At 72.7% G+C, this 56,557-nt stretch carries 53 protein-coding genes and 1 tRNA gene (2 of these 54 cut by a window edge); 21 read left to right on the top strand and 33 right to left on the bottom strand.

Going from position 1 to position 56,557, the window contains the following annotated elements:
* The 7 genes from HD595_RS13610 to HD595_RS13640 form a co-directional block, all read right to left on the bottom strand.
* On the bottom strand, positions 1-744 hold the 5' portion of the coding sequence (locus HD595_RS13610; RefSeq protein WP_253768937.1) for a hypothetical protein. It extends 774 nt beyond the left edge of the window; only the first 744 of its 1,518 coding nucleotides appear in the window; its start codon is at positions 742-744; its stop codon lies beyond the left edge, outside the window.
* Between the two features lie 350 nt (positions 745-1,094).
* Entirely contained in the window at positions 1,095-2,126 is a 1,032-nt protein-coding gene (locus HD595_RS13615) for an ABC transporter ATP-binding protein (protein WP_253768939.1), read from the bottom strand.
* A gap of 28 nt (positions 2,127-2,154) precedes the next feature.
* Positions 2,155-2,967 (bottom strand): molybdate ABC transporter permease subunit, encoded by an 813-nt coding sequence (gene modB, locus HD595_RS13620; protein ID WP_253768941.1) that lies wholly within the window; start codon positions 2,965-2,967, stop codon positions 2,155-2,157.
* A gap of 5 nt (positions 2,968-2,972) precedes the next feature.
* Complete coding sequence (gene modA, locus HD595_RS13625) at positions 2,973-3,770, bottom strand: molybdate ABC transporter substrate-binding protein (RefSeq protein WP_420540704.1); 798 nt, start codon at positions 3,768-3,770, stop codon at positions 2,973-2,975.
* A gap of 11 nt (positions 3,771-3,781) precedes the next feature.
* Entirely contained in the window at positions 3,782-4,195 is a 414-nt protein-coding gene (locus HD595_RS13630) for a TOBE domain-containing protein (protein WP_253768943.1), read from the bottom strand.
* A gap of 113 nt (positions 4,196-4,308) precedes the next feature.
* The gene (locus tag HD595_RS13635; protein ID WP_253768945.1) at positions 4,309-4,776 is read right to left on the bottom strand and encodes a peroxiredoxin family protein; all 468 of its coding nucleotides are present in this window, start codon (positions 4,774-4,776) and stop codon (positions 4,309-4,311) included.
* A 52-nt stretch (positions 4,777-4,828) separates the two neighbouring features.
* Entirely contained in the window at positions 4,829-5,431 is a 603-nt protein-coding gene (locus tag HD595_RS13640; protein ID WP_253768947.1) for an RNA polymerase sigma factor, read from the bottom strand.
* Between the two features lie 142 nt (positions 5,432-5,573).
* Here HD595_RS13640 and HD595_RS13645 point away from each other — a divergent pair, with 142 nt between their 5' ends.
* The 3 genes from HD595_RS13645 to HD595_RS13655 all read left to right on the top strand — a co-directional run bounded on the left by HD595_RS13645 (position 5,574) and on the right by HD595_RS13655 (position 9,502).
* Positions 5,574-6,278 (top strand): hypothetical protein, encoded by a 705-nt coding sequence (locus tag HD595_RS13645; protein ID WP_253768949.1) that lies wholly within the window; start codon positions 5,574-5,576, stop codon positions 6,276-6,278.
* A 214-nt stretch (positions 6,279-6,492) separates the two neighbouring features.
* Positions 6,493-8,862 (top strand): SCO7613 C-terminal domain-containing membrane protein, encoded by a 2,370-nt coding sequence (locus tag HD595_RS13650; protein ID WP_253768951.1) that lies wholly within the window; start codon positions 6,493-6,495, stop codon positions 8,860-8,862.
* Between the two features lie 79 nt (positions 8,863-8,941).
* Positions 8,942-9,502, top strand: coding sequence for a hypothetical protein (locus tag HD595_RS13655; RefSeq protein ID WP_253768953.1), 561 nt, complete (start codon positions 8,942-8,944; stop codon positions 9,500-9,502).
* A gap of 140 nt (positions 9,503-9,642) precedes the next feature.
* Here the strand turns inward: HD595_RS13655 and HD595_RS13660 are convergent, their stop codons facing one another.
* Together HD595_RS13660 and HD595_RS13665 are read right to left on the bottom strand one after the other, a co-directional pair.
* Positions 9,643-10,281, bottom strand: a complete 639-nt coding sequence (locus HD595_RS13660; protein ID WP_253768955.1) for a class I SAM-dependent methyltransferase — start codon at positions 10,279-10,281, stop codon at positions 9,643-9,645.
* A gap of 40 nt (positions 10,282-10,321) precedes the next feature.
* Positions 10,322-10,948 carry a TetR/AcrR family transcriptional regulator gene (locus tag HD595_RS13665; RefSeq protein WP_253768957.1) on the bottom strand — a complete coding sequence of 209 codons (627 nt, stop codon included), beginning with the start codon at positions 10,946-10,948 and terminating at the stop codon, positions 10,322-10,324.
* A 149-nt stretch (positions 10,949-11,097) separates the two neighbouring features.
* On the opposite strand from HD595_RS13665, the gene HD595_RS13670 reads away from it, so the two are divergent.
* Positions 11,098-12,057: an NAD(P)-dependent alcohol dehydrogenase gene (locus HD595_RS13670; RefSeq protein WP_425566639.1), complete on the top strand. Its 960-nt coding sequence runs from the start codon at positions 11,098-11,100 to the stop codon at positions 12,055-12,057.
* A 10-nt stretch (positions 12,058-12,067) separates the two neighbouring features.
* Here HD595_RS13670 and HD595_RS13675 read toward each other — a convergent pair whose 3' ends face one another.
* Together HD595_RS13675 and HD595_RS13680 are read right to left on the bottom strand one after the other, a co-directional pair.
* A complete protein-coding gene (locus HD595_RS13675) occupies positions 12,068-12,511 on the bottom strand; it encodes a hypothetical protein (protein WP_253768959.1) in 444 nt (147 codons plus the stop codon).
* Positions 12,512-12,632: 121 nt separating this feature from the next.
* Positions 12,633-12,821, bottom strand: a complete 189-nt coding sequence (locus tag HD595_RS13680; protein WP_420540705.1) for a DUF885 family protein — start codon at positions 12,819-12,821, stop codon at positions 12,633-12,635.
* A gap of 102 nt (positions 12,822-12,923) precedes the next feature.
* On the opposite strand from HD595_RS13680, the gene HD595_RS13685 reads away from it, so the two are divergent.
* Positions 12,924-13,871 carry an aminotransferase class I/II-fold pyridoxal phosphate-dependent enzyme gene (locus HD595_RS13685; RefSeq protein ID WP_253768961.1) on the top strand — a complete coding sequence of 316 codons (948 nt, stop codon included), beginning with the start codon at positions 12,924-12,926 and terminating at the stop codon, positions 13,869-13,871.
* A 57-nt stretch (positions 13,872-13,928) separates the two neighbouring features.
* On the opposite strand, the gene HD595_RS13690 is transcribed toward HD595_RS13685, so the two are convergent.
* Together HD595_RS13690 and HD595_RS13695 are read right to left on the bottom strand one after the other, a co-directional pair.
* Positions 13,929-14,495: a hypothetical protein gene (locus tag HD595_RS13690; RefSeq protein ID WP_253768963.1), complete on the bottom strand. Its 567-nt coding sequence runs from the start codon at positions 14,493-14,495 to the stop codon at positions 13,929-13,931.
* Positions 14,496-14,577: 82 nt separating this feature from the next.
* Positions 14,578-15,540 carry an alpha/beta fold hydrolase gene (locus HD595_RS13695; protein WP_253768965.1) on the bottom strand — a complete coding sequence of 321 codons (963 nt, stop codon included), beginning with the start codon at positions 15,538-15,540 and terminating at the stop codon, positions 14,578-14,580.
* 71 nt (positions 15,541-15,611) lie between these two features.
* Here HD595_RS13695 and HD595_RS13700 point away from each other — a divergent pair, with 71 nt between their 5' ends.
* Positions 15,612-15,962, top strand: coding sequence for a winged helix-turn-helix transcriptional regulator (locus tag HD595_RS13700; protein ID WP_253768967.1), 351 nt, complete (start codon positions 15,612-15,614; stop codon positions 15,960-15,962).
* A gap of 71 nt (positions 15,963-16,033) precedes the next feature.
* Here the strand turns inward: HD595_RS13700 and HD595_RS13705 are convergent, their stop codons facing one another.
* Positions 16,034-18,070 (bottom strand): right-handed parallel beta-helix repeat-containing protein, encoded by a 2,037-nt coding sequence (locus tag HD595_RS13705; RefSeq protein ID WP_253768969.1) that lies wholly within the window; start codon positions 18,068-18,070, stop codon positions 16,034-16,036.
* Between the two features lie 224 nt (positions 18,071-18,294).
* On the opposite strand from HD595_RS13705, the gene HD595_RS13710 reads away from it, so the two are divergent.
* From HD595_RS13710 to HD595_RS13740, 7 genes are all read left to right on the top strand, one after another.
* Positions 18,295-18,555 carry a hypothetical protein gene (locus tag HD595_RS13710; RefSeq protein ID WP_253768971.1) on the top strand — a complete coding sequence of 87 codons (261 nt, stop codon included), beginning with the start codon at positions 18,295-18,297 and terminating at the stop codon, positions 18,553-18,555.
* Between the two features lie 585 nt (positions 18,556-19,140).
* Complete coding sequence (locus tag HD595_RS13715; RefSeq protein WP_253781151.1) at positions 19,141-19,401, top strand: helix-turn-helix domain-containing protein; 261 nt, start codon at positions 19,141-19,143, stop codon at positions 19,399-19,401.
* Between the two features lie 118 nt (positions 19,402-19,519).
* Positions 19,520-22,243, top strand: a complete 2,724-nt coding sequence (locus HD595_RS13720) for an AfsR/SARP family transcriptional regulator (RefSeq protein ID WP_253768973.1) — start codon at positions 19,520-19,522, stop codon at positions 22,241-22,243.
* A gap of 103 nt (positions 22,244-22,346) precedes the next feature.
* On the top strand, positions 22,347-22,529 hold the full coding sequence (locus HD595_RS13725; RefSeq protein ID WP_253768975.1) for a hypothetical protein: 183 nt from the start codon (positions 22,347-22,349) through the stop codon (positions 22,527-22,529).
* A gap of 107 nt (positions 22,530-22,636) precedes the next feature.
* Positions 22,637-23,191: a TlpA family protein disulfide reductase gene (locus tag HD595_RS13730; RefSeq protein WP_253768977.1), complete on the top strand. Its 555-nt coding sequence runs from the start codon at positions 22,637-22,639 to the stop codon at positions 23,189-23,191.
* Positions 23,188-25,113: an ABC transporter ATP-binding protein gene (locus HD595_RS13735; RefSeq protein WP_253768979.1), complete on the top strand. Its 1,926-nt coding sequence runs from the start codon at positions 23,188-23,190 to the stop codon at positions 25,111-25,113. The genes HD595_RS13730 and HD595_RS13735 overlap by 4 nt, the downstream gene beginning before the upstream one ends.
* Complete coding sequence (locus tag HD595_RS13740) at positions 25,110-25,556, top strand: S26 family signal peptidase (RefSeq protein ID WP_253768981.1); 447 nt, start codon at positions 25,110-25,112, stop codon at positions 25,554-25,556. Before HD595_RS13735 ends, HD595_RS13740 begins: the two co-directional genes overlap by 4 nt.
* On the opposite strand, the gene HD595_RS13745 is transcribed toward HD595_RS13740, so the two are convergent.
* Positions 25,553-25,816 carry a tetratricopeptide repeat protein gene (locus HD595_RS13745; protein WP_253768983.1) on the bottom strand — a complete coding sequence of 88 codons (264 nt, stop codon included), beginning with the start codon at positions 25,814-25,816 and terminating at the stop codon, positions 25,553-25,555. The genes HD595_RS13740 and HD595_RS13745 overlap by 4 nt on opposite strands.
* Positions 25,817-25,926: 110 nt before the next feature.
* Positions 25,927-26,706: a hypothetical protein gene (locus HD595_RS13750; RefSeq protein WP_253768985.1), complete on the bottom strand. Its 780-nt coding sequence runs from the start codon at positions 26,704-26,706 to the stop codon at positions 25,927-25,929.
* A 190-nt stretch (positions 26,707-26,896) separates the two neighbouring features.
* On the opposite strand from HD595_RS13750, the gene HD595_RS13755 reads away from it, so the two are divergent.
* Positions 26,897-28,039 (top strand): YncE family protein, encoded by a 1,143-nt coding sequence (locus HD595_RS13755; protein WP_253768987.1) that lies wholly within the window; start codon positions 26,897-26,899, stop codon positions 28,037-28,039.
* Between the two features lie 343 nt (positions 28,040-28,382).
* Complete coding sequence (locus HD595_RS13760; RefSeq protein WP_253768989.1) at positions 28,383-32,300, top strand: nSTAND1 domain-containing NTPase; 3,918 nt, start codon at positions 28,383-28,385, stop codon at positions 32,298-32,300.
* Between the two features lie 123 nt (positions 32,301-32,423).
* On the opposite strand, the gene HD595_RS13765 is transcribed toward HD595_RS13760, so the two are convergent.
* A complete protein-coding gene (locus HD595_RS13765; protein ID WP_253768991.1) occupies positions 32,424-33,647 on the bottom strand; it encodes a lactonase family protein in 1,224 nt (407 codons plus the stop codon).
* A 382-nt stretch (positions 33,648-34,029) separates the two neighbouring features.
* Here HD595_RS13765 and HD595_RS13770 point away from each other — a divergent pair, with 382 nt between their 5' ends.
* From HD595_RS13770 to menC, 4 genes are read left to right on the top strand one after another with little or no spacing between them, the layout of a single operon-like run.
* Positions 34,030-35,067, top strand: coding sequence for a dipeptidase (locus HD595_RS13770; protein ID WP_253768993.1), 1,038 nt, complete (start codon positions 34,030-34,032; stop codon positions 35,065-35,067).
* On the top strand, positions 35,064-36,233 hold the full coding sequence (locus HD595_RS13775) for a M20/M25/M40 family metallo-hydrolase (RefSeq protein ID WP_253768995.1): 1,170 nt from the start codon (positions 35,064-35,066) through the stop codon (positions 36,231-36,233). The genes HD595_RS13770 and HD595_RS13775 overlap by 4 nt, the downstream gene beginning before the upstream one ends.
* Before the next feature lie 53 nt (positions 36,234-36,286).
* A complete protein-coding gene (locus HD595_RS13780) occupies positions 36,287-37,057 on the top strand; it encodes a GNAT family N-acetyltransferase (protein ID WP_308211135.1) in 771 nt (256 codons plus the stop codon).
* A gap of 34 nt (positions 37,058-37,091) precedes the next feature.
* A complete protein-coding gene (gene menC / locus HD595_RS13785) occupies positions 37,092-38,207 on the top strand; it encodes an o-succinylbenzoate synthase (protein ID WP_253768997.1) in 1,116 nt (371 codons plus the stop codon).
* Between the two features lie 76 nt (positions 38,208-38,283).
* Here menC and HD595_RS13790 read toward each other — a convergent pair whose 3' ends face one another.
* The 7 genes from HD595_RS13790 to HD595_RS13820 form a co-directional block, all read right to left on the bottom strand.
* Entirely contained in the window at positions 38,284-38,976 is a 693-nt protein-coding gene (locus HD595_RS13790; protein ID WP_253768999.1) for an ABC transporter ATP-binding protein, read from the bottom strand.
* Positions 38,973-40,799 carry a dipeptide/oligopeptide/nickel ABC transporter permease/ATP-binding protein gene (locus tag HD595_RS13795; protein WP_253769001.1) on the bottom strand — a complete coding sequence of 609 codons (1,827 nt, stop codon included), beginning with the start codon at positions 40,797-40,799 and terminating at the stop codon, positions 38,973-38,975. The genes HD595_RS13790 and HD595_RS13795 overlap by 4 nt, the downstream gene beginning before the upstream one ends.
* Positions 40,799-41,812 carry an ABC transporter permease gene (locus HD595_RS46715; protein WP_253769003.1) on the bottom strand — a complete coding sequence of 338 codons (1,014 nt, stop codon included), beginning with the start codon at positions 41,810-41,812 and terminating at the stop codon, positions 40,799-40,801. Before HD595_RS46715 ends, HD595_RS13795 begins: the two co-directional genes overlap by 1 nt.
* On the bottom strand, positions 41,813-43,399 hold the full coding sequence (locus tag HD595_RS13805; RefSeq protein ID WP_253769005.1) for an ABC transporter substrate-binding protein: 1,587 nt from the start codon (positions 43,397-43,399) through the stop codon (positions 41,813-41,815). It lies immediately after the preceding gene.
* Positions 43,400-43,497: 98 nt separating this feature from the next.
* Entirely contained in the window at positions 43,498-45,126 is a 1,629-nt protein-coding gene (locus tag HD595_RS13810; RefSeq protein ID WP_253769007.1) for a PucR family transcriptional regulator, read from the bottom strand.
* A gap of 34 nt (positions 45,127-45,160) precedes the next feature.
* Positions 45,161-46,492, bottom strand: a complete 1,332-nt coding sequence (locus HD595_RS13815; protein WP_253769009.1) for a serine hydrolase domain-containing protein — start codon at positions 46,490-46,492, stop codon at positions 45,161-45,163.
* A gap of 695 nt (positions 46,493-47,187) precedes the next feature.
* Positions 47,188-47,269, bottom strand: a tRNA-Tyr gene (locus HD595_RS13820).
* Positions 47,270-47,531: 262 nt separating this feature from the next.
* Between HD595_RS13820 and HD595_RS13825 the strand changes: the two genes are divergently transcribed.
* On the top strand, positions 47,532-48,032 hold the full coding sequence (locus tag HD595_RS13825) for a YajQ family cyclic di-GMP-binding protein (protein WP_253769010.1): 501 nt from the start codon (positions 47,532-47,534) through the stop codon (positions 48,030-48,032).
* A gap of 116 nt (positions 48,033-48,148) precedes the next feature.
* Here the strand turns inward: HD595_RS13825 and HD595_RS13830 are convergent, their stop codons facing one another.
* Positions 48,149-48,619 (bottom strand): helix-turn-helix domain-containing protein, encoded by a 471-nt coding sequence (locus HD595_RS13830; RefSeq protein ID WP_253769012.1) that lies wholly within the window; start codon positions 48,617-48,619, stop codon positions 48,149-48,151.
* 93 nt (positions 48,620-48,712) lie between these two features.
* On the opposite strand from HD595_RS13830, the gene HD595_RS13835 reads away from it, so the two are divergent.
* Positions 48,713-49,177, top strand: a complete 465-nt coding sequence (locus HD595_RS13835; protein WP_253781154.1) for an NUDIX hydrolase — start codon at positions 48,713-48,715, stop codon at positions 49,175-49,177.
* On the opposite strand, the gene HD595_RS13840 is transcribed toward HD595_RS13835, so the two are convergent.
* The 8 genes from HD595_RS13840 to HD595_RS13875 form a co-directional block, all read right to left on the bottom strand.
* A complete protein-coding gene (locus tag HD595_RS13840; RefSeq protein ID WP_253769014.1) occupies positions 49,152-50,639 on the bottom strand; it encodes a bactofilin family protein in 1,488 nt (495 codons plus the stop codon). The genes HD595_RS13835 and HD595_RS13840 overlap by 26 nt on opposite strands.
* Positions 50,640-50,675: 36 nt before the next feature.
* Positions 50,676-51,527, bottom strand: a complete 852-nt coding sequence (htpX, locus tag HD595_RS13845) for a zinc metalloprotease HtpX (RefSeq protein WP_253769016.1) — start codon at positions 51,525-51,527, stop codon at positions 50,676-50,678.
* A 140-nt stretch (positions 51,528-51,667) separates the two neighbouring features.
* Complete coding sequence (locus tag HD595_RS13850; protein WP_253769018.1) at positions 51,668-52,477, bottom strand: two-component system sensor histidine kinase NtrB; 810 nt, start codon at positions 52,475-52,477, stop codon at positions 51,668-51,670.
* Positions 52,449-53,189, bottom strand: coding sequence for a response regulator transcription factor (locus HD595_RS13855; RefSeq protein ID WP_253769020.1), 741 nt, complete (start codon positions 53,187-53,189; stop codon positions 52,449-52,451). Before HD595_RS13855 ends, HD595_RS13850 begins: the two co-directional genes overlap by 29 nt.
* Positions 53,190-53,288: 99 nt before the next feature.
* Positions 53,289-53,963, bottom strand: a complete 675-nt coding sequence (locus HD595_RS13860) for a 3-keto-alpha-glucoside-1,2-lyase-like domain-containing protein (RefSeq protein ID WP_253769022.1) — start codon at positions 53,961-53,963, stop codon at positions 53,289-53,291.
* Positions 53,964-53,983: 20 nt separating this feature from the next.
* Positions 53,984-55,222 (bottom strand): glycosyltransferase family 2 protein, encoded by a 1,239-nt coding sequence (locus tag HD595_RS13865; RefSeq protein ID WP_253769024.1) that lies wholly within the window; start codon positions 55,220-55,222, stop codon positions 53,984-53,986.
* Positions 55,223-55,253: 31 nt separating this feature from the next.
* Positions 55,254-55,412, bottom strand: coding sequence for a hypothetical protein (locus tag HD595_RS13870; RefSeq protein WP_253769026.1), 159 nt, complete (start codon positions 55,410-55,412; stop codon positions 55,254-55,256).
* A gap of 51 nt (positions 55,413-55,463) precedes the next feature.
* Positions 55,464-56,557 carry the 3' portion of a DUF2334 domain-containing protein gene (locus HD595_RS13875; RefSeq protein WP_253769028.1) on the bottom strand. It continues 715 nt past the right edge of the window, so the window shows 1,094 of its 1,809 coding nt (coding positions 716-1,809); its start codon lies beyond the right edge, outside the window; it ends in the stop codon at positions 55,464-55,466.

Here is a 56,557-nt window from a genome sequence, read left to right on the forward strand (position 1 = left end):
GTAGGAGGCCAGCCGTACCAGGGGCATCGCGGCCAGGTCGGGCTCGACGCCCTGGTCACGCGCCGACTCGGCCAGCCGCATCCGCTCCAGCCTGGTCAGGCGGGGCGCGATCCGCTCCATGAAGATCTGTCGCTTGATCCCGTGCCGCGCGGCGAACCCCTCGGCCACGGTGTACGGCAGCTCGTAGACGGCGGCCTTCTCGTAGTGCGCGCGGCGCCAGGCGTCCAGCAGCGGGTGGTCGAACCTGGCCCGGCCGCGCGGTGCGAAGAGGAAGTCGCCCAGCTCGCCCTCCAGCCGCAGGTGGGCGTGGCGCACCGCGTCCTTGAGCGCCGTACGGTACTTGACCGCGTCGAAGGCCAGGTCGGAGCGGCCGGACAGCCATCCGGCGATGATCGCCCGGGTGCGCCGGTTGTTGACGCCGAGCCGCCGCAGGTCCTGGAACAGCCGGTAGACGCGCTGCGGCGCCATCCGCGACAGCCGCCAGGCGATCAGGGCGCCGTCGCCGCCGTGCCGTACGAGCAGGTTGCGGATGATCATCGCGGCGTTGTGGTCGTTGATCTCCAGCGCCAGCGTCGCCGCGTAGATCTCTGGATAGTTGCCGTCGATGTAGCTGTGCAGGAACCGCAGCGAGAGCCGCTGCTCGGCCTGCGTGCTGTGGAACTCGCGCTGCCCGGTCGACGTGATCGCCGCGTTGACGAACAGCAGGACGTCTTCGCACTCGATCAGGTCGGCGAACGTCTCCATGATCGCCCCCTTGTCCGGGCCGGCCGGGGAATGAGGGCACGAACTGCGAAGGCATCGCTTTACAGGCGGGTTCCGGAAGTCGCACCGAAGTCCCGCGGCCGACCGGAGACGACGGTACCAACGATCACGGAAGGGCGCATGAGGATATCGAACGGGACGAAGCGCCGATCTTCCGACGGCCGACGAGCCGGCTCTGTCGGGCGAGGTGCGCGTACCCGCCTGGTGAAGCGTCGCCACGCTGTGCCATCTCATCGCGATGCTCGGACGCGACGGCCACCGCGCTGTGCTGCGGCGGGTGCGGGCGGCCCCGAGTTCGGCGACACGCCGTCGCCGCCGGGCAGGGGGCTCGTTCAGGCGGGGTAGGCGTGGGTCTCGGTGGCCTTGACCGAGGCCCAGATCGTCTGACCCGGGGCGAGGTCGAGCTCGGCGAGGGCGGCGGGGGTGATGTCGGCGAACGCCGTGACGGGGCCTTCGAGGTGGACGCGGACGTTGTCGCCGTGCCGTTCGATGCCGTCGATGCGCGCCTCCCAGAGGTTGCGCGGGCTGCCGTCCGGACGGGAACGGTAGAGCGCCACGGCGGCGGGCGGGAACGCCACGAACGCGGCCCCCTCCAGCCGTTCCGACGTGCTGATCAGCAGCTCGCCGACCTTGACCCGCGGCCCGTCGGCCAGGCCGCGGTACAGGTTGAGCCCGACGAGCCGGGCGACGTAGTCGGTGCGCGGGTGGCGGGCCACCTCGGCGGGCGCGCCCTGCTGGACGATCGCGCCGTCCTCGATGACGACCAGCCGGTCGGCCAGCACCATCGCGTCCAGCGGGTCGTGGGTGACCAGCACGGTCGCGCCGCCGAAGTCGGCCAGGTGACGGCGCAGCTCCGAGCGCACCCCCAGGCGGGTGTGCGCGTCGAGGGCGGCCAGCGGCTCGTCGAGCAGCAGCAGGTCGGGCCGTACGGCCAGCGCCCGGGCGAGCGCGACGCGCTGGGCCTGGCCGCCGGAGAGCTGTCGCGGCCTGGCGGCGGCCCGGTCGGCCAGGCCGACGCGTTCCAGCAGGGCGGCGGCCGTGCGCCGGGCCTCGGCCTTGGAGGCGCCCTGGCACCGGGGGCCGAAGGCGACGTTGTCCAGCGCCGACAGGTGCGGGAAGAGCAGGTAGTCCTGGAAGACCATGCCGATCGGCCGCTGCTCGGGGGCCAGGGTGTGCATCGGATGCCCGTCCAGGACGATCTCGCCCTCCGACAGGGGGACGAGGCCGGCCAGGGCGCGCAGGGCGGTGGTCTTGCCCGCGCCGTTGGGGCCGAGCAGCGCGACCACTTCCCCGGCGGCGACGTCGAGGTCGAGGTCGAGGGTGAAGGCGGGCCGGGTCACCACGAGCCGGGCGTGGAGCGTCATGGAGCACTCACCCACCGGTCGCGCACGGTCATGGCGCGCTCACCCACCGGTCGCGCAAACTGGCCAGGATGACCACCGAGACCGCCAGCAGCACCAGGCTGAGCACGATGGCCGCCTCCGGCTCGGTCTCCAGCGCCAGGTAGACCGCCAGCGGCATGGTGCGGGTGGTGCCGGGGAAGTTGCCCGCGAACGTGATCGTGGCGCCGAACTCGCCGAGCGCCCGGGCCCAGCACAGCACCGCCCCCGCCACCACGCCCGGCATGACCATCGGCAGGGTGACACGGCGGAAGACCGTCCAGCGGGAGGCGCCGAGCGTCGCCGCGGCCTCCTCGTAACGCCGGTCGGCGGCCCGCAGCGCGCCCTCTACGCTGATGACGAGGAACGGCATCGCCACGAACGCCTCCGCGACGACCACGCCCGCCGTGGTGAACGGCAGCGTGATCCCGAACGCCGACTCCAGCCACTGCCCGACCAGCCCGCGCCGCCCCAGCACCAGCAGCAGCGCCACGCCGCCCACCACCGGCGGCAGCACCAGCGGCACGGTCACCAGCGCCCGCACCAGGCGCCGGCCCGGGAAGTCGGTTCGGGCCAGCAGCCAGGCCAGCGGCACCCCGAGCAGCAGGCTCATGGCGGTGGCGATGGTGGCCGTCACCAGCGACAACCGCAGCGCCTCCAGCACGTACGGCTCCGCCAGCCGCGCCGGCAGCGTGGACCACGGCGCCCGCACCAGCAGCCCGGCCAGCGGCAGCACCAGGAACGCCAGTCCCGCCAGCGCCGGCACGAGCAGCACCCACGGCGGCCGCGCCGGAGCGGTGCGATGGTGCTCGGTGGCGGCGCCCATGCTGATCAGGGGGCCTCGAAACCGGCCTTGGTCAGCACGTCCCTGCCCTGCGGGGACAGCACCAGGCCGACGAACTGCTGCGCCAGCTCACCGGCGGGAGCCTTCGCGAGGGCGGCGATCGGGTAGTCGTTGATCGCCTTGTCGGCCTCGGGGAAGGCGATGCCCTGGACCTTGCCCGCCGAGGCGATCACGTCCGTGCGGTAGACCAGGGCCGCGTCGACCTCACCCAGCTCGACCTTGGTCAGCGTGGCCTTGACGTCCTGCTCCAGCGTCACGGGCTTGACCTTGAGCCCGGCCGCGCCCAGCGCCTTGACCGCCGCCGCCCCGCACGGCACCTGCTCGGCGCAGAGCGCCACCTTGACCTTGGGGTCGGCCAGGTCCTTCAGCTCGTCCACCTTGGCCGGGTTGTCCGACGGTACGGCGATCTGCAGCTTGTTGCGGACGAACGTGGTCGGCGAGCTCGCCAGCGACGCGTCGGTGACCGTCTTCATCGTGGCCGGGCTGGCCGCGGCGAACACATCCGCCGGCGCGCCCTGCGCGATCTGCTGCGCGAGCGTCGCGCTGGAGCCGAAGTTGAACTTCACCGACGTACCCGGATGGGCCGCCTCGAAGTGCTGGCCGAGCGCGGTGAAGGCGCCGGTCAGGGACGCCGCCGCGAACACCGTAACCTCCTTCGCCCGCTCGGCCCCGCCGGCGGGGGTGGCCGCCGCCGAGCCGGCCGGCGCGGCGGAACCGCACCCCGCCAGGCCGAGCACGAGCGCGACGGGGAGGGCGACGGTCCACCGGGGAAAACGCCTCGACACCAGGGGGCTCCTCACAGGCTGCTGGGCACGCGCTCATGACCAGGGATCTCGACGACGACGTTGGTGGACTTGATCACGGCGATCGCCACCACGCCCACCTCCAGGCCCAGCTCGTCGGCGGCCTGGCGGCTCATCAGCGACACCACCCGGAACGGCCCGGCGGCGATCTCCACCTGCGCCATCACCGAATCCCGGAGCACCTCGGTCACGATCCCGCGGAAGCGGTTGCGCGCCGAGGAACGGTTGCCGCTCTCGGTCTCCCCGACCTGGGCGCGGGCGAAGGCCGCGAGATCGGCGCCGTTCACCTGCCGGTGACCGTGCTCGTCCCGCTCGGCCGCCAGCCGGCCCGCGTCCACCCACCGGCGGACAGTGTCGGCGCTGACCCCGAGCAGCGCCGCGGCCTCGCTGATCCGAAACGTCGTCACAGAACCCCACCTTACCCTTCGCACATGCCAGCCTGAAGACCGCCATCGCCCCGAAACAGCGGGCGGATCTCCTCCTTCGGCGTGGCATCCACGAGAGTGGTGGACCCGCGGCGTCAGGCGATCGACAGGCCCTCCTTGAGGGCCGCGGCGATCCCCTTCTTGTCGTAACCGGCGGTGGGCAGGGTGGACCCGTGGGCGTGACGGACGACGCCCGCGGAGTCGACGAGGACGCTGCCGGACTGCTGGAGCGCGCCGAAGACCTTCCTGCCCAGGCCGATCATCTCGTGCGGCGTGCCCTGGCGGCCGACGAGCACGGGGAACGGGAGCCCGCGCCTGGCCTTCCACGCGGCCGCCTCCGCACGGTCCTCGGGCACCGCGACCAGCACCTGGACGCCGGCGTCCGCGAACTCGTCGCGGCGCCGGACGAGGTCCTTGACGTGCAGGTTGCAGACCGGGCACGACGTCGAGCGCATGAAGTAGATCAGTACGGCGCTCCTGCCCCGGTAGTCGGACAGGCGGACGGTGTGGCCGTCGGTGTCCTGCAGCACCACGTCGGGCGCGGTCGATCCAGTTTCGAGCATGACGGAACTTCCTTTTCAACCTCAGGTTGCTCGGATGGTGAAAAGACGGACCTCACGCGGAAGCGGGGTCACGCGGGCCTTCGGCGGGGCCGCTCATGCCTCCGCCGGCCAAGCCGAGCCGGAGCCTGTTGCGGGCCCGGTGCAGCTGGGACTTCATCGCGGCGTTGCTCAGGCCGAGCGACCGCGCGACCGAAGGCCCCGGGTAGCCGAGGACGTCCCGCATGATCAGCACTCTGCGCTGGACCTCGGGCAGCTCCTGGATGGCCCGCGCGACCAGCTCGGCCTCCAGGCGCCGGATGGCCTCGTCCTCGGCCGAGGACACCAGACCGCTCCTGGCCTCGTCCTGATGCTCGAACAGCAGGCGCTCGTCCTGACGCTCGAACACCAGACGAGCGCGGCGCAGGCACTCGTTCCGGACGATGCGGAACATCCACGATGCCAGCGCCCCGGTGGCGCGGAGCGAACCGATCTTCCGGTAGAGGATGATCAGCGCTTCCTGCGCGGCGTCCTCGGCATCCTGCGGAGAGGCGCAAAGGTGCTCCGCGAGGCGCCGCACGTGCGTATGGGCGCCGTAGAGCACCGCGGCGATCGACTCACGATCGCCGGCCTGCGCGGCCTCGATGAGCTGCGCGCTCGCCCAAGCCCGGTCAGCCACGCGCACACCCCTGCCCTCGCCGGAACAAGGCCCTGAAGCGTACCCGCCGCACCGCCGGCACCACGACGTCCCCCACACCCGTCTCCCTTCCCCGTGTGGCCATCACCTCATAAGAGGGCCGCACGGCGCGAAAGGATTCACCATGGAACGTCCCGACGAGCTACTGGCCGGCCTGCGAGCTGATCGGAGCCCTGACCCGCCCGCCCACCTGGTCGATACGTTCGTCCCCATGAGCGACGCGACAAGACCACTGACCCTGACGGACGCGACCACGGCATTAGCCATGACGCTCGACGCGCTCGAAGCGACGGGCGCCGACCTGGCGTATCGCGTGTGCGGCACGAGCGCCGCGCTGCTGCAGGGCGTCCCGCTCCGCGCCGGGGACATCGACATCCTGCTCGCCGACCGGGACGACCTGGACACGTTCGCCGCGGCACTGTCGTCCTTCCCCTGCCTGTACGCGGCGTCATGGCTCCCCGAAACCTCGCAGTACTTCACCAGGTTCGCGGTGAACGGGGTCGAAGTGGAGCTCAGCACCCTCGAAAGGGCGGTCGACTCGGACGCGCTGGAATGCGCGGGCAGCGGGCCATGGCGGCATTACGTCCTGCTCCCCTGCGGCTCTCACCATGTGCCGGTCGTCCGGCTGGAACTCCGGTTGGCCACGGAGCTCCTGCGGGACCGGTCCGACCGATATGACCCGCTCATCGACCATCTGGGTACGCACGGGTTCGATCTCGATCTGTTGCGACGGGCGATGGACGCCTGCGACATTCCCGTTCAGGGGCGGCGGCTGGTCCAGGACCGCCTGGCCGCTGTGGCGACCACGATCCAAGCCGATCACCCATGAGCTCTCGCCGGTCCGCGGTGACAGTGGTTTGCAAGGATCTCGCGCTGAAGTATGCGCTGTCTTACTGGCTTAAAGCGGAGTATCGGTGCGCGAAGGCATGAAATGTCCTGACTGCGGGGCGATGTTGTCCGGGACCGGGCCGCAGGGGCCGGTGGCCAGGTGTCCGAAGTGCGCGTTGCCTCTGCGGGGACCCGCCGCGCACGAACTCTGGCTGGTGGACCAGACTCTCGCAGAGCTGCGGGACCGGCAGGCGCGGCTGCAGGCCCGCCGTACCGAACTGCTCGGCATCCTGCGCGCCGGCGCGCCCACCGAGGGTGCGGCAGGCACGGGACTCGCGACCTCGGGTACGGCGGGTCAGGGGCCCGCGGGAGCGCTGCCACCGAACACCGGAGTCGCCGCAGGACCCGGCGCCCCGGCGCGCGAGGTCTCCCCAGGCGCCGCGAAGAACGTCCTGCTCATCCTCGGCGGCCTGCTGCTGACGGTGGCGGCGGTGGTGTTCACCGTGGTGAGCTGGGGTCTGCTGGGCATCGGCGGGCGGGCGGCCGTGCTGGCCGTGTTCACGGCGCTGGTCATGCTGGCGCCGATCGCGCTGCTCCGGCGCCGGCTCACCGCGACGGCCGAGACCGTGGCCGGATTCGGGGTCGCGCTGCTGCTGCTCGACGGCTACGCGGCCAGGCGGGTGGGGTTCCTCGGAGTGGACGCCCTCGACGCGCTGGCCTACACCGCCGGGATGCTCGGGCTCATCGCGCTCGTCCTGGTGGCCTATGCGCGGGTGACCCGGCTTCGCGGACCTGCTCCGGTCGCCGTGGTGCTGGCGCAGCCCGTCCTGCCACTGCTGACCGGCGAGTGGTCGATGACCTGGCTGGTGGCCATGCTGGTGGCCACGGCGGCGCTCGACGTCCCCCTGGTCCGTTACGGCCGGGGAGCGGTGAGGGTGACGGCCGCGCTGGCCGGCAGCGGGGTCGCGACGCTCGCCCTGCTGGGCGGCGCGACGAACGCCCTCGGAGCGCCGTCCGTCGGTGAGGCGGCGGTCAGGTCGGTTCCGCTGGTCGCGCTGGCTGTGCTCGGCGGGTTCGTGACATGGCTGCTGGCCGAGCCGGGCAAGGACGAAGGGCAGACCTGGGCCGCCGCCGTCACCGTCGGAACCACGCTCACGCTGATCGCCGTACCGGCCGCGCTGGCGCAGCCCGCGCTGAACGGTCCCGGCACGTACTGGCGTCCCCTGGCCTACCTGGTCCCCGCACTCGCCGTCGCGCTCGCGGCCACCTGGCTGCCCTGGCGGAAGGTACGGTCGGCGGGCATGGCCACCGGCGGGCTGGTGGCGCTGCTGACCACGCTGACGTTGCTGTCCCGGCTCGTGTCCACGCTGGCGGCGCCGTTCGCCTGGCTGGACGTGCTCTGGACGGGCACGTGGCACGGACCGCGGTGGCGGCCGTTCGAGGCGGCGTCGCCGGCGGACGTGGTGGCGCTGGGGGTGCTGGCGGCCGGCCTCCTGGCGGCGGCCGTGCGCGGCACCGGCACGCGCCCGGCGAAGCCGGCGGAGCCGGCGGAGCCCGGGGCGATGGCGTCCGGGGGGATGGTGTCCGGGGGGATGGTGTCCGGGGGGATGGTGTCCGCGGCGCTGATGGTCGCGGCGCTGATGGTCGCGGTCGCCCCACAAGCCTTCGGGATGCCGTACCCGGCCGCGGTGGCGGTCCAGGCGGTGCTGGCCGTCGCACTGACGACGGCCGCCGCACTGGGCCGGGCGCCCTGGTGGTCGGTGACCTGTGCGCTCGTCGCCGGCCCGGTCTCGCTACGGGCGGCGGCGTACGCGTTCGGCAGCGAGCCGGCAACGCTGATCGTCCTGCCGATCCTGGCGCTGGCCACGGCGGCCCTGGCGCTGCGGGCCAGGCTGAAGGAACTCCGGATCTGGGGACTGGGCTTCGCCGCGCTGTTCCTCGGGCTGGAGGCGGTGGTGGTGGGCTTCTCGCTGGGCCTGCGCGTTCTGGTCGCGGCGAGCGTGGGCTTCGCCGTGGCCGGGGTGCTGGTGCTGCTCATGTCGCTGTGGGCGGGCTCGGCCGTCCGAGGCGGCGCGAACGGCCTCAGGTATACGGGCACTGTCCTGCTGTTGCTGGCCTCGTGGCTGCGGCTGGCGGTGGACGAGGTCACCGTCGTCGAGGCGTACACGGTGCCGTGCTCGCTGGTCCTGCTGGGAGCCGGGTGGTGGCGGCGGCGTCGCGGCGCACCGGTCTCGTCCTGGACGGCCTATGGTGCCGGCCTCTCGTTCACGATGCTGCCCAGCCTGGTGGCGGTCTACGTGGACACCGAATGGCGGCGCTCGCTGACGCTCGGCGTGCTGGCGCTGGCGGTGCTGCTCGCCGGAGCCCGGCTCCGGCTCCAGGCCCCCACGGCGATCGGCGCCGTCGTGGTCGCGGGGGTCGCGGTGCGGGAACTGGCCCCGTACGTCTCGGAACTGCTCCTCACCGTGCCGAACTGGGTGCCGATCGCCGTGGGCGGCCTGCTGCTCGTGGTGGTCGGCGCTACGTACGAGGCCCGCATGCGCGACCTGCGCCGATTGCGCGAAACCCTGACGGCGATGAGCTGACGCACCGCCCCCGAAAGGTCATTACTGATAGAATGTACGAAACGCGTCGGACACCGCTGCCGGGTCCGACGCTTTTCATATGTCCACCAGAATTCCTCCTCGGCGCGCTCGCGGAACCCTCTTCCACACCGCGATCACAGATCCGCGTGGCGACCATGTGCTGCCGCTGGCGATGCTCCGGGACCGTCACCCGGACCTCCACGCACGCCACGTCGCCAAATACATCGGCCGCGAGGACCGCCTGCGCGAGCGGGTGATACCGCTCGACTGCGCATGGGCTGACGTGGTCTTCCTTTCACCGTTCGACCCCACGGTGTTGTTCGACGCAGCGCGGAGCGCCGGCCGACGTGTGTGGGACGGCCCGGTCTGGACACTCGACGCGGCGAAGCTCGCCCCGGAGCGATGCTGCATCCGGCTCATGCGTGTCACACCAGGATCCGGGACCGCCGACCCAGGCACGGAGGACGACTGTCTCCCTCTGACCACCGCCACGCTGCGGGCTGTCTCCGAGGTGACCCACCGCGCTCTTGAGCGGCTCCGGAACCTCGGCCCCGAGGAGCCGCTGCTCCCGTGGGGTGACGTGCCACACGTCCTTCACCGCGGACCAGTGGCGCTCAACCTCTTCCAGGAAGGAGCTTGAGCAGCGGCTGCCGACGTGGGATCTGCTGCGTGTGGTGTGGCACATCGAGGTGGCGGCCGGTCTGCGGTAGCGGACGTGGGCGGCGGGCGGGCCTGGTCCGGGTCAGGTCGCCCGCGTGTCCGCCGCCGGTACGCCGGGGCCTACAGTGCGCGCATCAGCAGGTGGCCGCGGCGGAAGCGTTCGCCCTCCAGAGGCTCGCGCAGCATCCGCCCCACCTCGACGAACCCCTCCTTGCCGGTCAGATCGGCCAGGTCGTCGATCGGCCATCGGTAGGCCGGGATGACCTTGTGGTCGAACTGCTGCACCGGGCCGCCCTCGGATTCGAAGAAGCCGAGCAGGAGGTGTCCACCCGGGGCCAGCACCCGGCGGAACTCGGCGAGGTACGGCGGCAGCTCCGGCGGGGGGATGTGGATGACGGAGTACCAGGAGAGCAGACCGCCCAGCTCGCCGTCGGCCACGTCGAGGTCGCCCATCGAACCGATCTCGAAGCGCAGGTCGGGGTGGTCTTTGCGGGCGATGTCGATCAGCGCGGGAGACAGGTCGACGCCGAAGGCGTCCAGCCCGAGGTCACGCAGGTGCGCCGTCATGTGCCCGGGACCGCAGCCGGCCTCGGCGACGCGCCGGGGTCCGGCGGCCCGTACGAGTTCGGCGAACGCGGCGAGTATCGCGCGATCCAGCGGCAGGCGGTCGAGCGAGTCCCGGGCGAGGTCGGCGTAGAGGTCGGCGACGGCGTCGTAGGCGTCCGCGGTCGCGGTCAGATAGGGGGAGGATTCGGCCACGGCGGACGACTGTAGTTCATCGGCCGGGGAAAGTCGTCGATCATCGACGCTCGTGCAGCAAGGCGAGGGTGAGCGGCGGCGCCGGCGGCAGGGGCGCGGCGTGCTCGGCCCGGAAGGACTGCAGCAGGTACGCCACCAGCCGCCGCGACCCCGCCTCGGCGGCCTCCCGCGCTCCGGCGGCGACGCCGCAGTTGGCCTTGAGCAACAGCGTCAGGTCGGCCAGGTCGAAGTCGGCGCGCAGCCGCCCCGCGGCCTTGGCCCGCCGCACCACCTCGGCGAAGCCCCGCTCGGCCCGCACCCGCGTACGCTCGTAGTCGATCGCGTCGGGGAACGCCGTCAGGAACGCCTCGGTGAACCCCAGATCGGCGACCTGCATCGCGCACACCTTCTCGATCGCCGAGCAGAACCCCCGCCACGGGTCCGGGTCGGCCAGTGCCTCGTCCACGACCGACGCGCACGCCGCCAGCTCGTCGCCGAAGACCTCCGTGATCAGCGTCTCCCGTGACGGGAAACGCCGGTAGAGCGTGGCCACGCCGACCCCGGCGCGCCGCGCGATGGCGGCCATGGGCACGTCGAGCCCCCGCGTGGCGAACGCCTCCCGCGCGGCTTCGAGGATGCGCGCGCGATTGTGCCGCGCGTCGGCCCGCAGCGCCGGCGCGGGCTCCATCCGAGGCTCCATCCGCGGCTCCAGAGGAGGCTTCATCTGAGACCCCATCTGAGAGGCATGACCAGGCATGTTTCTCACATTAACGTAAATGGACGGCCCTCTCCGGTTAGCCGGTTAGCGTCACCCCTATGGAGATGAATGCGACCGAGATGCGCGCCGTCCTGTTCGACCGGTACGGGCCCCCGGAAGTGCTGTACGTGGGCAAGACGCCCAAGCCGGTCCCCGGACCCGGCGAGGTGCTGGTGCGCGTGCACGCCGCCAGCGTGAACGGCGGCGAGCTGCACGGCCGGGCGGGCAGGCTGCGGCCCGTGACGGCGCTGATGCAGCGAGGCTTCCCGAAACGCATGGGGCTCGACTTCACCGGCGAGGTCGTCGCCCTGGGCCCCGACCCGGCCGAACCCGGCCCCCGGGTGGGCGACCGGGTGTGGGGCGTGCTGGACCGCACGTTCGGCAGTCTCGCCGAGTACCTGGCCGTCCGTCCCCGTCACCTGTCCCTCGTGCCGGCGGGCCTCGACCTGGTGGAGGCCGCGGCGCTCCCGGTGGGCACGACGGCGATCACGGCACTGCGCGACCTGGCGCGGCTGCGACCGGGCGAGCGCCTGCTCGTACGCGGCGGCAGCGGCGGCGTAGGCGTCGTGGCGGTGCAGCTCGGCAGGGCGCTCGGCGCCCACGTCACCGCCCTCGCCGGGGCCCGCAACCTCGACCTCGTCCGCGACCTCGGCGCCCATGAGGCCCATGACTACGCCGCCACGCGCCCCGCCGATCTGCCGCGGTTCGACGTGGTCATGGACACCGCCGGCACCGAGCTGGCCGCCTACCGGCGCCTCCTGACGCCGTCGGGCCGCATGGTGGCGATCGCCTTCGACGTCGACCGCCCCGCCGCGTCCCTGGCGTACATCGCCGCCTCCACCGTGTACGGCCGGCGGCGCGTGCGCTTCTTCAGCGGCCGGCCCACCCATCGCCTGTTCGCCGACCTCACCCGGTACGTGGAGATCGGGGCCGTCCGCCCGGTCGTGGACACCACGTACCCCCTGGAAGAGATCGCCCAGGCACACCGCGCCCTGGAGGCGGGCGGCGTCCGCGGCAAGATCATCGTCCGGGTCGTCTGAGAGCCAGGGGTCATCCGGCGGTCTTGGGGAAGGCCGCGCTCAGCGCGGAACCGCGGGTGACGAAGGCGACGCCGACGAGGGCCAGCGCGGACAGGCCCTGGAGCACGGCGTACCACGCCGGGCAGAGGCCGGGGATCAGGTCGACGCCGATGATCGCGATCGGCATGATGGTGGACAGGGTGCGCACCCGGTCGAAAGCCTTGGACGACCCCTCCGAAGCGCGGACGGTCATCCGGTGGAGCAGCGGGGCGATCGCGAGCAGGACGGCTCCCCGGATCCACATGAACGAGGTCGCCTCGTGGCCGGTGAACGCCATCACCGCGACCACCCCGAGGATGATGGCGCTGACGGCGCCGAAGAGCGTGACGCACTTCTTCACCGTGGCGAAGGCCTCCTGGGTGCGGGCGTCGCCGAGGTGCGCCGTCGTGGTCGTGCTGTCGCCGGCGTTCGCCATGATTCTTCTCCTCCGTGTCGTTGTGGTAGCGATGCTAGGCAGCGCCTGACCTGGCCCGATATGGAGTTGGCCGTACGGGTGGGTGGGGCCAGACCCACTCCCGCCCGCCGTGGCCCACGCCTCAGCCGCGCTCCAGTGCGGTGTCCAGCAGGCCGAGCGGAGGAGCACCGAGGTCGAACAGCGCGGTGTGGAACCCGCGCGGCGAGAACCCGGTGCCCCAACGCTCGCGCGCCCGGTCCCGCAGGTCGCGGATGGCCAGCTTGCCCCAGGCGTACCCGCCGCAGAGCGAGTCGAGCAGCAGCCGGTGCACCGCCCTGTCGGCGGGGCGCGCAGGGGCGGGCTGCCGTTAGCCTCTGGCGGCAGCGGCTCGTACACCCGTGCAGATGGAGGGAACGTGGACCGGCATCGCGGGATGTCCGAGACATCCGAACTGATCGACCTGCTGGGCGAGTGGAGTTCGGCCGAGGGGCCCCTGTACCGGCGGCTCACCGAGGCGTTCGTCCGAGCGGTGCGGTCGGGGGACCTGCGTACGGGTGACCGGTTGCCGTCCGAGCGGCGGCTCGCCGACGCGCTCTCGGTCAGCCGGGCGACGGTGGTCGCCGTCTACGACGCGCTGCGCGGCTCGGGCCTGGTCGAGACCCGTCGGGGCAGCAGCACGCGGGTGTCGGGAGCAGCCGCCGACCAGCGGACTCCGGCGGACGGCCGGGTACGGGGCGGCCAGGCCACCGCGGTGATCCGGGTGGCCGAGCTCGCCGCGGAACACGGCGTCCCCCTCCTCGAGGACAGCGCCCGCGCGGCGGCTCTCGCCCCCGGGCAGGCCCCGCCGCCGATCGCCGCGCACCATGCCGGAGGAACGGTGCTGACGGTGGGCTCGCTGGCCAAGGCGGTATGGGGCGGCCTGCGGATCGGGTGGATCCGCGCGCCGCGGGACGCCGTGACACGCCTGGCCCGGCTCAAGGCGCTCAGCGACCTCGGCAGCCCGCTCCTCGACCAGGCCCTCGCCGCCCGGCTGCTTCCCGAGCTCCCGGCGCTCGCGCCCGAGCGGGACCGCATCCGCCGTGAGCGGCTCGCCACCGTCACCCGGCTGCTGGCTGAGCGGCTTCCCGACTGGCGCTGGCGGGAACCACAGGGAGGCTCCGTGCTGTGGATCCGGCTTCCCCCGGGCACCGACGCACGGATCTACGCGCAGGTGGCACTGCGCCATGGCGCGGAGGTCGTCCCGGGCGCCACGATGGATCCGACCGGCGCCCACGACGACTACATCCGCCTCCCCTGCTCCTTCGCCCCGGACATCTCGGCGGAGCTGGTCAGTCGCCTCGCGACGGCCTGGGCCGCGCTGCCCCGGAGCGGTGGCCGCTGAGGCGGCTGGTGGTGCGGGCCGGGGCGCCGCTCTCGGAGACCCCGCCCGGCCCTTCCGTCACCAACGAGCGCGAGCCAGGACGCCGGCCAGTTCGGCATGGTTCCAACCGTCCACGACGAGGACCTTCTCCTTGGGGAGGTACCACACGCGCTGGACGAAGCGCTTGACCGTCTTCCCGGTCTTGAAGGAGTAGCACTCCCCCGCCCACTCCCTGTACTGGGCCTTACGCGTGCCCACCGGCCGGAACTCGTTCACCAGGGGCTTGGCCGACGGGAAGCGCTCAGCGTGGTTCAGGTCAGCAATGAACCGGCAAGGAACCTCGCCGGTTCCGGGCGCGAAGGGCCGGTCAGTGCGGTACCCCTTCATGTCACCCACGCCCTTGATCGTCTGGGCGCCCGCCAGCGTGAAGCTCCGGCACCATTCCACGTTCTTGCCGCACTTCTCGGTGGTGACCGTCAGCCAGTCATCGCCGGCGGTGAGATGACGCGGGGTCCATCCGCCGGGCACGGTCAGGGTCATGCCGCCGAAGGAGATCGTCTTGGTTCGCGCGGCAGCGGGAGCGGCGGGGGAGGCCGCGAGGAGTGTCGTCGCCACGGCCGCGGCCACCGTCATCGTCTTGATCATGCCGGATTAGAGTGCCGATCCCGCCGAGAAGTTGCGGCTCACATGCCGTCGCCGGCGGCGCCGTGGAGAACGCGGGAGCCGTTCAGATCTTCTTGTCGAGGAAGGCGAGCACGAGTTCGTTGTAGCGGTCCGGCTTCTCGGCCGGGACGATGTGCCCGGCCCCTTCGACGAAGGCGACCTCGGAGTCCTTGTTGCTCTCGGCGAGGGCGGCGCCGATGGCGTCCAGGGTCTCCTGGTCCATCACGACGCTCTTGTCCTCGGTGCCGTGCAGATACAGGGTCGGCTGGCTCGGCAGGCTGCCCCACAGACGGCCGTGCTCGGCGGCCCATTCCGGCGTGCCCATCTGCTTGGGCCCGAAGTTGGTCCGGTAGAGGTCCAGGGCCGCACGGAGGCGGGCGGGCTCGCCCAGGGCCTTGCGCATGCCGTCGATCTCCTCGGTGGCGTCGAAGCCGGGGGCGGTCCACTTGTCCTGCAGGCCCCGGCGCAGCCAGGCCATGTCGTCGGCGGCCAGGACGTCGGTGGCCAGGTCCATCTGGATGAACCAGAAGTGGTTGAGGTTCTCGATGCCCTCGAAGGTGGCGGCGTAGGCGCCGAAGAACCGCAGCGGCGGGACGTCGCTGACCACCAGCCGCGACCACCGCTCGGGGGCGGTGACGGCGGCGGACCAGGCCATGCCCGCCCCCCAGTCGTGCCCCACCAGGATCGCGTCGTCGCCGCCGCCCAGCTCCTGGTGCAGGGCGTTGACGTCGTCGACGAGGTCGCGCAGCAGCATGCTGCCGTCCGACGGGAGCGCGGTGGGGGCGAAGCCCCGCATGTTCGGGGCGACGGCCCGGTAGCCCGCCGCCGCGAGGGCCGGGATGAGGTGGCGGTAGGTGACGTCCCCGGACTCGGGGAAGCCGTGCAGCAGCAGGGCCAGCGGTCCCTCCCCCTCCTCGGCGTAGGAGAAGTCGATGCCGTTGGCGGTGATGCGCCCGTAGTTCATGGTGGTCTCCGTGCTGGTGAAGAAATGGATGACGCCGGGGATGGGCCCCTCCCGCGGCGTCACCGATCCTGCTTTCCGTGCAGCACTCCCGACAAGTACCTACTATTTTTTCAGGTACCTACCTTTTCTTCAGTATGGGAGGACGCAGGGTGAAGAAGCGCAGCTACTCGTGCGGACTGGACGCCGCCGTGGACGTGGTGGGCGGCAAGTGGAAGGCGCTGATCCTGTGGGCCCTGCATGAAGGCCCGCGCCGTTTCGGGGACCTGAGGAGGGGCGTGCCCGGCATCAGCGAGAAGTCGCTGATCATCCAGTTGCGCGAGATGGAGCACTGCGGCCTGGTGCACCGCGAGGTGTATCACCAGGTCCCGCCGAAGGTGGAGTACTCGCTGACCCCACTCGGGGAGTCACTCAACCAGGCCCTCATCCCCCTCGGCGAATGGGGTGAGAAGCACATGGAGACCATCGAGGCCATTCCCGCCGCCTGAGCGAACCGGAGATCTCCCGGCTCGCCACGACCGCCGGCCCCGTGGGTCGGCGGTCGTGGACGTCGAAGCCGTTACCGCTGGTCGGCCACCACGATGTCGTCGAGGTGGAGGGAGTTGCCGACGGCGCCGTTGGCGCTCCTGACCTCCAGCATGACGGTGGCGGTCGACGCGGGCGCGGTGAGCTGCGCGGTGAACTCCTGCCAGTTCGTGCTCAGGCCGTTGATCGGAACCTGATCGGTGCGCAGCAGTTGCTGATCGGAGTCGAACCAGAGCACGCTGACGGTCGCGGCGGAAATGCCGGCAGTGCCCTGCCTGGCCCACAGGCTGACCCGCTTGGCGCCCGGGGCGGCCGCGAATCCGGGCCAGTTGCCGAGCTGCACGCCCCATCCTCCGCCCGCGGTGACATCGATCTGCAACCCGTACGCGCCCGAGTGGGCTGCTCCGGCGGCTCTCTGCACGGAGCTGCCGTACCAGGCGGCCCACTTGCCGAGCGAACCTTCGAGCGTCGCGGTGTCGGCGTCGAGGGCGTTGGGCACGGGAGGCGGTTCCGTCGCGCCGTTGAGGGTGCTGCCCGCCTCCTGGTTGTAGGGGGCGGAGCGCCAGGCGTTCCACGAGATCGCCTCGCCCCAACCCTTCACGAACGTCCAGTCACCGACATAGGTGTTGTCGTGGAAGCTGTTGCCGCCGGTCAGCATGACGTTCTGCTGGATCTCGGCGACCGTGTACGGCATCCAGGGCAGGTTGTTCTCGCCCTGGGCGTACAGGGCCTGAACGCCGCAGTAGGTTCCGGCGCAGGGCACGTTCGCCTTGTTGAAGCGGAACTCGTTGTCGAACACCTTGACATTGCGCGAATGCCAGCGGCAGTCGCTGCGATAAGGCTCGTTCTTGATGGACGTGTAGCAGGGGTGGGTGGCGTTGATGGGGTGGAGATAGTCGTAGTCGTACGGCTTCGGAATGATCGTCGGGGCGACGAACGGCGTGCAGTAGGACTTGCTGGTGTTGCCGTTGGAATTGCAGAAGCGATTGGTGTTCTCGAAGATCGAGATGCCGGAGAAGTTGTCCTCGAAGTAATTGTCGTTGATATTGAGGTTCGTGCTGCCGCTCTTGGCGCTCGCGAGCCGGGCGTCACCGCCGGACTCCGAGACGTAGATCGCCGGCCCCGGCGAGCCGAGGTTCTCCTTGCCGCTCACCCACGCGTTCCGCTTGAAGACGTTGCGGGTGATGGTGGCGTTGTAGCTGATCTCGTACCAGAGACCGATGCTGTCGTTGTGCTCGATCCAGTTGCGGTCGAACAGGAAGTCGATGTTGTTGGTGTCGGCCCAGAGACCGACGCTCAGGTTGTCGTGCACGTAGTTCTCGGTGACGGTGGCGCCCTGGACGTCCCAGAACTTCACGCCGCCGGTGCAGCCGCACCCTTCGATCCGCGACTCCCAGTCGTCCTGGTTGTTGCCGGCGATCTCGTTGTTGTTCACGACGATGTTCTTGATCGCCGAGTCGCCCTCGACCTGATCCTTGAACATGCTGATGCCGTACTGGCCGTTGTCCTTCAGGCAGCTGTGGCGGATCGTGTTGCCGTCGCCGAGGAACACCGCCGCGCCGTCGTTGTCGTGCGCGTAGAGGTACTCCATCACCCAGCCGCTGGCTGAGTTGTGGTTGATGACGCCTTCGTTGTTGTTGTCCTTGCCGGTGCCGAAGTTGCGGACCTCCAGGTACGCGATGCGCACATTGGCCGCCCCGCCGGCGAAGGCGTAGAGATTGATGTTCTTGCCGTCCAGGACGGCGCCCGGAGCTCCGACGAAGACGCTGTCGCCGCCAGGAGTGATCTTGCTGTAGCTGCCGTCACCCAGAGTGTGCGTGCCCGGGGCGAACCAGTAGGTCTTGCCGGCCTGGCCGAAGTCGAATCCCTTGTTGTCGCCCGCCGGGACCACTATGGCGCCTGACGGCGCGCTGGCCGGTCCGCCTTTCCATGGCGCATTTTCGCAGACTCGTAAGGCGTCCGGTAATTCGGCGTACCAGCCGCCGGATGCGCGCTCCGCCGTGGTCGCCGCGCTTGCGGCCTGACCGACCAGGAGATTGGTAATGGTGACCACGGCGAGTAACGCGCCCACGACAACAGAATGTCGCATGGATTTTTCCGTTCTACCGGTGACGTTGTTGCGAGCGTAGAGTAGCGTCGAAGATCGCCCGCGCGTGGGCAAATCACGTCAAGGCGCCCGGTCAAGGCGGCGACGGCCGCCCTGACCTCGTGATCCAGCGACCGAAGATCGCACTCCGGGGAGACAGGCCGGGCGACGATGCAGGCGTCAGAGGCCCAGCGGCTCGCCGCCTCCGGGTGCCGGTTCGGCTCGACGTCCCGGCACCGCACTTCACTGACCGGGTCGAGCAGGCTCAACACCTCATCGCGAGCCGCGACCGCACGCCGGATCTCGCCGACGCGGACCGGGAGCTGCTCGGCGACACGTTGCGACGCCTGAGACGAGTGATCGGCGAGCGCGGCGACGGCGAGCAGTGGCTCAGCCAGATGCGAGCAGCGCTCGACGGCGAAGGGCTGGAGCGCCCTGACCGACCGAACCGACCGGAAGCCCGGAGATGAAAATCTGTAGTGGCCGCAGTAGACATTCGTGCTCAGCGGGGCTAATGTTTCTGTCAGCGCAAGAACGGATCTGCGGGGCGGCAAGAAGCAGGAGTGCACCACGACGAACGCCCCGCAACAGGATGAAGTCAAGGTTGATGGCAGAAGGTCGGACGTGACGGGCCAGCGCAGTGGTAAGGGGCCCAGATCGTGGACGCGCTGCCGACGGTGAAATCGGACAGTGGTCCGGATAGGGATGAAGGGAGCGTTGAACGCCATCAGGATCGCCCGGCGCCGGCTGAGTATCGCCGCTCGGGTACCGCAGTTCCACAGATAGGAAGGTGGTCTACGGTCACACATCCGCGATCCCCGCATCACCGTCGCGAAGCACGGCGAGTGCGGAAACAGTAAGCCGGCCAGACGGCCGGTAGATGGTGTTGAACCTCTTCGGGGCCCCGACGCGACAGGCGTCGGGGCCCCCTGTTCGCGTGATGAAGGGGATGCATGGATCAAGCCACTCCAGCCGGCGTCGACCAGCCCGCTCCCGACGGGGCCACAGGCAACGCCGAAGACCGGTTCGACGATGACGACTATCCCGCCTACAGCATGGGGGCGGCCGCGGAGATGCTCGGCGTCACCGCGGCGTTCCTGCGCGCTCTGGGCGCCGCCAAGCTGATCGAACCTCGACGCTCCAGCGGCGGCCACCGCCGCTACTCCCGCTACCAGCTACGCCTTGCCGCCAGAGCCCGTGAGCTCGTCGACCAGGGCACACCCGTCGAAGCCGCCTGTCGGATCATCATCCTGGAAGACCAGCTCGCCGAGGCGCTGCGCATCAACGAGGCTCGCGCCCGCCAGGCGGGACCCTGAATTCGTATCCGGTGTGTGGGCCGGCCGGCTGGTCACGAGGCGACTAATCCCGCAAGCCGCACACGCCCCACGTGGTCTCATGGTGCCCTGAGATCCACGTGCGGAGAGGTTGGCTGCCATGCTGATCCGGTTACTGGGGCCGGTGGAGGCCGAGCGCGCGGGACAGGCATGGCCGGTGCGCCCGCCCCAGGTCGCGCTCACGCTCGCCGCGCTGGCGTGGGAGGCCGGACGGGTGGTGCCGGTCGAGTCGCTGCTCGCCCGCGTGTGGGGTGAGGCCGCCCCGCCGGGCGCGCGGCGCACCCTCCAGACGGTGATCGCCCGGATCCGGCGGGACGTGCTGGCCGAGAGCGGCACCGTCGTCCAGCGGGTCGGCGGCTATCTGCTCGACGTGGACGAGTCCGCCGTGGACGTGCGCCGCTTCCGCGTCCTCGCCGAACAGGCCACGAGCGTGCCGGATCCCGCGGCGCCGCTGGGCGAGGCACTGGCGCTGTGGCGCGGCGACCCCCTGACCGGGCTGTCCGGCGAGTGGGCCGAGCGGGTCCGCCAGCGCCTGTGTGACGAACGCAAGGATGCCCTGCTGCGCTGGGCGCGGGCGATGACCGGCCGCGACGCCGCCGCCGTGGTGCGGGCGCTGGCGCCGCTGGCCGAGCAGTACCCGCTGGACGAGCTGGTGGCGGCGGCGCTGATCGAGGCGCTGCACGCGTGCGGGCGCACCGCCGAGGCACTGGCACACTTCGCGCACGTACGCCGGACGCTCGACGAGGAACTGGGCGTCGAGCCCGGCGCGTCCCTCCAGCAGACGCACCGGACGTTGCTGCGCTCCGGCGCCCCGCCCGAGCCCGCCGGCTTGGTCCCGGCGCAGCTGCCGGTCGGGCTGAGGTGCTTCGTCGGCAGGGCCGCCGAGTTCGACCGGCTGGCCGTGATCGCCTGCGGTGAGCGACCGGTCACCGCGACCGTCTGCGCCATCTCGGGACCGCCCGGGGTGGGCAAGTCGTCGCTCGCGCTGCGCTGGGCGCACCTGAACCGCGACCGCTTCCCCGACGGGCAGCTCTACGCCGATCTCAGCGGCGTGGACGCCGACGACGCGTCCGTGGTGCTGCCGCGCTTCCTCAGCGCGCTGGGAGTGCCGGAGGCGCGGGTGCCGTCCGGGTCGGAAGCGCAGATCGGGCTCTATCGCAGCCTGATGGCCGGTCGGCGGGTTCTCGTGGTGCTCGACGACGCGAGAGGGGCCGCCCAGGTCCGCCCGTTGCTGGCCACCGCGCCGGGATGCCTGACGCTGGTGACCAGTCGTGCCGAGCTGTCCGGGCTGGCGGTCACGGCCGGCGCGCACCTGCTGCGCCTGGACGTCCTGCCGGACGACGACGCGTACCACCTGCTGGTGACGTGGCTGGGTGAGGCGCGACCGGCGGCGGAACCGGAGGCGGCGGCGCTGATCATCCGGCGCTGCGGGCGGCTGCCGCTGGCGCTGGCGATCGTCGCGGCCCGGCTGGCGCAACGCCCTGAGCTGCCGCTGGCCGAGGCCGCCGCGGACCTGGAGCGGGCCGCGGCGGGCCTGGAACCGTTCGCCGACGACGACCCTGCGGTCGACCTGCGTGGTGTGTTCGGGCGCTCCTACCGCGACCTGCCCGCCGCCGCGGCCGGGCTGTTCCGCCGCCTCGGGCTGCACCCCGGGCCGCACCTGCCGCTGGCGGCGGCGGCGAGCCTGGCCGCCCTGCCCGTGGCCCGCGCCCGAGAGCTGGCCGTGCACCTCGACCGCGCCAACCTGGCCGAACTCCGCCCGCCCGCCCGCCTGCACCTGCACGACCTGCTCCGGGTGTACGCGGCCGAGCAGGGGCGCGTCGCCGGCGGCCGGGCGGCCCGGAGCGCGGCGACCCTTCGGCTGCTGGACTACTACCTGCACTCGGCGTGCGCCGCCAACTCCGTGTGCTACCCGCACCGCGACGACCTGCGTCCGGAGCCCCCCGCCCGGGGGGTCGCGGTCGAGCGGTTCGCCGGGGAGGCCGAGGCCCTGCGCTGGTACGCCGACGAGGTCGTGGCGCTGCCCGCGCTGCTGGCCGAGGCGGGCGCGGCCGGGCTGGACCGGCAGGCGTGGCAGCTCGCGTGGGCGTTCACGGAGTTCATGCAGCGGCGTGGCATGTGGGAGGAGATCCTGCGGGTCCAGGCGGTGGCGCTCGACGCCGCCCGGCGGCTCGGCGACCGGCTGGCCGAGGCCCGCTGCCACAACAGCGCCGCCCGCGCCCACTACCGGCTCGGCCGGCACCGCGAGGCGGTCGAGCACTTCGAGCAGGCCGCCGCGAGGCACCGCGACCTCGACGAACCGGTGCTGCACGGGCACGTCCTCCTGGGCCTGTGCGTCGCGCTGAGCCGGACGGACCCCGGCGAGGCGCTGGAGCGGGCGCTGCGCGCGCTGGCACTGTTCCGGAGCGCGGGCGACGCCGTCGGCGAGGCGCGGGCGCTCAACAACTCGGGCTGGCTGCGGGCCGAGGGCGGCGCGTACGACGAGGCGCTGGCCGACTGCCGCCGCGCACAGCGGCTCCTGGCCGACCTCGGGTACGCCCAGGGCGAGGGGCACGCGTGGGACAGCGTCGCCCACGTCCTGTGCCTCAAGGGCGACCACGAGGGGGCGGTGGCGGCTTTCGAGCGGGCGGCGGAGCTGCTGCGCGGCTGCGACGACCGGCACGCCGCCGCCGAGACGCTGGTCCGTCTGGGTGAGACGCATCTGGGGGCGGGCGACGTCGCCGCCGCGCTCGACGCCTGGAAGCAGGCGGCGGACTGCTACGACGCCGTCGGCGACGCGCGGGCGGCCGCCGTCCGGGACCGCATCGCCGTCGCGGGCGGCTGACGGAGCGGCGCGCGCGGACGGGCCGTTCGCATTTCGTTGACAAATCGCCCAGCCCTTTGGTCCAGGCTGCCACGAGCGCCGGAACTAACGAAGGGAAGGTTCGATGCGCGTTGTGACCAGGATGGCCGACCGGATTCTCGAACTGATGGCGCCGCACACGGTGGCCCGCGCCGCCGACTGCGGCTGGGAGTGCTGCGGCCCGATCAACGCCGGGAGGTACTGCTGCTACTACCCGAGCGGCAGGCGCTCCTGCGGCTCCTGCCAGACGTACATCTACTGCTCGTGATCGGCGCGGGCGCATCGCCCGGCCCAGCGAGATGAGCGCGCGCCCGGCGAGCGGGTCCCGCCCGCCGGGCGCGCGCCGCCGTAGCCCCGCCGACATGGAGGTGTCTTGTGTCCTATCTGATCGCCGTGGTGGCCCTCCTCTGCGCCCTGTGCCTGGTGCTGCTGCTGGTGACCCTCGGGCTGGTCCGGCGGATCCGGGAGCACACCAAGCTGCTGGACGCCCTGTACGAGCAGGTCGACCTCATGGGCCCGCTCCCGGCGGGCGCCGGCCCCGCCGTCGGCGACGTCGTCGCCGAGTTCGCCGCGACCACCGTGGACGGAGCCCCGGTGACCCGCGACCTCCTGCCCGACGGGACGGTCGTGGCGTTCCTGTCGCCGGACTGCGCGGGCTGCCACGAGCAGCTTCCCGAGCTGGCCTCCTGGGCGGCCGAGCAGGACAGGGAGCGGGTGCTGGCAGTGGTCGACGGCCGGTCCGGCGACCCCGGGAGCCTCGTGGCGACGCTGACGCCGGTGGCCCAGGTGGTCGTGGACGACGCGGCGGCGCCGGTCGGCTCGGCGTTCGGGGTGCGGTCGTACCCGACCTTCTTCCAGGTGGCGACCGGCGGGAGGCTGCTCGCCGTGGCGCCCCGGATCTCCCGGCTGCCCGCCGGATCGGCCGCGTGAGCGAGCGCGAGCCGATCAGCCGCGTGAGCGAGCGTGAGCCGCGGGTCACGGCGGCGGCCCTGGCACGCTGTGCCACCCGGGCCGCCGCGCTGGTGTGGCGGTCGGCGCCGCTCCACGTCCTCGGTTACCTGGCGGTCACGGTCGTCGGCGCCGCCGTCCCGGTCACCGTGGCCTGGCTGACCAAGGCCGTGCTGGACGGGGTGGCGCACCGGCAGACCGGGGCCTTGCTCGCCCCGGCGATCGCCATCGCCGTGGCCGGGACGGCCGCGGCGGCGGCCACACACGCCGGGCAGTACCTGCGCGCCGAGGTGGACCGGCGCGCGGCGCTCGACGCGAAGGACGAGCTGTTCGCGGCGGTGTCCCGCTTCACGGGGCTGGACAGGTTCGAGACCCCGGCCTTCCTCGACCGGCTGCGGCTGGCCCAGCAGAGCGCGAGCAACCCGGGCCGGCTGGTGGACACCGCGCTCTCGGCCGCGCGCAGCGCGGTGACCGTCACCGGCTTCGTCGCCTCTCTGGCTCTGGTCAACACCGCGTTCACCGCGCTGGTCCTGCTGTCGGCCCTACCCGCGCTGCTCATCGAGCTGCGGCTGTCGCGGCAACGGGCCGCGATGTTGTGGCGGATCGGGCCGGCCGAGCGCCGCGAGTTCTTCTACGCCCGGCTGATGTCCACGGTGGACGCCGCCAAGGAGATCCGCCTGTTCGACCTCGGCGCCTTCCTGCGGCTGCGCATGCTGACCGAGCTGCGCACCGCGAACGCCGCCCGCCGCCGCATGGACCGGCGGGAGCTCCTCGTCCAGGGCGGCCTGGCGGGGGCCTCGGCCGTCGTCGCCGGCGCCGGACTGGTGTGGGCGATCACGGCGGCCGGGCAGGGACGGCTCGGCGTCGGCGACGTGTCGATGTTCGCGGCGGCGCTGGCCGGCGTGCAGGCGGCGCTGAGCGGCCTGGTGGGGTCCGGGGTGATGGCGTACGAGCACCTGCTGACCTTCCACCACCACGTCGAGATCGTGGACGCCGCCCCGGAGCCGTCCCACCGCCCCGCCTCGTTGGCTCCGCTGCGGCGGGGCATCGAACTCCGTGACGTCTGGTTCCGCTACGGCCCCGACCATCCCTGGATCCTGCGCGGCGTCGACCTGTTCATCCCGTACGGGGAGACCGTCGCGCTGGTCGGCCGCAACGGCGCCGGCAAGAGCACGCTGGTGAAGCTGCTGTGCCGGTTCTACGACCCCACCCGCGGCACCATCCTGTGGGACGGCACCGACCTGCGCGACGTGCCGCCGGAGGCGCTGCGCGCCCGGATCGGCGCGACCTTCCAGGACTTCGTGTCGTACGAGCTGACGGCCACCGACAACATCGCGGTGGGCGACCTCCCCGCCGCGGCCGACCGGACGCGCATCGAGCGGGCGGCGCGGGACGCCGGCGTCCACGACACCCTGACGGCCCTGCCCCACGGCTACCGCACCCTGCTGAGCCGCGGATTTCCGCTGGAGGAGGAGGGCGAGGACGAGGAGGGCCCGGACTCCGGTGCGTCGCTCTCCGGTGCGTCGCTCTCCGGCGTGTCGCTCTCCGGCGGGCAGTGGCAGCGGCTGGCGCTCGCCCGGGCGTTCCTGCGCCGCGACCGGGACCTGATGATCCTCGACGAGCCCAGCTCCGGCCTGGACCCCGAGGCCGAGCACGAGGTGCACCGGCGCCTCGCCGAGCTGCGGTCCGGGCGCACCAGTGTCGTCGTCTCCCACCGGCTCGGCGCGGTCCGGGACGCCGGGCGCATCGTGGTGCTGGCCGACGGTGTCGTCATCGAGACGGGCACGCACGCGGGGCTGCTGGCCGCGGGCGGCACGTACGCGCGGCTGTTCGACCGGCAGGCGGCCGGGTACCGGGACGACGCGGAACCCGCGACGGCCGAGGCGACAGGACCGTCGCGGTGAGCGGGGCGGTGGCTCTCGTCGCCGGCCCCGGCCTCCTCGTGGCGTTTGTCGCCGTGATCGTCGGGGTGCGGCGGCGGTACCTGGTGGTGACCGTCCACGGCGAGAGCATGCTGCCGACGTACCGGCCGGGAGAGCGGGTGCTGGTCCGGCGGGCGCGGGCCGGCTCGCTGCGGACCGGGCAGGTCGTCGTCCTCAGGGAGCTCGTTCCCGACGGTCAGGCCGAGCCGAGGCCCCACTGGATCGTCAAGCGCGTCACCGCCCTGCCGGGCGACCCCGTCCCGCGCGACACCGTCCCCGCCCTGCGGGCCGCGGCCGGCACCCGGGTCCCGGCCGGCCACCTGGTCGTCCTGGGCGACAACCCTGACCGTTCGCACGACTCCCGCCACTCCGGCTATCTGACGACGGACCGCCTGTACGGGGTGGTCCTTCGCCGGCTCGGCTAGCCGGGCGGATCCTCTCGGGTCTCCGCCACGTCCACCATCGTCCGCGCGCCGAGCGGGAACACCGTTCGCACCAGCTCGGCGCCCGCGAGCGCGGCCTCGACGTGTCCCATGGAATTGAGCGCCTGTCCGCGCGAGCCGAGCGCGTAGCCGTGGCCGGGCACGAGGTCGAGGGCCCGGGTGAACTCCTCGACGGCTGCTTCGTGGCGCCCCGCCAGCCGATGCTCCTCCCCGCGTTCGGCCGCCTTCTCCGCCCTCTCCACCCTTGGGTCGGCGAGTCCCACAGCGCCCCCCGGAGAAGCGATCAGTTACCCCCAACGACTCCGCATGCGCGGCGAAAGTTCCGAGAAGCGACCACCTGGAGGGCGCAGGGTCACTTCGTCAGCACCCGGATCTGATCGGCCGGAGGAGCGGCCACGGCCGTATCGCCCCAGTGGGAAAAGGTGATCTCCGTCGGGGTCTTCGCGGTCAGTCTCAGCCGCACTGGCCGCCCCTGGCCGTCGAGCCAGAGCTCGTACGTGGCCCGCGCGCCGTACTCCGTGAGCAACTGGTCGCGCAGCCGCGTCCGTGCCGCCCTGTCGCCGGCCCGGACCAGGCCGTACTCGTCCTCGGTGTCCTGCATGAGCGGCAGCGGGTCGTACACCTCAAGGAACGCACCGAGATCCATCGCGTCGAGCGCCTCCCGCACGTCGATGGTGACCGTGTAATGGTCGAGCCCGCCATCGGATGCCGGGCCGCTCACTCGTCCTCTCGCTGCCAGCAGCGCGCACACCCGGTGGCCGTTCACCAGCGTCATGGCCTGGCCCGTCACCACGCCGATGCCCCACAGGTTGTACGGCTCGTGCTCTTCGGTGATCCTGTCCCAGCTCTTGCCGGGTGCCACCTCCTCCCCCTGCGTCTGCATGTACGACGCACCGCCCGTCCGGACGAGCCGCCCGCGCAAGCCCCCGCCCAGGTCGGCGGAGACGTCCTGGTCCTGCCCCTTGGTGACCACGGTCGCGCTCTGGATCCCCTTCTTCGCCACCCGCTTGACGTCCGGGCGAGCCCGCAGATACGTCTCGACATATCCCGCGACCTCGGGAGCGGTCTTCCCTCCCCAGCCGCAACCCGCCACCAGCAGCGCCAACACGGTGATCACCACATATCTCGGCACGCCGGGCATGCTCGCACAGCCGCGTGCAGAGCCCCCTGGGCAAGACGTGCAGAACTAGTGCGGAAAGACCCTGGCGGGCACATCGACCCAGTGATCGAGCCGTTCGGTCAGGATCCCTTGGCCTTGTGCGATCATGACGTTGACCTCAACCTCGGCCGGCGTCGCCGCGCGCCTTCCTAGGCTGACAGGCATGCGACTGCGCTGGATGACGAGCATGCTCGGTGCGGCCGCCGTCGCCGCGGCCTCCTGCGCTGCCCCGCCCACCCCCATGGCGGCGGCCCCCCAGCCCGTGTCGTCGCCGCGGCGGCAGCACCCACAGGTCTCCGAACGCGAATCCCCGACCGACGTCTACGCCCACGACAGGCCGGGGATGCTCGACCCGAAGGTCCGGAACGTGACCCCTCGCGTGTACGTCCCCAACAGCGAGTCGGGCACGGTGGACGTGATCAACCCGCGGACCTTCCAGGTCGTGCGCCACTTCCGGGTCGGCAGCCTGCCCCAGCACGTCGTGCCCTCCTGGGACCTCAGGACGCTGTGGGTCAACGAGAACAAGGGCAACAACCTCACCCCCATCGACCCGGTGACGGGCCGCCCCGGCAGGCCGGTGCCCGTGGACGACCCGTACAACCTGTACTTCACCCCCGACGGCTCGTACGCCCTGGTCATGGCCGAGCGCAACAACCGCCTCGACTTCCGCGACCCCCGCACGATGCGCCTGGTCCGCTCCCTCCCTCTGCCGTGCCGGGGCGTCAACCACGGCGACTTCACCGCCGACGGATCCGTGTTCCTGGCCAGCTGCGAGTTCTCCGGGCAGCTTGTGGCGATCGACTGGAAGCGTCCCCGCGTACGGAAAGTGATCAGCGTCGGGGCGGGGAACATGCCGCAGGACGTCAAGCTCTCGCCCGACGGCCGGGTCTTCTACGTCGCCGACATGATGGCCGGCGGCACCTGGATCATCGACGCCGCCGCCTTCCGGCGTCTGGGCTTCCTGCGCACCGGCAAGGGCGCGCACGGCCTGTACGTCAGCAGGGACTCGCGCTCCCTCTACGTCTCCAACCGGGACGAGGGGACCGTCTCCGTCGTCTCCTTCGCCGGCCGCAAGGTGGTCGACCGGTGGCGGATCCCGGGCGGCGGCTCACCCGACATGGGTGGGGTGTCGGCGGACGGCAAGCAGCTCTGGCTGTCCGGCAGGTATCACGGGGTCGTGTACGTCTTCTCCACCGGGACGGGCAAGCTGCTGCACACGATCAAGGTGGGCCGGGGACCGCACGGCCTGTGCTTCTTCCCCCAGCCCGGACGCTACTCCCTCGGCCACACCGGCGTGTTCCGATGACCGGTGTGGGCGGCGACGCACAGAAAGCCAGGACACCCGGAATTGAGTGACCTCGAGCCAGGAAAGGTGCATATGCGTCGTTCGTCTCCGCGCGGCGCGACGAGGTGCACGCCCGCGAGGAAGTGGTGGATCTCGTCCGTGGGGGAACTCCACGCCGGCAGGTCGGTGGAACGCTCCGGTTCGGGACTGTGAGTTACCGAAGGCTCGCTGCTGACATTCGTCCACCGACAGACCCGCTCACGGCCCTCGGGTACCTCTCGTGTCAATCATCGGCCACACAGACACGGACGAGGTCTCACCGACCGTAACGTGGTGGCTGCTCCCAGGTGGGGCAGGAGGGGAGATGACGGGCGTGGTCGAAGGTGAGCCGGACCTGCCGGACCCCGGGCGGATCCGTACTCGGCACGACTTCGCGCGGGAGCTGACGCTGCTGCGCGAACGGTCGGGGATGACCGTCCGGCAGGTGGCGGTCAAGATCGGCGTCGGCGGCGCGCACAGCACGATCGGCGACTGGTTCGCCGGGCGCGGGCTGCCGTCCACGGCCCTGCGCGACCTGCTGGTACGGCTCCTCAACGCGTGCGGCGCGGACGATCCCGACACAGTCGAACAGTGGTTACGCGCCTGGCTGCGGGTCCGGCGGGCACCTGGTCGCCGTCCGGTGGGGGCCGAGCCGTACAAGGGGCTGGCGAGCTTCGGGCCCGAGGACGCCGCCTGGTTCTTCGGGCGTGAGACGCTGACGAGCCTGCTGCTCGATCGGATCGACGGGCTGAGGGCGGCGGGCGGCGGGGTGCAGGTGGTCGTGGGGGCGTCCGGGGCGGGCAAGTCGTCCCTGCTGCGGGCCGGTCTGATCCCCGCCCTCTCGGCCGGACGGGTGCCGGGGGTGGCGCTGTGGCAGGAGCCGCTGCTCACCCCGGGCGCCCATCCGATGGGCGAGCTGGCCGCCCGGCTGACACCCGCCCGGCCGTCCGGCGCCGACGCGGCGAGTCTGGCCGCGGCTATGCGTCCTGCCCCGGACGATCCGACGCCCGTGCTGGTCGTCGACCAGTTCGAGGAGGTCTTCAGCGCGTGCGCCGACGAGGGCGAGCGGCAGGCGTTCATCGGCGCCCTGTGCTCGGCGGCCGACGCCGGCGCGCTGATCGTGGTGGGCCTGCGAGCCGACTTCTACGGCCGTATGCTCCGCCATCCGCGCCTGGTCGAGGCGGTGCAGGCGGGCCAGGTCGCGGTCGGCCCGATGAGCGAGGCCGAGCTGCGCGCGGCGATCGTCGAGCCCGCCCGCAAGGCGAAGCTGGAGTTGGAGGAGGGCCTGGTCGAGCTGCTGCTGCGCGACGTGGCGCCGCCCGGCGGGCAACGGGGCACCGCTCACGAGGCAGGGGTGTTGCCGCTGCTGTCACACGCCCTGTACGCCACCTGGTCCCGTGCCCAGGGCAGACGCCTGACGATCGGCGACTACCGCGAGGTCGGCGGGATCGACGGCGCCGTGGCGGCCAGCGCGGGCAAGGTCTACGACGAGCTCGGTCCGCGTGAGCGGGAACAGGCCCGCCGGCTGTTCCTCAGCCTGGTCCACGTAGCCTCCGACACCGCTGACACGCGCCGCCGGATGCCCACCGCCGAACTGCTCGCCGAGGGCGGGGACGGCGGGGACGACGGCGGGGACGACGGCGGGGACGAGGGCCGCGAGGACGTGCTCGACCGGTTCGTCGCGGCGCGGCTGATCACGGCCGACGTGGACACCGTGGAGATCAGCCACGAGGCGCTGCTGACCGCCTGGCCGCGGCTGCGCGCCTGGCTGGACGCGGACCGGGCGGGCCTGGTCGTGGGGCGGCGGCTGGCCGAGGCGGCCGCCACCTGGCACCGCGAGCACCGCGACCCGGCCGCGCTGTACCGGGGCGCCCGCCTGGCCGCCGCGCGGGAATGGATGGCCGGCACGACCACCGACGCCCATCTGAGCCCGTTGACCCGCGAGTTCCTCCACGCGTCCGTCGCGCGCGAGCTGGAGGAGCAGCGGGCCGCGCGCCGCGGCACCCGGCGGCTGCGCCGGCTGGTCGCCGGCCTGATCGTGCTGTTCGTCATCACGGCCGCGGCGGGCGCGGTCGCCGTCAGGAGCCAGCGCGAGACCCAGGAGCAACGCGACATGGCCCTCGCGGGCAACGCCGCCAAGGATGCCGCCGCCCTGCGCGCCGTCAACCCCGCGCTGGCGGCGCAGCTCAACCTGGCCGCCTACCGTCTCTCCCCTACGGCGGAAGCCCGCGGCGGCCTGCTCAGCGCCTTCGCCTCCCCTTACGCGACCCTGCTGACCGGGCAGGCCCTCGCCGTGTACGCCGCCGAGTTCAGCCCGGACGCGAGGCTCCTGGTCACCGCCGCGCTCGACGGCGTCGTCCGGCTGTACGACGTCGCCGACCGGCACCGGCCCGCAGCCGTCGCGACGCTGACCGGACACACGGGAGGCGTCACGGCGGCCGTGTTCGGCCCCGGCGGGCGCATGCTGGCCACCGCGAGCAGCGACCGCACCGTACGGCTGTGGGACCTGGCCGACCCGCGCCGCCCGCGCGCCGCCGCCGTCCTCACCGGTCACACCTCGGACGTCCGGCACGTCTCCTTCAGCCCCGACGGGCGCACGCTGGCCAGCGCGAGCTACGACGCGACCGTACGGCTCTGGGACGTGACCGACCCCTCCCACCCCGCCGTCCTGAGCGTCCTGACCGGCCGCCGCGACGCCGCGGGGCTGGTCGTGTTCTCGCCCGACGGCCGCACCCTCGTCACCCACGGTCCCGGGCACTCCCTGCGTCTGTGGGACGTGACCGACCGGCGTCGCCCCCACGCACTGGCGCGCCTCGCCGGGCACACCGACCGGGTGCTGTCGGCGGCGTTCGATCCGAGCGGGCGCCTGCTCGCCACCGGCGGCTTCGACGCCGGCGTGCGACTCTGGGACGTCTCCGACCCCCGCCACCCCGGCCGGCCGGTGATCCTGGCCGGGCATCGCAACGGCGTCGTCTCCCTGGCCTTCAGCGCCGATGCCCGCCTGCTGGCCAGCGGCAGCTACGACACCACGGTACGGCTGTGGGACGTCGCCGACCCAGGCGCCCCGGCCTCCCCGGTCACCCTCGAAGGGCATGCCGGCACCGTCTACACCGTGTCGTTCAGCCGCGACGGTCGCACGCTCGTCAGCGGCGGCCAGGACAACACGGTCCGCCTGTGGGACCTGCCGGGCCACGTGATCGGCGGCCACGACGGCGGCGTGAACGCGGTGGCGTTCGCCCCCGCAGGACGCCTCCTCGGCGTCGGCGGGCATCCCACAGCGGAGCTGTGGGACGTGGCCGACCTCGCTCACCCGGTCCGGCTGGCCACGCTGCGCGGCCACACCGACATCGTGAGCTGGCTGGCGTTCCGGCCGGACGGCCGCGTGCTGGCCACCGCGAGCCTCGACTCCACCGTCCGGCTGTGGGACATCTCCGTCCCCGCCGGTCCCTTCCTGCTGGCCACGCTGCGCGGCCACACGTCCAACGTCTTCTCGGCGATGTTCAGTCCCGACGGCCGCACGCTCGCCACGGCGGGGGACGACTCCACCGCCCGCCTGTGGGACGTGACCGACCCGCGCCGCCCCCGCCAGGTCGCCTCGATCACCGGTCACGCCGCGCCGGTCATCTCGGCGGTCTTCGGCCCCTCGGGGCGCGTCCTCGCCACGGCCAGCGCCGACCACACCGCCCGGCTGTGGGACGTGACCGACCCGAGCCGGCCCACGCCGCTGTCCGTCCTCACCGGCCACACCAGCAACGTCTTCAGGGCGCTGTTCAGCCCCGACGGCCGAACGCTCGCCACCGCCGGCGCCGACCACACCGCCCGCCTGTGGGACGTGACTGCTCCGGACCACCCCGTCCCGCTCGCCGTGCTCGCCGGGCACACCAGCAACATCAACGGGCTGGCCTTCACCCGCGACGGCCACACCCTGGCCACGGCTGGAGCCGACCGCGTCCTGCGGATCTGGGACGTGACCGAGCCACGCGCCCCGGGCCCGCCGGTCACCCTGAGCGGGCACACCGACGTGCTCAACGCCGTGGCCGCGGCCCCTGACGGGCGCACGTTCGTCACCGGCGCCGACGACTCCACGGTACGGATCTGGGACCTCGATCCCGGCCGCGTCGCCGCCCAGGTGTGCGCGCTCGCCCACCCGCGCATCACGTCCGCCGAATGGGCGCGCTACCTGCCGGGACCGGCGTTCCGGCCGCCCTGCCCGGATCCCGGGCGTTCGACGGTCACCCGCTGACAAGGCGGCAAGTGACGGGTCATGCCTCGACTCGCCACACGGTGATCTCGACGCTCGGCCGGTTGCCCGGCCGAGCGTCTCGCCGTCCTCGTCACGTCGCCCCCGGGCGGGGCCGCGCCCTGCCTACGAGATCTGGCGCGCGAACTGGGTCAACGCCCCCCGATCGTGCACGCCCAGGCTGTAGAGCACCCGCGAGCCAGGCGCGAGGAGCGGGCCGGCGTGGTTCATCACGCCCGTCGGGCCGATCTCCCTGCACATGGCGGGCAGTCCCTCTCCCGCGCACCCCGCGTAGGTGAGGTCGCCGTTGGAGGAACGGCGCAGGTGGGTGGCCGCGCCCCACGCGAACGCCGGCCCCTGCGTGCTGCCGTAGACGCTCCCGCCGTCGGCGGAGACGGCCACGTCCACGTACGCCCCCCTGGGCCCGTCGGCCCGGCACCCTGCCGCCACGCCGATGCACCCCGCGTAGGCGAGGTCCCCGCTGCTCGTGAGGCGACGCAGGTGGCTGACGCCGCCCGGACCGGAGACGTACAGGCTGTCGCCGGCCGCCGTGACGGCGCCCCTGGTGATGCCGCCCAGGCCGCTGGTGGCGGGTACGTTGCAGCCGCTCGTGCCCGTCTGGGAGACGCAGCCCGCCTCCGTCAGCGAACCGGTGGCCAGGTCCCGGCGGAAATGCGTCACCGAGCCGGGGCTCCTGGCCACGACGTAGAGGCTGCGCCCGTCGCCGCTCAGCACGGCGTCGCCCGAGGCGGTCATGACGCCGGTACGGCTGATCGCGGTACAGCCGGGCATCGCCTCGCCGATGCAGCCACGGAAGGTCAGGCGGCCGGTGGGGTCGTCACGGTGCAGGTGGTAGACCGCGCCCTTGCCGGATCCGGCCGCGTACAGGTACAGGTCGCGGCCGTCGGCGGTCGCGGTCAGCGCGTGGTCGGCGGTGGACCAGGGGGTGAGTCCGGGCAGGACGTCGACGTCGCCGCAGTTGAAGTCCCAGGCGCAGAAGTCGGTGTCGAGGTCGCCGTTGGTCTTCGTCTTGAACCCGACCACGGCCGCGGGGGTGGAGACGTACACGTGGATGCCGACGGCCACCACCGAACTGGCTCCGTACAGGCGGTCGGGGAGCGTCACGCCGCCCACCTTCGTCGGCCGGCAGCCCGTGACGCCGCCCATGCAGTCGACGTAGGTCAGCGTGTCGTCCGCGGCCCGGCGGAAGGAGGAGATCGCCGGCATGGCCGTGCCGCTCCCCCCGTCGCCACCGGCCACGACGTAGACGGTGTCGCCGGTGGGGCGCATCGTCGCCGCCGACGCCCAGTCGAGCGGGTTGACCGGGCCGATGTTTACGGTTCCGGGCACGTTGTAGGAGATGGTCCGGACAAAGCCGATATCGCCCACCGCGGCCCGCGCGCCGGTGGGAAGCGCCAGAACCAGTGCCAGTGCCGCGGCGACTCCCGCGACCCAACGTGATGTACGGCTGACTGCCAGCACGTGTGCTCCTTTCGTCAGACCGACGATCAGCGAGGCACTGGCCGACAGGGAACGCCTCCGGAGTTATCCGGACAAGACCGTACAGGGGAGCGCGCACGCGGGGATGGCCCCGATACCAGCCAGGGAGTCCGGCCGCACCGCGCTTGGGCGATCGGACGAACGGCGCGCCGCTCTTCGGACCGCAGGACGAACCCCGCGCCCGCCCGCCTGTCATACGGTCGCGGTGACCACGGATCGGAGAGGTGTCAACGTGTCCGTCGAGCTCCATCGACGCGCTGTCGTCGCGGATGCCCACAACGACCTGCTGATGGCGGTCGTCGAACGCCCGCCGTCGCGCTGGGCCGCGTTCTTCGCCGAGCGGTGGCTGCCGCAGCTCCGCGACGGCGGGGTGGACCTCCAGGTGCTGCCCGTCTTCGTCGACGACCGCCTGCGCCCGGAGGGCGCGCTCCGCCAGACGCTGCGCATGATCGAGTGCGCGCACGTCGTGGCGGAGGGCAACGCCGGGGCGGTACGGCTCTGCGTGGACGGCGCGCAGATCGACCGGGCCCTCGCTGAGGACCGGATCGCCCTGGTGCTGGCGCTGGAGAGCATGCCCGGCCTGGACGCCTCCGTCGAGCTGCTGCCCACCCTGTACCGGCTGGGCGTGCGCATCGGCTCGATCGCCCACTGGGGCCGCACGCCCCTGGCCGACGGCAGCGGCGAGGACGCCACCGGCGGGCGGCTCACCCGGGCGGGCGTGGCGGTGGTGCGGGAGATGGAACGGCTCGGCATGCTGTTCGACGTCTCCCACCTGGGCGTACGGGGAGTGGAGCACGTCCTGGAGCTGGCCACCCGCCCCGTGCTGGCCACCCACTCCTCGGCGCGGGCGCTGCGCGACCACCACCGCAACCTCACCGACGACCAGCTCCGAGCCATCGCCGCGACCGGCGGCGTGGTGTGCGTCAACTTCTTCCCGCCGTTCCTGGCGGCGGACCCGGCCGGGTACACGGTGGACCGGCTGGCGGACCACCTCGCGCACGTCGCCGATGTCGCCGGGATCGAGCATGTGGGGCTGGGGCCGGACTTCGTCCACGAGGTGCTGCACGACGTCACGCCCCCGTGCTGCGAGGACCTCGGCTACGGCGACATCGACCCCTTGGCAGCCCTGCCCGGACTCACCGGCCCCCGCGGCCTGCCCCTCGTCACCGAGGCACTGCTCGCGCGCGGCTTCGGCGCGGACGACGTCGTGCGCGTGCTGGGCGGCAACGTGCTGCGGCTGCTGCGCGCCGAGCTGGGACGGCCCCGATGAACACGGGCCCGGCTGACACGGACGCGGCGAACACGGCCCCGAGGAACACGGACCGGATCAGCGTGGACGCCATGCTGGACGACCTCGGCGAGTTGGTCTGCTGCGAGTCGTTCCCGGCCGACCACGAGGCAGTGGCCCGCAGCGCGAAGGCGGTCGCCGATCAGGGCCGCAGGCTGCTCGGCACCGCTCCCGAGACGCTCGTGCTGGACGGGGTCACCCACCTTCGGTGGACGTTCGGCACCCCTCGGGTGCTGCTGCTCGGCCACCACGACACGGTATGGCCCGTCGGCACGCTGCGGACCCGCCCCTGGTCGGTGGCCGGTGGGATCGCCCGCGGGCCGGGGGTGTTCGACATGAAGGCGGGCCTGGTCCAGTTGTTCCACGCGCTGGCCGCGCTGCCGTCGCCCGACGGCGTGTGCGTGCTGGTCACCGGGGACGAGGAGGTCGGCTCGACGTCCTCGCGCGCGCTGGTGGAGGAGTCGGCGCGCGGCCTCGCGGCCACGTTCGTGCTGGAGGCGAGCGCCGACGGCGGCGCGCTCAAGACGGCGCGCAAGGGCGCCTCGCTGTACGAGCTGGTGGTACGCGGGCGGGCCGCGCACGCGGGCCTCGACCCGGACAAGGGCGTGAACGCCGTCGTGGAGCTCGCCCGCCAGATCCCCGAGATCGCCGCTGTCGCCGGCCGGGTGGACTCCGAGACGGGGCAGCCGGGGACCACCGTGACGCCGACGACGGTGACGGCCGGGACCACGGTCAACACGGTGCCGGCGCTGGCCAGGCTGTGGGTGGACGTCCGGGTGCCGACGCCCGCCGCGCAGCGGCGGGTGGACGAGCTGATGCGGGCTTTGTCCCCCCGGCTCACCGGGAGCGCGCTGGAGGTGCTGGGCGGTCCGAACCGCCCGCCCCTGGAGCCCGACTCGTCCGCCGGGCTGTTCACGCTGGCCCGGCAGGTCGCCGCCGGGCTCGGTCTGACACCGCCGTCCGGCGCCGCCGTGGGCGGCGCCTCCGACGGCAACTTCACCGCCGGCGTGGGCTGTCCCACGCTGGACGGGCTCGGCGCGGTGGGCGGCGGCGCCCACGCCGACGACGAGCACGTGGTCGTGGCCGAGCTGCCGCGCCGGGCCGAGCTGCTGGCGGGCCTGGTCGCGGCCGTGCTCGCCCGGGGATGAGCGGGCCGGGGATGAACGGGGCGGGATTGAACGGGGCGGGGCGGGAGGACGGCGTGGTTGTGCGCGAGCTCCACTCCATCGAGGAGTTCGGCGCCGTCTTCCGGCTGTTCGACCGCATCTGGCGACCCCAGCCGGGCGGCGCGCCGATCACGGTCGAGATGATGCGGGCGCTGTCGCACGCTGGGAACTACGTGGCTGGGGCGTACCTGGGCGGGCGGCTGGTGGGCGCGTCGGTGGGCTTCCTCGCGGCCCCGGCGGGCCGGTCGCTGCACTCGCACATCACCGGCGCGGCGACGGGAGGCGGGATCGGCTTCGCGTTGAAGCTGCACCAGCGGGCCTGGGCACTCGACCGCGGTCTGGAGACGATCACCTGGACCTACGACCCGCTGGTGCGCCGCAACGCCCACTTCAACCTGGCCAAGCTGGGGGCGCGCCCGGAGGAGTACCTGCCGTGCTTCTACGGCAGCATGGACGACGCCATCAACGCCGGCGACGAGTCGGACCGGGTACTGGCCGTCTGGCGGCTGCGCGAGTCACACGTGCTCGCGGCCGCCCGGCGCGAGCCGGCGCCGGGGCGGGTGCCGCCCGGCGCGGTGCCGGGGCTGCGCGACGGCGGCGGCCGGCCCTTGCCGGGGCGGACCGACGCCCCCGCCGTACTCGTGGCCGTGCCGGAGGACATCGAGACGATGCGCGCCGAGGACCCGCGGGCGGCGCGGGAGTGGCGGCTGGCCGTGCGCGACGTGCTCGGCGGCCTGCTGCGCGACGGCGCCCGGGTAACCGGCTTTTACGACAGGTCCTGCTACATCGTGGAGCGGCCCCGGTGACCCCGGAGACCGCCGGAAGGAGACGCGGCCGAGCATGAAGATCACCGGAATCGAGCTGCGGCGGATCTCGATGCCGCTGCTGGGGCCGTTCCGCACGTCGTTCGGCACCCAGACGCGGCGGGAGCTGCTGCTGGTGCGGGCGGTCACGCCGGAGGCCGAGGGATGGGGCGAGTGCGCCGCCATGGCCGATCCGCTCTACTCGGCCGAGTACGCGGACGGCGCAGCCGACGTGCTGCGCCGCTTCCTGATCCCCGCGCTGCCCGCGCACGCCGACGTCCACGCGGTCGGCCGGGCACTGCATCCGGTCAAGGGCCACCGGATGGCCAAGGCCGCCCTGGAGACGGCCGTGCTGGACGCGTGGCTGCGCGCCGCCGGGCAGTCGTTCGCCTCCTTCCTCGGCGCGGCGGCCGGCCGGGTGCCGGCCGGGGTGTCGGTCGGCATCATGGACTCGGTTCCCGAACTGCTCGACGCCGTCGGCGGTTACCTCCAGGAGGGGTACGTCCGGATCAAGCTCAAGATCCAGCCGGGCTGGGACGTGGAGCCGGTGCGTGCCGTGCGCGAGCGGTTCGGCCCCGACGTGCCGCTCCAGGTTGACGCCAATGCCGCCTACACGCTGGCCGACGCGCCCCTGCTGGCCCGGCTCGACCCGTTCGGGCTGCTGCTCGTCGAGCAGCCGCTGGCCCACGACGATCTCGTCCAGCACGCCCGGCTGGCCCGGCGGATCACCACCCCGATCTGCCTGGACGAGTCCGTCGAGTCGGCCGAGCACGCCGCCGCGGCGATCTCCCTCGGCGCCTGCTCGGTGATCAACATCAAGCCGGGCCGGGTCGGCGGCTATCTGGAGGCCCGGCGCATCCACGACCTGTGCCGGGCCCACGGGGTGGCCGTCTGGTGCGGCGGCATGCTGGAGACCGGCATCGGCCGCGCCGCGAACGTCGCCCTGGCCGCGCTGCCCGGCTTCACCCTGCCCGGCGACACCTCCGGCTCGAGCCGCTATTACGCCGCCGACATCACCGCTCCGTTCGAGCTGGCCGACGGCCACCTGACCGTGCCCACCGGCCCCGGCATCGGCGTGGAGCCCATCCCGGAGCTGCTGGAGGAGGTCACGGTCGCGACCGAGTGGATCCCCGTGCCCGCTCCCCCGGCCTGACCCGGCGAAGACGCGGGGTGGGCCGCCGGCACGACCGGGTGGCGGGGTCACCGGCGGCACGGTCGAGGTGGCGGCATCACCGGCGGCCCAGGCGGGGCACCGCCTCCAGCAGGGCGCGGGTGTAGGCGGCCCGGGGTGAGCCCACCACCTCGTCCGTCGTCCCCACCTCCACCAGCCGGCCGCGGTGCAGCACCGCGATGACGTCGCAGACGTACCGCACCACCGCGAGGTCGTGCGAGATGAACAGCACCGACAGCCCGAGCTCGGCACGCAGCTCGCGGACCAGGTTGAGCACCGCGCCCTGCACCGACACGTCCAGCGCCGAGGTGATCTCGTCGGCCACCAGCAGGTCGGGCCGCGCGCCGAGCGCCCGCGCGATGGCCACCCGCTGACGCTGGCCGCCGGACAGCTCGCGCGGGTAACGGCCGGCCAGCTCCGCGGGCAGCGAGACCAGCGACAGCAGTCGCTCCACCTCCACCCGGCGGGCGGCGCGCGACAGCCGGACGCCCTCGGCGACCGACGCGCCGACCCGCATCCGGGGGTCCAACGAGGCGTACGGGTCCTGGAAGACCATCTGGACGCGCCGCCGGCCGGCGCCGATGATCTCGCCCGTGTACGGCACCAGCCCGCTGACGGCCCGCGCCAGGGTGGACTTGCCGGACCCCGACTCCCCCACCAGCCCGACGATCGAGCCGGGCGGCACCTCCAGCGTGACGTCGTCCACGGCGGTGAACGCGCCGAACCGGACGGTCAGACTCTTGATGATCATGTGGCCTTCCAGCAAGCGACGTGGTGGTCCGTCCCGTACGGCAGGAGCGGCGGCGCTTCGGCGCACTGCTCGCCGGCGAGCGGGCAGCGGGGCGCGAACGCGCAGCCGGAGCCCACCTCCCCGGGCGGCGGCTGGCGGCCGGGGATGCTCGCGAGCGGCTGCGACGTGTCGGTGTCCATGTCCGGCAGCGACGCGATCAGCGCGCGGGTGTAGGGGTGGGCGGCCGCGGTGGCGAGCCCCTCGACCGGCAGGTCCTCGACCACCCGTCCCGCGTACATGACGACGACCCGGTGGCACAGCTCCCCCACCACGGCGATGTCGTGGGAGATGAACAGCGTGGCCGCGCCGGTCTCCTCGGTGGCCCGGCGCAGCAGGTGCAGGATCTGCCGCTGCACGGTCACGTCGAGGGCAGTGGTCGGCTCGTCGGCGATGATCAGCCGCGGGGTGCCCATGAGCCCCATCGCGATCACGGCGCGCTGCCGCATGCCGCCGGAGAGCTCGTGCGGGTGCTGGCGGGCCCGCCTGTCCGGCTCGGGCACGTGGACATGTCCGAGCCGGTCCACGGCCCTGGCCGCGGCCTCGGCCCGGCTCGCGCCCTGGTGCACGACCGCGACCTCGGCGAGCTGGCCGCCGATCCTGAGCGCCGGGTTGAGCGAGGCCATCGGGTCCTGGAAGACCATCGCCAGCGACGTGCCGAGCAGCCGGCGCCGCCGCTCGGCGGTCAGCTCGCCGAGGTCGGCGCCGCACAGCCGCAGCCGGGCCGCACGCACCGTGCCGGGGTACGGCACGAGGCCGCCGATCGCCGCGGCCGTCAGGCTCTTGCCGCTGCCCGACTCGCCCACCAGGCCGACGATCTCGCCGGGGGCGACGGTGAGCGACAGGCCGCGCACCGGTGTCACGCCGCCCGGGAAGGTCACGGTGAGGTCGCGCACCTCCAGGACGGCCCGCGCGTCGGGCTCTCCGGGCGACCGGTTCTCGGAGGCGACCGGCGCGGCGGGTCCTCGGGCCGGCGGGCCGGTGCGCGAGGCGGCACGGGCCAGGGCGTCGCCGAGCAGGTTGAAGCCGACGCCGGCGAGCGCGACCGCGACGGCCGGGCCGACGGCGACAGCCGGGGTGGCGTAGATGCGCGCGAAGCCGTCGAAGAGCAGCCTTCCCCAGTCGAACGACGGCGGCTGCACGCCCAGGCCGAGGAAGGACATGCCGGCGAGCCCGAGCAGCGCGCCGCCGAGCGCCTGGGTGAGGTGGAGGATCAGCGGCTCGGCGACGTTCGGCAGCACGTGGGCCGTGAGGACGCGGCGCCTGGGCACGCCGAGCATGCGGGCGGCGGCCACGTAGTCGGCGCGGGCGACGGAGGCGGCGAGTGTCTGGGTGAGCCGGGCGAAGCCGGGCGCGATGGCGGCGCCGACCCCCAGCACGGCTCCGCGCGCCCCGAGCCCGACGACCACCGCGGTGAACATGGCGAGCAGCAGCCCGGGGAAGGCGACGAGGGCGTTGACCGTGCCGGTGACCAGGCGGGCGGCGCGGCGGGGCAGCACCGAGGGCAGCGCGCCGAGCACGATCCCGGCGGCCGCGCCGATGAGCGTGGCCAGCGCGGCGAGGGCGAGGGAGAGCCGGCCGGCGACCAGCACCCGGGCGAGCAGGTCGCGGCCCAGGCTGTCGGTGCCGAGCGAATGCGCGGCCGAGGAGCCCTGCAGGAGGGCCGCCGGGTCGATCCGCTCGGCCGCGGCGCCCCAGATCGGCGGCCCGGCGACGGCCAGCACGACCATGAGCGCCACCAACGAGGCCCCGGCGAGCCCGGCGGGGGTCCGCAGTAGGTGCCGCATCAGCTCTCCTTCAGGGCGGACGTGGGGTCGAGCGCGCCGAGCAGCAGATCGACGAGGAAGTTCACCCCGAGCACGATCACGCCGTAGACGAGGATCACGCCCTGGGCGACCGGATAGTCCTTCTGGGTGATCGACTCGACGATCTTCAGGCCGAGTCCGGGCCAGGCGAAGACGTACTCGACGAGCACGCTGCCGGCGATCATGCCGCCGAGCAGCAGCCCGCACACGGTGAGCGTCGCGGTCAGCGTGTTGGGCAGGACGTGCCGCAGGTACAGCCGCGCGGCGGGCAGCCGTTTGGCGCGTGCCAGCCGGATGTGGTCGGTGCCCAGCTCGCGCAGCGTCTCCACCCGGCAGATGCGGGCGATCATCGCCGCCGGGGCGACGGCCAGCGCGAGAACGGGCAGCACGTACGACTCCGGCCCCGCCTTGCCGGCCGGCGGCAGCCAGCCGAGCCCGACGGCGAACACGGTGACCAGGGCTATGGCGTAGAGGAACTCGGGCACGGCGACGACCGTGCCCGTCGCCGTGGTGAAGGCGGCCTCGGTGCCCCGGCGGCGGCCGTTCTCGGTGCGGATCGCCGCCCACATGCCGAGCGGCACCGCCACGGCCATGGCCAGGCCGGTCGCGAGGAGGGCGAGGGCGAGGGTGTTGGGGAGCCGGGCGGAGATGACCTCGCTGACGGGCTCGCCGGTGAGGAACGACGTGCCGAGGTCCCCGGTCAGCACGCCGCGCGTGTGCTCCCAGAGCTGGGTGAGGATCGGCCGGTCAAGGCCGAGCGCGGCCCGCCTGGCGGCGACCAGGTCGGCCGGCGCGGTGGGGCCGAGCGCGGCCCGCACGGGGTCGCCGGGGATCAGGCGCGTCATCGCGAACGAGGCGACGAGCAGCACGGCCAGCGAGACGCCGAAGCGGACGGCGTGCCTGGCCGCGAACCTGCCGCGACGGGTCGCGGCGGCCGTCGTGCCGGGTGGGACGGCCGCCGGGAGGGTGGGGGAAGCGGGAGGCGTGCCGGCCACTCAGCACCCCTCGGTCATCCGGATGGTGGTCGGCAGGACGGAGTCCCCGAGCGCCTCGAACGTCGCGTTCCTGGCGGCGACGAGGATGGTGTTCTCCACGACCGGCACCAGGTCGGCGTTGGCGAACAGCGCCGACTCCGCCTGCTGCCAGAGCGGGCAGCCCTCCTGCGCCGGCTTCGCCGACGCCTCGGCCACGAGCTTCTCGTAGCGGGCGTTGGCGATATGGGCGAAGTTGGCGCCCTTCGGCACCGCCGGGCCGGACAGGAAGGCGACGAGCTGGCTGGGCAGGGTGACGCCGATCGGCAGCCAGACGACGTCCCAGTCCTGGGTGACGTTGAGCGACTCCGCAGCCTTGGTGTCGATGACGCCGTTCAGCTTGACCTCGACGCCTGCCTGCTTCCACGCGTCGGCGAGGAACTCGGCCGCGGCCTGGACGCCGGACCCCCTGGCCGTGGAGTAGAGCAGGCGCAGCGTCAACCTGTTGCCGTTCTTGGCGCGGATGCCGTCGGCGCCCTTCGTCCAGCCGGCGGCGTCGAGCGCGGCGCTCGCGGCCGCCGCGTCGTGCGGCGGGACGTGGCCGGTGACGGTGTCGCCACGGCAGGGCCGGGGCTCGAGCACCAGCCCGGTGACCGGGCGGCCCGTGCCGCCGGAGGCGACCCCGGCGAGCTGCCGCAGGTCGACCGCCTGGGTGAGGGCCTTGCGCACCGCCGGGTCCTTCGCCGGCCGGTCGGCGCCCTGGTGGTAGAAGAACTGGCCGTTGCCCATGGGCTGGACGGTCCTGCCGATGCCCGGGGTGGCCTCCAGCCGGGCGCGGTCGGCACCGTACAGCTCCGCGCCGTTGAGGCCGCCGGAGATCAGCAGGTTGGCGGCCGTCTGCTCGTTGAGGACGACCTTCATGACGATCGTGGTGGGCTGGCCGGGCGTCTTCGTGGTGGCGCCGCCGGGTCCCCAGGCGTAGTCCTGGCGGACGCGGAAGGTGTAGTGGTCGCCGGGCACGGCCTCCGTCAGCCTGTAGGGGCCGGACCCGGAGGTGCCACGGTTCAGGAGCGTGCGGTCCTTGATCCCCTTGCCGCAGACGATGAAGATCGACGCGGCGCTCTGCAGGATGAAGCTGAACGGCTTGGGGGTGGACAGCTTCACCGTGCCGGCCGCGTCGTCCGCCTCGGCCGCCAGCCCGGCCGGCACCAGCACGCCGTTGATCGGCGACTTGGTGGCGGGGTCGGTGATGTGGGCGATGTTGGCGGCGACGTCGCGAGGGGTGAGCGGGGAGCCGTCGGAGCAGGTGACGTCCTTGCGGAGGGTGAAGGTCACGGCGTCGGGCCGGACGTCCCACTTCTCGGCCAGCCCGGAGACGACCGTGCCGTCGGCGCTGATGTTCACGAGCGTGTCGTAGGCCATCGCGAGGACGCTGTTGGTGACCGAGAGCACGCTGGTGGCGGGGTCGAGCGCGCCGGGGTCGCCGGTGATGGCGTAGGTGAAGGTGCCGCCGCCGGCGGGCGCGCCCGACGGGGAGCCCGCGGTGCCGCCGCACCCGGCCGCCAGCAGGCTGACAGCGCCGAGCACCGCCGCCGCTCCTTTGTTGTTCATCCGGACTCCAGGGAGGCTGGGAAGTAGTGCCTCACCTTCGTCCTTTCGCGGCGGCGCTGCTTCGTCGCCGGGCACGAAAAGACGGTGCCCCCGTCGTGCTAGGAACCGAAGATCCTGATCTGCAGCATCACGCTGAGCCGGGCGTCGGGGTCGGTCAGGTCCAGGCCGCTGATCTCGATGAGCCGCTTCAGCCGGTAGCGGAAGGTGTTGGTGTGCACGTGGACCCTGGCCGAGGCGGCGTTCACGTCGCCGAACGCGTCGAGGTAGGCCCGCAGCGTGGGCACCAGCTCGCTGCCGTGCTCGGCGTCGTAGGCCAGCAGCCGCCGGTAGGGGCCGGTGGGCACCTGCTCCTCGACCTTGACCAGGTCGGAGAGCTGGAGCAGCAGGGCCTCGAAGTGCACGTCGGTGTAGCCGGCGACGGCGCCGGAGGCCCGGCGGGCCCGCAGCACCCGCAGCGCCCGGTCTGCGTCGGCCCGTGACCTGGCCACCTCGCCCAGGTTGCGAGCCGGGCGGCCGACGCCGATGTTGGCGGCGTGCCGGGGCCCGACGCGGGCGAGGAAGCTCTCGGCGACCCGTACGGCCCGCGTCTCCTCCTGCCCGCCGGGATGCAGCGGCAGGACGGCGTACGCCACGGAGCCGACCAGCGCGGCGGCGGCCTTGGGGTGAATGGCGCCCATGTGCAGGGCGAGCGCGTCGCAGAACCGCTGCCGGTCGCTCTCCAGGCGCGCGGCGTCGGTGGGCACGCCACCGGCGTGCCCGGTGCCAGGGTGCCCGGCGCCGGGCTCGGTGCCGTCGCTGAGCTGGGCGGCGAGGACGCACAGGTGCTCGCTGGCCACGCCGAGTCGGCCGGCGGCCTCGGCCGCGTCCTGGCCGCCGGCCAGGACGGTGGACAGCAGGTCGGCGCGCAGCCGGCGGCCGGTGTCGGCGCCGGCCCGCTGCCGCAGGAGCTGCAGCGCGACGACCTTGGCGGCGTCGGCGAGGGCCCGCTGCCGTTGCTCGGTCAGCGGCTCGCGCACCGCGGCCCAGATGGAGCCGAGGATCTCGTCTCCGGACCGGACGGCGACGGCCACGCGGCTGATCTGCTCGCCCTTCAGCTCGATGTGGACGGGTTCGCGGCTCTGGTAGAGCTGGCGGAAGAAGCCACCCTCCTCCAACAGCCGCGTGTAGCGCTCCGGCACCTGGCGGCCGAGCACGGTCGCCACCCGGCCGGCGTCGGCCTCCTCCTGCCGTTCGGAGTAGGCGAGCACCCGCGAGGAGCGGTCCTCGATGGTGACCGGCGCGTCGAGCAACGCGCACACGGCGTTGGCGAGCGCGAACAGGCCGTCCGGCGGGGCCTCGCCCGGCTCGGCGAGGTCGTCCTCGGCCAGCAGGGAGCGCAGCAGAGCCGCGACCTGCGCCCAGGACGCGGCGCGGGTGAGGCCCAGCACCGCCACGCCGGTCTCCAGGACCTTGGCGCGGACGAGCTCGTCGACGGCCACCGGCTGCTTGACGACGATGCCGGCGGCGGCTCCGGCGGCGTCGAGCAGGTCGCGGATCCGCTCGGCTGAGTCGACGCCGACGGCCAGCAGCAGGCCGCCCTCCGGCAGCAGCAGTTCGTCGAGGGGATCGTAGATGTGCACCCCGGTGACCTCGGCGTCCAGCTCGCCGGGCGAGGCGGCCACGTCCATGACGGTGCTGCCGAGGTCTTCGAGAATCCGCCGCAGGCTCGCGCGGGGGCGGCTGGTCATGCCCTCACAGTAGGCGATCGGCACCGGCCGGGTGTCACGCGACCTTGGGCGTGGCCCGCACGCCGAGGTGGATGTACGGCGTGCCGTCGGCGAGCCGGTAGAAGACGGCCGAAAGCCAGTCGGGCTGGCCGTCGGGGCGGCCGACGAAGGTGGTGTCGTCCACCGCGAGGAGGTCGAAGTCCAGCGGCGGCTGCACGCCGGCCAGCGCGCCGGTGGCCTCCATGTGCAACGCGAGGCGGCCGTCGCGGGCCGTCAGCTCCATGTGGGTGCTCGCCCGCTCGTAGACGCCCGCGTACCGCTCGACGTCCGTCTCGTACGGCTCGGCCGGCGGGCCCAGCTGGGGCGGCACGGCCAGGCCCAGCAGCTCGCCGAACAGCTCGGTGGCGAGGGCGTGCTGGAAGGCGGCGGTGTGGCCGCCGTTGGCCAGCACGCACACGGCCGTGCCGGTGTCGGGGATCGCCCACAGCATGGCCGCCTGGCCGATGGTGTTGCCGCCGTGGGAGATGACCCGGTGGCCCTGCCATTCGTCGAGGATCCAGCCGATGCCCCACTGCCTGCCGACGGTGTGCGGGTTGGGGATGTCGACCTGTGGCTCCCACAGCGCCTGCGGCCGGGTGAGCAGCCCGCCGTCGGAGTCGAAGTGGGCGCGGGCGAAGGCGACGACGTCGGCGGCGCGGGCGCTGACCAGCCCGGCGGGGCCGCAGGAGCGCATCAGGCCCCACACCGGGGCCGGCGCGCCGTCCATGTGGCCCATGGCGGCGCGGAAGCGCAGCACGTCCTCGGGCAGGGTCCAGGTGTGGGTGAGGCCGAGCGGCTCGATGATCTGCTCGCGCAGCGCGGCGTCCCACACCTTGCCGGTGAGGCGTTCGACGACGCGCCCGGCGATGATGAAGCCGGAGTTGCAGTAGGACTGGGTGGCGCCCAGCGGGTGGTTCTGGGCGAGGTCGGCGCAGGCGGCCACGTACTTCTCGATGCAGTCGTCGCCGCGGCCGGTGTCGAGGAAGAGGTCTCCGTCGATGCCGGAGGTGTGCGAGAGCAGGTGCCTGATGGTGACGGTTTCGGTCACCTCGGCGTCGGCGACCTTGAACTCGGGCAGGACCCGCGAGACCGGGGTGTCGAGGGTCAGCTCGCCCCGCTCGGCCAGGAGCATGATCTGGGTGGCGGTCCACACCTTGGTGATCGAGCCGATCTGGAACAGCGAGTCGGTGGTGGCGGGCACCCCGGTGGCCACGTTGAGCACGCCCGCGGCGAACTCGTGGACCTCCCCGTCGTGCAGGAAGGCCAGGCTTGTGCCGGGGACCTGGTAGTCGGCGGCCAGTTCGGCGAGCCGGGCGTGCCAGCGGCCCGGGTCCACTGTTGCGGTCACGGGGTGGGTCCTTTCGTCGGGGTGGACGCGGGGCGTTCCGAACGTTAGGGGCCCGCCGGGCGGGTCGCTTCGTCAGGGACGACGAACCAGGGCCGCGGGATTGTGCGGTAGGCCGAACCTCAGTCGGGCCGATGCCGCCGGTAGCGGCGGGCGACGCGAGCGCGGTTGCCGCAGCCGGTGGCCGAGCGGCGCGGGCGTCCGCACGGCCGGCCTTCACCAGCGGCGGCGCCGGTGGGGGTACGCCCTCCAGGAGCTGGGACAGCCAGTCGGGGCAGCCGCCGCGCGACTGGCTGGTCGAAGAAGGTGCGCACCAGGGTGGCGAGGGAACGGCTGCGCGGACTTCGGCACGCCCCCGCCCGCGTGTCCCACTCCCGCGCCCGACAGGCCGTTGCGGCCATCGCCATCTTCTTCGATCTTCGATTGCACTCGCAGGATCACGCGATGGCCGTCTTCATCTCCCGACACCACGCCTGTCACCAGGCCAAACGCTTACACCACTTCTGTGGACGCAGCCCGGAGCGCCCCGCGCACACGGGATGGTCCCGAACTGTGCTGCCTTCCACGATCTGGAACCCCATAGCCGCGTATTAGCCGCGGATGGCCGTAGCCCGCCGTAGATGACCATGGACAGCCGGACACAACAAGAGAGGCCCCTCACCGCGTTTCCGCTGGTGAAGGGCCTCTTTCTGCTGGTGTGGCAGGTGCAAGGTTCGAACTTGCGTAGGCTGAGCCGACGGTTTTACAGACCGCTCCCTTTGGCCACTCGGGCAACCTGCCGTGTCTTCCGCTCTCGCGGCGACAGACAGAAGAATAGCGGACTTCCGGGGTGCACGTGACACCGGTTTGTACCGCCCGGCGATCACGGCCGTGCCAGAGCTGGATGGTGGCAGGGTGGAGGGGTACGGGCCTGGTGGACTGCACTACGGGCCGATGCTGGCTAGGCTCGTGCGCTGGGTCCGTGTTCACGGGGGCGCGATGCGTGGTCGGCGAGCCCGGAGGCCGGGCCGGACACCGCAGACATGCGTTCGCAGCTGAGAGGATGTGCGTTTTGGCCGATTCGTCTTTCGACATCGTCAGCAAGATCGACCGCCAGGAGGTCGACAACGCGCTGAACCAGACCGTCAAGGAGATCGGGCACCGGTTCGACTTCAAGGGCACGGGGGCGAGCATCGCCTGGTCCGGGCAGGACAACATCGAGATCAAGGCGAACAGTGAAGAGCGGGCGAACGCCGCGCTCGACGTGTTCAAGGAGAAGGTGGTCAAGCGGGGTCTGTCGTTGAAGATCCTGGACGCGGGTGAGCCCAGGCTGTCGGGCAAGGAGTACCGCATGCTGGTGAGCCTCAAGGAGGGCATCGACCAGGAGAACGCCAAGAAGATCTCCAAGCTGATCCGCGACGAGGGGCCCAAGGGCGTCAAGGCGCAGATCCAGGGCGAGGAGTTGCGGGTCAGCTCGAAGAAGAAGGACGACCTGCAGGACGTCATCTCCCTGCTCAAGGGCAAGGACCTCGACATCGCGCTGCAGTTCGTCAACTACCGGTAGTACAGCCGGTGGTTGGGCGGTTGTTCCGGGGCGCAGGGTCTTGTCATGGCTGTCTGCGTCCCGGGCCGGCCAGGCCGACAGACAATGAGGGGACGCTCCGGCCGCCGTTGGCATCCTCAGCCGAGCTGCGAGCGCAAGATGATCAGGTTGTCCCAGTCTCCGCGCGACAGCCCGTACACGTGGGCGAGGACGTCCAGCTCCTGCGTCGTGGGCAGGCTGAGGCCGCGCTCGAAGCCGGTGAGGTCGGGTGGGGCCACTCCCGCTCGCCGACCGGCCTCCTCGACGGTGAAGCCCTTTCCCTCGCGGGCACGGCGCAGCGTCTCCGCCAGCGCGGCCCGAGGGCCGTTCAAGGCGCTCAAGGGCGGGGCGCTCCCGGCTGCCGCCGCCGGAGGCGGTTGAGGCGAGGGTGACGCGATCGGGTCGTCGTCCGGCGTACCGAGCCCGCGGAGGAACGCCACGGCGACGACCACCAGGATGATCGCGACCCCGATGCCGCCGCCCTTGGCGACCGCCCCGCGCACATGCGGCCGTATCCACACCAGCCTGCCGTCGCCGAGCCGTCGCCAGTGTCCCCTCACCCTGACCATGGCTGGAACGTACGGACGGCCGGGTTTCGGGTCCAGGTTTCGGCGGGGCAGGGTTTCGTACCAGGTGGCTCGGTAGGCTCGGGCGGCGTGACGATGATTCCCCTCCGGCGGTTCACCTCGCGGGTTCTCCCCGTCGACGACCAGGACCGGGTTCTGTTGCTGTACGGGTTCGAGCCCGCCCGCCCCGACGAGCGCTTCTGGTTCACGATCGGTGGCGCGCTGGAGGAGGGCGAGACGCTTCAGGAGGCCGCCGCGCGCGAGCTGCGCGAGGAGGTCGGCATCCGCGCCGAGGTGAGCGAGTTCACCGGTCCGTACGGCACGAGCACGGTCGAGTTCTCCTTCGCCCAGTACGCCGTCACCCAGGACCAGACGTTCTTCGCGGTACGGGTCGGCGCGGCCGAGGTCTCGTTCGACGACATGGAGGAGATCGAGAAGGCCACCACCGTGGGGCATCGGTGGTGGAGCGCCGAGGAGCTCGATGCCACGGACGAGGTCGTCCACCCCGCTGACCTGGCCCATATGTTGAGGGGAATCACTGAGGGCGGAGGACCCGCGTAGCGCCGGCGATCAGCGCCGTCGCCAGGATCCAGCCGGCGACGATCAGCCCGTACGCGAGGCCCTGCGTCCAGCCGGCCGGGTCGAACATCTCCCGCTGTCCGAACGTGGGCAGCGGGAGCAGCAGGTCGAAGCTGTAGGCGAACGCGTCGAAGACCGGCGCCTCGTCCGGCTTGAGGGGGCGCGGCGGGTTGAGGCCGAAGGCGACCGTGCCGGCGAGCAGCAGCAGGGCGAACCAGACCCCCGCCAGCCAGGGGCGGTACCCGTAGCCGACCGTGACGTCGAGCAGGCGTCCCCACGCCCGCTGCCCCGGCCCCTGGGTGCGGCGCCGGGCGCGGAGCTTGGCGAGCTGGGCGCGCCGGGCGAGCCCGTCGTTGCCGTCGCGGAGGTACCAGGCGGCGAGCTGCTCGTACGGCTGCGGCCGGAAGCCCTCCGGGTCGCGGGCGACCCATTCGACGCGCCGCTCCACGCCGCTGCCGCGCAGCCGGTCGTACGTCAGCCCGTTGAGGCGCAGTTTCGCGGGCCAGGTGCCCGGATCGTCCTGAAGGGTGCCGACGCGGGAGTAGGCGAGGTTGACGACGCCGTCCACGGGCGTGGCGGGCTTGAGGTAGAGCTCGCGGACGTCCATGTGGCTGGCGTGCAGCGCGTACGCGGTGTCCGGGCTGCTCAGCACGCCGCTGACGGAGAGCGTGCCGCTGACGCGCGCCCCGCGCAGCCGGACGCAGCCCGCCGCCGTGAAGCCGCGCGTGAGGTGGACGGCGCCCTCGACCACCATGTCGTCGGCCCTGATCGCGTGGCCGCCGGGGTTGCGGACGGTCGCGCCCTCGAAATTGAGGTCGCCGTTCACGCGGCTGCCGGCGAGGCGGACGCCGCCGGTGATGTCGGCGTCCCGGAGCGTCGCGCCGCTCTCCACGACCATCGAGCCGGCCGACAGGGCCCACACGTCGTCGGCGGTCAGGCGGATGCCGCCCAGCCACAGCCCGCTCTCGAACACGGCACGGGCCAGGCGGACGGTGCCGGTGATGTGCGAACCCGACAGGCTCAGGTGGCCCGCCACCCGCATGCCGCCGCCGCTGAAGCCCGGCAGCGTGCAGCTGATCAGGCGTACGGTGCGGGTGGTCGTGGCGGTGAGGAGGACGGGTTCGTCCAGGTGGCAGCCGCTGAGCGCGAGTTCGTGCTCGACCCGGCCGCCGAGGATGGACAGGGAGCCGGTGATCCGCGCGCCGCGTAACCGCACGGCCGCCACCGAGCCGGGCGCGGCCTCGCGCGCGCCCAGCAGCAGGGACGCGATCACCTCGGCGCGGACCGTCCGGTCGGGGCCCCAGGTGTCGCCGTCCTTGGGGGCGTGCCCCCCTGCCGTGGTGGCGGGGCCGGTCGTCACGGGGGCGAGCTCCACGGTCTCCCCGGTGGGAAAGGCGTTCCACAGCTTGCGTTCGGCCTCGCTGAGCCGGGGGGATCGGGCCATGGGGACGATTATCGCCTTCTCCCCCGTACGGGGATCTCAGCGGCGGTAACCCGCCATGCGCTCCAGCCGGGCGACCCGCTCGGACGTGGGCGGATGGGTGGAGAACAGCCGGCCGAAGCCCGAGCCGCTGAACGGGTTGGCGATCATCATGTGGGACGCCGAGGTGAGGCGGCTGTTCTCGGGCAGCGGCAGGCGGCGCGCGCCCATCTCGATCTTGCGCAGGGCGGAGGCGAGCGCCAGCGGGTCGCCGGTGAGCCGGGCCCCGGACTCGTCCGCCTGGAACTCCCGCGTGCGGGAGATCGCCGCCTGCACCATGCCCGCCGCCACCGGCCCCAGCACCATCATGAGCAGCGCGCCCACGAACCCTGGCCCCTCGTCATCGTCGGAGCCGCCGAAGAAGACCGCCACGTAGCTGAGCCAGGTGATCATCGTGGCCAGCGCCCCGGCCACCGACGAGAGGAGGATGTCGCGGTTGTACACGTGCGACAGCTCATGCCCGATCACGCCGCGCAGCTCCCGTTCGTCCAGGAGCTGGGTCAGCCCGTACGTCACGCAGACGGCGGCCCGGCGCGGGCTCCGGCCGGTGGCGAACGCGTTCGGCTGCACCGTGGGCGAGACGTACAGGCGCGGCATCGGCTGGCGGGCCTGCGTGGAGAGCTCGCGGACGATGCGGTACAGGGCGGGATGCTCCACCTCGCTGACCGGCCGCGCCCGCATGGCGGACAGGGCGATGCGGTCGGAGAAGAACCAGGCGACGGCGTTGCTCGCCACGGCCAGCACGAGCGCGATCCGCAGGCCGGCACCGCCGCCCAGCCACGCACCCGCGGTGAGGATCAGCGCCGACATGCCGCCCAGCAGGACGGCGGTGCGCAGGCCGTTGTGGTGCAAGGTCCCTCCCTTCGTGGTGGGGGTTCACCTGCTCCAACGACTGTGGCGGGCCCCATCGTTCCCGGACGCGCGCAGCCGGACGCCGCCCCGCGCGCGCGAACCGCGCGGGGCGACGCCCGCACCACATCGAAGAGCCCAGGTCAGCGCGCCCGCGGCAGGTGCATGTGGACGCTGGTGCCGCGGCCCGGCCGGGACGCCAGGGTGGTCCGGCCGCCGGCCTCCTCCACCGCGCCGCGCGCGCTGAACAGGCCGAGGCCGGTGCCCCGCTCCCTGGTGGTGAAGAACGGCTCGAACGCGTGCTCCGCCACCTCGGCCGGCATGCCGTGGCCGGTGTCGTGGACGGTGAGCCGGACCCGCTCGTCACTCTCCGCCGGGGCCGTCTCGATGGTCAGCCGTCCGCCGTCCGGCATCGCGGCCAGCGCGTTGACCAGCACGTTGAGCAGCGCGTTCTCCAGCGCGGCCCGGTCGATGCCGACGTCGGGCAGCCCCGGCGACAGCCGGGTGTCGAGCTCGACGTCGCCACCGAGCGCGGGGCTCACCAGGCCGGCCGTCTCCTCGACGACCGCGTTCAGATCGGTCCGGCCCCGCCGGGCCGGCCGAGCTTGGCGGCGGGGAGCGAGGAATCGCCGGGCCAGGGCTTCGCCGCGCTCGGCCGCCCGACGGATCCGCTCGACGTCGGCTCGGCCCGGCGCGTCCTCGGGCAGCGCGTCGAGGGCCAGCTCGGCGTGACCCAGGATCACCCCGAGGAGGTTGCCGAGGTCGTGCGCGAACCCGCCGACGTCCAGACCGGCCTCGCGCAGCAGGCGAAGCGCGTCCCGCCGCGCCTCGTCGTCATCGCCCCCGCAGAGCAGAAGCCGCGCCTCGCCGCCCTCACTCCTGGAGCCCTCGCACAGGCGAAGCCGTGCCTCGCCGTCTTCCCCCCTACACAGCAGAACGTGAATCGGGACCATCGTGCATGTCCCCTCCGTCTCCGAACCTGTAGCCCACACCGTGCACCGTGCGCACCCAGCGACCGGACCGGGCGTCGTCGCCGAGCTTGCGCCGCAGGTTGGCGATGTGGACGTCTATCACATGGGCGTTGCCCGGCCAGTCGGTGTGCCAGATCGCCCGGGTCAACGTCTCGCGAGGCCATACCCGCCTCGGGCTGGAGGCGAACAGCACCAGCAGGTCGAACTCGATGCGCGTCAGCGGCACGGGCCGCCCCGCCAGGTGCACCTCGCGGCTCTCCTCGTCGACGACCAGGCCGCCGATCTCGTGGATCCCCGCCCGTTGCGGGAACGCGTCCTCCGGCTCGCGACGCGGCCGCCGGAACATCGCCGCGACGCGCGCCCGCAGCTCCCGCGGCGAGAACGGCTTGGTCATGTAGTCGTCGGCGCCCACCTCCAGGCCGATGAGCCGGTCCTCCTCGTCGGTACGGCCCGACACCATGATCACGTACGCGCTCGTCATGCCGCGCAGCCGCCGGCACACCTCGATGCCGTCCATGTCCGGCAACACGAGGTCGAGCGTCACCAGGTCGGGCCGCCTCCGCGCGACCAGCTCCAGCCCCTCTTCTCCGGTGACCGCCTCCACCACCTCGAACCCGGCCATCCGCAGGACCTCGCAGAGCAGCCACCGCACCTCCGCGGTGTCCTCGATGACCAGCGCCTCCGGCCGTTCCACGACGCACCACCTCTGTCAGCCAGCGATCGCCAGCGAGCGCGGTGGCGGCGCGGTCGCACGACCGTGACCCTGGCGATCCCTCCCCCCGTCAGGCGTCACTTACCGCCGCCGGCCGCCGTGAAACCGCTTCCCGGCAGATGCGACGCGCAGATCGGTGAAGCAGGTCGTCGCGTCCTCGTTGTAAAGCCCGATGTGGCCGCCCTGGTAGGGCCGTTCGCGGTCGCGGAAATTCACCAGATGTCGGCCGTCCACCGCGGCCGTGATCGTGTCGCCCACCTGGTGGACCTCGATCGTGTGCCAGACGCCGAGCGGGAAGGACCGGGCGCCCGTGGCGAGGTACCGCTGGTTGCCCGGGTAGCCGGGGGTGACCTTGCCGAGCTCCCAGCCGTTCGGCTTGGGCACCAGGTAGTAGAAGTGGTTGTCGTCCGTGTAATGCCACACGACCCAGGCGACCTCCCAGGCGTTGGGCGTGGGCGTCCGTAGCTGGCGCAGGGTCCTGGCCTGGACGCGGAACCGGACGTCCGTGAAGCGGCCGGTGGTCAGGGCCAGCGCGGCGTGCGTCTCGGCCGGACCGCGCGCGGGCCGCGGCGACAGCCGCCACACCCATCGGCCGTCCGCCTGGTACGTACACGCCTTGCCGTACCCGTCGTACGCCATCAGCAGCCCCGCCCGGACGGTCCCCTCCTCCCAGGGAGCGCACGGGGCGGGCTTCCTGTCCGGCCCGGCGGGCGCCATCGGGAGCGCGAGCAGCGCGACGGCCGCCAGCGCTCTCATGGGTGTGCTCATCAGCGATCTCACACGTGCTCCGGCGACGGCTCGGTCAGCCGTTCGGTCTTCAACCAGACCCGCCGGCCGCGCGCCGCCCGCCACAGCCCCCGCCAGGCCGCCACGAGCCAGATCAGGTTGTAGACGATGAACAGGTGGCCGTAGCAGAGCCCGCGCAGCCGTCCCATGTCACCGGTGATGCGCGCGTACAGCGGCCCGAACAGGTAGGCCGCGCCGAACGTCAACGCGTACCACGACGCGATCGGCACCGGCTGGATGAGCTGCTCGCGCGCCAGCGGCGAGAACGCCACCCCCACCAGGGACGCGACGAGCGAGAGCGTCATGAAGGCGCCCACGAAGATCAGCAACGGGCTGAGCAGCACGTTCAGCAGGTCGATCGCCATCCGGCCGGACGCCCCCCTGACCACCGACGGCACGAGCCGCAGCGCCTGGAGGTGTCCCTGGTACCAGCGTGAGCGCTGCTTCGCCAGGGCGCGCGTGCTGACCAGGCCCTGCTGGCTCACGGTCGCGTCCGGCACGCAGACGGTGCGCCAGCCGGCCAGCACCATCCGCACACCCAGGTCCAGGTCCTCGGTCAGGCTGGGCGACCACGGGTCGTCCCCCAGGTCCAGCAGGGCGCTCAGCCGCATGATCTGGCCGTTGCCGCCGAGCCCCGCCGAGCCGATGCCGGTGCGGGTGCGCTGGAACATCCACGTGTAGACGACGAACTCCATGTCCTGCATCCGCGCCAGGAGGCTCCGCGCCCGGTTGCCGATCCGCACCCCCATCTGGACGGCGCCGACCCGCGGATCGGCGAAGTGCGGCAGCGCCCGGTCCAGGCCGCCCGGGTCGAGCCGGCCGTCGGCGTCCATGAGGCAGACGAGGACGCGGTCGTGGTCGCCGTGCGGCAGTTCCTCCGCCAGGCGGCGCAGGGCGTGGTTGAGCGCGCGTCCCTTGCCCTGGCGGGCGTTCGGAGGTTCGCGCCGGAACAGCCGGACCCGCGGGCCGCCGACCCGCCGGACCACCTCGGCCGTACCGTCGTCGGAGCCGTCGTCCACGACCACGACCAGGCCGCGCGGCAGGGCGCGCAGGGTGCCGGCGATGACGCGTTCCTCGTTCAGGCAGGGCACCAGGAAGACGACGGAGAAGCCGTCGCCGTCGCCGTCGGGGCGCTCGGTGGTGCCCGCCGACTCCAGGTACATCCCCAGTGTGTACGTGAACACCAGCAGCACCGCCGACAGCGAGCACAGGACCAGCACATTGATCATCGGAGCCTCCGCCGGGTGACCGGTACGGTGATCATCGATGCCTCCGCTGGGCGGCCAGCGCGAGCACGCCGAGGACGATGACGTACAGCGCGAACAGCAGCCCGGCGACCGCCAGGGCGAGCCGGGCCACCTCGAACGCCGTCGCCCCGACGTCCGTGGCCCGCACGGGGAGCAAGGTGGCTTCTGTCATGCCGCTCATCTCCGTTCCCTCACAACCGGTATGCCGCTCATCTCCGTTTCCTCACAACCGGCAGGGCGCCACGAACTGGTATCCCATCGACCGCATCCGGCCGACGATGCGCTCCAGCCGGTCGGTGCCGAGGAAGGGGTGGTAGAAGAAGCCCGCGACGTTGTCGCGCACCACGAGCTGCGCGCGGGCCTTCTCCAGGATCGTCGCGGGCGTGCCGTCGTCGTCCTCGGTCGGGCGCAGCTCCACCAGGCCCAGGCTTTCCGGGATGACGACGCTGCCGTAGACGTCGCGGATCACGTACGGGGCGAACTGCTCGTCCATGTACGGCGACACCGGCGCGTGGCCCTGCCAGCCCGGGGTGAAGTAGGAGCCGCGGTCGTAGCGGGCGGCGAACCGGCGCGCGATGACGCGGTAGTCGGCCGGCGAGGCGGCGTAGTGCGGCACCTCGAAGATGCGCGGCTGCGGCAGGCCGGCCGCGCGGACCTCGGCCAACGCCTGGTCGATACGGTGTTCCATCCAGGCGGACGAGTCGCCGTGGATCGCGCCGTCGTAGACGAGCTGCTGCCCGGCGGCGAAGTGCGTGCGGAAGAACTCGAAGTCCTGGCCGGTCTCCCCGTTGGTGGGGTTGGGCGGGCCGTCCGACTGGTGGGTGTAGCCGTGCAGGACCATCGTGCCGCCGTGGTCCAGCAGGTAGACCAGGGCCCGCACCAGCTCCGGGCGGTCCCGCAGGCGGATGGTCTTGCGCTTCGGGCCGTCGGGCAGCGGTCCGCGGTAGATCGGGATGACGCCGAAGCTGAACGGGACGCCGAGCCGGTACAGCGTCTCGCCCGCCGCGCGGATGGCCTCCGGGTCGGCCTGCGGCCCGAGGTCCTCCAGGCGGACCAGGGCGCGATGGCGGGCCGGCGTGCCGGGCGCGAGCAGGTCGAACAGCAGGTCGGACACGGCCAGGAAGCGGTCGTCGTCCTCGTCGATGTTCACCGCGACCTCGGCGACGTAGGTGAGGTTGCCGGACCTGACGGCCCAGGGACGCGTCCGGCCGTCCGCCGTGACCGCCGTGGCCAGGACGCGCGCCCTGCGCGGATCGAGGTCGGCGAACGTGCCGATCGGGCCCTGGGAGGGGTCGCGGCTCAGCAGCACTCCCTTGT

Source organism: Nonomuraea roseoviolacea subsp. carminata, assembly GCF_024172185.1.
Classification (GTDB): domain Bacteria; phylum Actinomycetota; class Actinomycetes; order Streptosporangiales; family Streptosporangiaceae; genus Nonomuraea; species Nonomuraea roseoviolacea.

Bases quoted from the DNA above. Each gene is read 5' to 3' on its own strand.
- HD595_RS13840 (WP_253769014.1), bottom strand. From the start codon at position 50,639: ATGGCCCGATCCCCCCGGCTCAGCGAGGCCGAACGCAAGCTGTGGAAC.
- HD595_RS13645 (WP_253768949.1), top strand. From the start codon at position 5,574: ATGGAACGTCCCGACGAGCTACTGGCCGGCCTGCGAGCTGATCGGAGC.
- HD595_RS13870 (WP_253769026.1), bottom strand. From the start codon at position 55,412: ATGACAGAAGCCACCTTGCTCCCCGTGCGGGCCACGGACGTCGGGGCG.
- HD595_RS13670 (WP_425566639.1), top strand. From the start codon at position 11,098: ATGCGCGCCGTCCTGTTCGACCGGTACGGGCCCCCGGAAGTGCTGTAC.
- HD595_RS13860 (WP_253769022.1), bottom strand. From the start codon at position 53,963: ATGAGAGCGCTGGCGGCCGTCGCGCTGCTCGCGCTCCCGATGGCGCCC.
- modB (WP_253768941.1), bottom strand. From the start codon at position 2,967: ATGGGCGCCGCCACCGAGCACCATCGCACCGCTCCGGCGCGGCCGCCG.
- HD595_RS13675 (WP_253768959.1), bottom strand. From the start codon at position 12,511: ATGGCGAACGCCGGCGACAGCACGACCACGACGGCGCACCTCGGCGAC.
- HD595_RS13760 (WP_253768989.1), top strand. From the start codon at position 28,383: ATGACGGGCGTGGTCGAAGGTGAGCCGGACCTGCCGGACCCCGGGCGG.
- HD595_RS13825 (WP_253769010.1), top strand. From the start codon at position 47,532: ATGTGCGTTTTGGCCGATTCGTCTTTCGACATCGTCAGCAAGATCGAC.
- HD595_RS13655 (WP_253768953.1), top strand. From the start codon at position 8,942: ATGTCCACCAGAATTCCTCCTCGGCGCGCTCGCGGAACCCTCTTCCAC.
- HD595_RS13725 (WP_253768975.1), top strand. From the start codon at position 22,347: ATGCGCGTTGTGACCAGGATGGCCGACCGGATTCTCGAACTGATGGCG.
- HD595_RS13715 (WP_253781151.1), top strand. From the start codon at position 19,141: ATGGGGGCGGCCGCGGAGATGCTCGGCGTCACCGCGGCGTTCCTGCGC.
- HD595_RS13775 (WP_253768995.1), top strand. From the start codon at position 35,064: ATGAACACGGGCCCGGCTGACACGGACGCGGCGAACACGGCCCCGAGG.
- HD595_RS13850 (WP_253769018.1), bottom strand. From the start codon at position 52,477: ATGGTCCCGATTCACGTTCTGCTGTGTAGGGGGGAAGACGGCGAGGCA.
- HD595_RS13805 (WP_253769005.1), bottom strand. From the start codon at position 43,399: ATGAACAACAAAGGAGCGGCGGCGGTGCTCGGCGCTGTCAGCCTGCTG.
- HD595_RS13615 (WP_253768939.1), bottom strand. From the start codon at position 2,126: ATGACGCTCCACGCCCGGCTCGTGGTGACCCGGCCCGCCTTCACCCTC.
- HD595_RS13795 (WP_253769001.1), bottom strand. From the start codon at position 40,799: ATGCGGCACCTACTGCGGACCCCCGCCGGGCTCGCCGGGGCCTCGTTG.
- HD595_RS13685 (WP_253768961.1), top strand. From the start codon at position 12,924: ATGTCCGAGACATCCGAACTGATCGACCTGCTGGGCGAGTGGAGTTCG.
- menC (WP_253768997.1), top strand. From the start codon at position 37,092: ATGAAGATCACCGGAATCGAGCTGCGGCGGATCTCGATGCCGCTGCTG.
- HD595_RS13690 (WP_253768963.1), bottom strand. From the start codon at position 14,495: ATGATCAAGACGATGACGGTGGCCGCGGCCGTGGCGACGACACTCCTC.
- HD595_RS13755 (WP_253768987.1), top strand. From the start codon at position 26,897: ATGCGACTGCGCTGGATGACGAGCATGCTCGGTGCGGCCGCCGTCGCC.
- HD595_RS13790 (WP_253768999.1), bottom strand. From the start codon at position 38,976: ATGATCATCAAGAGTCTGACCGTCCGGTTCGGCGCGTTCACCGCCGTG.
- HD595_RS13665 (WP_253768957.1), bottom strand. From the start codon at position 10,948: ATGGAGCCCGCGCCGGCGCTGCGGGCCGACGCGCGGCACAATCGCGCG.
- HD595_RS13635 (WP_253768945.1), bottom strand. From the start codon at position 4,776: ATGCTCGAAACTGGATCGACCGCGCCCGACGTGGTGCTGCAGGACACC.
- HD595_RS13830 (WP_253769012.1), bottom strand. From the start codon at position 48,619: ATGGTCAGGGTGAGGGGACACTGGCGACGGCTCGGCGACGGCAGGCTG.
- HD595_RS13700 (WP_253768967.1), top strand. From the start codon at position 15,612: ATGGGAGGACGCAGGGTGAAGAAGCGCAGCTACTCGTGCGGACTGGAC.
- HD595_RS13720 (WP_253768973.1), top strand. From the start codon at position 19,520: ATGCTGATCCGGTTACTGGGGCCGGTGGAGGCCGAGCGCGCGGGACAG.
- HD595_RS13810 (WP_253769007.1), bottom strand. From the start codon at position 45,126: ATGACCAGCCGCCCCCGCGCGAGCCTGCGGCGGATTCTCGAAGACCTC.
- HD595_RS13865 (WP_253769024.1), bottom strand. From the start codon at position 55,222: ATGATCAATGTGCTGGTCCTGTGCTCGCTGTCGGCGGTGCTGCTGGTG.
- HD595_RS13835 (WP_253781154.1), top strand. From the start codon at position 48,713: ATGATTCCCCTCCGGCGGTTCACCTCGCGGGTTCTCCCCGTCGACGAC.